General features: G+C 53.6%; 56 protein-coding genes (1 of these 56 only partly in view). 26 read left to right on the forward strand and 30 right to left on the reverse strand.

What is annotated here, in order from left to right:
* The 3 genes from ACFX4U_RS20560 to mobA form a co-directional block, all read right to left on the reverse strand.
* On the reverse strand, positions 1-207 hold a 207-nt coding region (locus ACFX4U_RS20560), incomplete at its 3' end, for a hypothetical protein (protein WP_380221031.1).
* 3 nt (positions 208-210) lie between these two features.
* Complete coding sequence (mobB, locus tag ACFX4U_RS20565) at positions 211-720, reverse strand: molybdopterin-guanine dinucleotide biosynthesis protein MobB (RefSeq protein ID WP_313508280.1); 510 nt, start codon at positions 718-720, stop codon at positions 211-213.
* Positions 717-1,304 (reverse strand): molybdenum cofactor guanylyltransferase MobA, encoded by a 588-nt coding sequence (mobA, locus tag ACFX4U_RS20570; RefSeq protein WP_313508281.1) that lies wholly within the window; start codon positions 1,302-1,304, stop codon positions 717-719. The genes mobB and mobA overlap by 4 nt, the downstream gene beginning before the upstream one ends.
* 69 nt (positions 1,305-1,373) lie before the next feature.
* Here mobA and ACFX4U_RS20575 point away from each other — a divergent pair, with 69 nt between their 5' ends.
* From ACFX4U_RS20575 to dsbA, 3 genes are all read left to right on the forward strand, one after another.
* Positions 1,374-1,643, forward strand: a complete 270-nt coding sequence (locus ACFX4U_RS20575; RefSeq protein ID WP_017460091.1) for a YihD family protein — start codon at positions 1,374-1,376, stop codon at positions 1,641-1,643.
* Positions 1,644-1,718: 75 nt separating this feature from the next.
* A complete protein-coding gene (locus ACFX4U_RS20580) occupies positions 1,719-2,705 on the forward strand; it encodes a serine/threonine protein kinase (protein ID WP_313508282.1) in 987 nt (328 codons plus the stop codon).
* Between the two features lie 16 nt (positions 2,706-2,721).
* The gene (gene dsbA / locus ACFX4U_RS20585) at positions 2,722-3,345 is read left to right on the forward strand and encodes a thiol:disulfide interchange protein DsbA (RefSeq protein WP_017460093.1); all 624 of its coding nucleotides are present in this window, start codon (positions 2,722-2,724) and stop codon (positions 3,343-3,345) included.
* A gap of 12 nt (positions 3,346-3,357) precedes the next feature.
* On the opposite strand, the gene ACFX4U_RS20590 is transcribed toward dsbA, so the two are convergent.
* Complete coding sequence (locus tag ACFX4U_RS20590) at positions 3,358-4,266, reverse strand: acyltransferase (protein ID WP_313508283.1); 909 nt, start codon at positions 4,264-4,266, stop codon at positions 3,358-3,360.
* 422 nt (positions 4,267-4,688) lie between these two features.
* Here ACFX4U_RS20590 and polA point away from each other — a divergent pair, with 422 nt between their 5' ends.
* Positions 4,689-7,475, forward strand: coding sequence for a DNA polymerase I (gene polA, locus ACFX4U_RS20595; protein ID WP_349350729.1), 2,787 nt, complete (start codon positions 4,689-4,691; stop codon positions 7,473-7,475).
* A gap of 306 nt (positions 7,476-7,781) precedes the next feature.
* Here the strand turns inward: polA and yihA are convergent, their stop codons facing one another.
* Positions 7,782-8,411: a ribosome biogenesis GTP-binding protein YihA/YsxC gene (gene yihA / locus ACFX4U_RS20600; protein ID WP_200553221.1), complete on the reverse strand. Its 630-nt coding sequence runs from the start codon at positions 8,409-8,411 to the stop codon at positions 7,782-7,784.
* 575 nt (positions 8,412-8,986) lie between these two features.
* Here yihA and yihI point away from each other — a divergent pair.
* Positions 8,987-9,487, forward strand: coding sequence for a Der GTPase-activating protein YihI (gene yihI, locus ACFX4U_RS20605; protein WP_305737518.1), 501 nt, complete (start codon positions 8,987-8,989; stop codon positions 9,485-9,487).
* Between the two features lie 186 nt (positions 9,488-9,673).
* Positions 9,674-11,047: an oxygen-independent coproporphyrinogen III oxidase gene (gene hemN, locus ACFX4U_RS20610; RefSeq protein WP_313508285.1), complete on the forward strand. Its 1,374-nt coding sequence runs from the start codon at positions 9,674-9,676 to the stop codon at positions 11,045-11,047.
* Positions 11,048-11,113: 66 nt separating this feature from the next.
* Here hemN and ACFX4U_RS20615 read toward each other — a convergent pair whose 3' ends face one another.
* From ACFX4U_RS20615 to glnA, 4 genes are all read right to left on the reverse strand, one after another.
* Positions 11,114-11,236 (reverse strand): YshB family small membrane protein, encoded by a 123-nt coding sequence (locus ACFX4U_RS20615; protein ID WP_141399381.1) that lies wholly within the window; start codon positions 11,234-11,236, stop codon positions 11,114-11,116.
* 110 nt (positions 11,237-11,346) lie between these two features.
* Entirely contained in the window at positions 11,347-12,756 is a 1,410-nt protein-coding gene (gene glnG / locus ACFX4U_RS20620) for a nitrogen regulation protein NR(I) (RefSeq protein ID WP_017460100.1), read from the reverse strand.
* An 8-nt stretch (positions 12,757-12,764) separates the two neighbouring features.
* Entirely contained in the window at positions 12,765-13,814 is a 1,050-nt protein-coding gene (glnL, locus tag ACFX4U_RS20625) for a nitrogen regulation protein NR(II) (protein ID WP_017460101.1), read from the reverse strand.
* 266 nt (positions 13,815-14,080) lie between these two features.
* Entirely contained in the window at positions 14,081-15,490 is a 1,410-nt protein-coding gene (glnA, locus tag ACFX4U_RS20630) for a glutamate--ammonia ligase (RefSeq protein WP_017460102.1), read from the reverse strand.
* Positions 15,491-15,871: 381 nt separating this feature from the next.
* Here glnA and typA point away from each other — a divergent pair, with 381 nt between their 5' ends.
* The 5 genes from typA (at position 15,872) to fabY (ending at position 20,724) form a co-directional block, all read left to right on the forward strand.
* Positions 15,872-17,695 carry a ribosome-dependent GTPase TypA gene (typA, locus tag ACFX4U_RS20635; RefSeq protein ID WP_200553210.1) on the forward strand — a complete coding sequence of 608 codons (1,824 nt, stop codon included), beginning with the start codon at positions 15,872-15,874 and terminating at the stop codon, positions 17,693-17,695.
* 143 nt (positions 17,696-17,838) lie between these two features.
* Entirely contained in the window at positions 17,839-18,438 is a 600-nt protein-coding gene (gene yihX / locus ACFX4U_RS20640) for a glucose-1-phosphatase (RefSeq protein ID WP_305737516.1), read from the forward strand.
* Positions 18,432-19,304, forward strand: a complete 873-nt coding sequence (locus ACFX4U_RS20645; protein WP_200553208.1) for a virulence factor BrkB family protein — start codon at positions 18,432-18,434, stop codon at positions 19,302-19,304. Before yihX ends, ACFX4U_RS20645 begins: the two co-directional genes overlap by 7 nt.
* The gene (gene dtd / locus ACFX4U_RS20650; RefSeq protein WP_097407383.1) at positions 19,301-19,738 is read left to right on the forward strand and encodes a D-aminoacyl-tRNA deacylase; all 438 of its coding nucleotides are present in this window, start codon (positions 19,301-19,303) and stop codon (positions 19,736-19,738) included. The genes ACFX4U_RS20645 and dtd overlap by 4 nt, the downstream gene beginning before the upstream one ends.
* Positions 19,739-19,782: 44 nt before the next feature.
* Positions 19,783-20,724, forward strand: a complete 942-nt coding sequence (gene fabY, locus ACFX4U_RS20655; RefSeq protein ID WP_025263779.1) for a fatty acid biosynthesis protein FabY — start codon at positions 19,783-19,785, stop codon at positions 20,722-20,724.
* A gap of 49 nt (positions 20,725-20,773) precedes the next feature.
* On the opposite strand, the gene ACFX4U_RS20660 is transcribed toward fabY, so the two are convergent.
* The 6 genes from ACFX4U_RS20660 to fdnG all read right to left on the reverse strand — a co-directional run bounded on the left by ACFX4U_RS20660 (position 20,774) and on the right by fdnG (position 27,728).
* Positions 20,774-21,112 (reverse strand): nuclear transport factor 2 family protein, encoded by a 339-nt coding sequence (locus ACFX4U_RS20660; RefSeq protein ID WP_313508287.1) that lies wholly within the window; start codon positions 21,110-21,112, stop codon positions 20,774-20,776.
* A 22-nt stretch (positions 21,113-21,134) separates the two neighbouring features.
* Entirely contained in the window at positions 21,135-22,046 is a 912-nt protein-coding gene (locus ACFX4U_RS20665) for an alpha/beta hydrolase (protein ID WP_313508288.1), read from the reverse strand.
* 158 nt (positions 22,047-22,204) lie between these two features.
* On the reverse strand, positions 22,205-23,134 hold the full coding sequence (gene fdhE, locus ACFX4U_RS20670) for a formate dehydrogenase accessory protein FdhE (RefSeq protein WP_065369748.1): 930 nt from the start codon (positions 23,132-23,134) through the stop codon (positions 22,205-22,207).
* Complete coding sequence (fdoI, locus tag ACFX4U_RS20675; RefSeq protein WP_017459690.1) at positions 23,131-23,766, reverse strand: formate dehydrogenase cytochrome b556 subunit; 636 nt, start codon at positions 23,764-23,766, stop codon at positions 23,131-23,133. Before fdoI ends, fdhE begins: the two co-directional genes overlap by 4 nt.
* Positions 23,763-24,665 (reverse strand): formate dehydrogenase subunit beta, encoded by a 903-nt coding sequence (gene fdxH / locus ACFX4U_RS20680; protein WP_017459689.1) that lies wholly within the window; start codon positions 24,663-24,665, stop codon positions 23,763-23,765. Before fdxH ends, fdoI begins: the two co-directional genes overlap by 4 nt.
* Positions 24,666-24,677: 12 nt before the next feature.
* Positions 24,678-27,728 carry a formate dehydrogenase-N subunit alpha gene (fdnG, locus tag ACFX4U_RS20685; RefSeq protein WP_313508289.1) on the reverse strand — a complete coding sequence of 1,017 codons (3,051 nt, stop codon included), beginning with the start codon at positions 27,726-27,728 and terminating at the stop codon, positions 24,678-24,680.
* Between the two features lie 242 nt (positions 27,729-27,970).
* On the opposite strand from fdnG, the gene fdhD reads away from it, so the two are divergent.
* Both fdhD and ACFX4U_RS20695 read left to right on the forward strand, forming a co-directional pair.
* Positions 27,971-28,807, forward strand: a complete 837-nt coding sequence (gene fdhD / locus ACFX4U_RS20690) for a formate dehydrogenase accessory sulfurtransferase FdhD (RefSeq protein ID WP_313508290.1) — start codon at positions 27,971-27,973, stop codon at positions 28,805-28,807.
* 126 nt (positions 28,808-28,933) lie between these two features.
* A complete protein-coding gene (locus ACFX4U_RS20695) occupies positions 28,934-29,146 on the forward strand; it encodes a YdgH/BhsA/McbA-like domain containing protein (RefSeq protein WP_249880354.1) in 213 nt (70 codons plus the stop codon).
* Between the two features lie 49 nt (positions 29,147-29,195).
* On the opposite strand, the gene ACFX4U_RS20700 is transcribed toward ACFX4U_RS20695, so the two are convergent.
* Together ACFX4U_RS20700 and ACFX4U_RS20705 are read right to left on the reverse strand one after the other, a co-directional pair.
* Positions 29,196-29,690, reverse strand: a complete 495-nt coding sequence (locus ACFX4U_RS20700) for a YgjV family protein (protein WP_313508291.1) — start codon at positions 29,688-29,690, stop codon at positions 29,196-29,198.
* Between the two features lie 58 nt (positions 29,691-29,748).
* A complete protein-coding gene (locus ACFX4U_RS20705; protein WP_313508292.1) occupies positions 29,749-30,270 on the reverse strand; it encodes a Crp/Fnr family transcriptional regulator in 522 nt (173 codons plus the stop codon).
* Positions 30,271-30,406: 136 nt separating this feature from the next.
* Between ACFX4U_RS20705 and ACFX4U_RS20710 the strand changes: the two genes are divergently transcribed.
* A complete protein-coding gene (locus ACFX4U_RS20710; RefSeq protein WP_313508293.1) occupies positions 30,407-30,619 on the forward strand; it encodes a YdgH/BhsA/McbA-like domain containing protein in 213 nt (70 codons plus the stop codon).
* Positions 30,620-30,875: 256 nt separating this feature from the next.
* On the opposite strand, the gene ACFX4U_RS20715 is transcribed toward ACFX4U_RS20710, so the two are convergent.
* Positions 30,876-31,295: a flagellar protein FlhE gene (locus tag ACFX4U_RS20715; RefSeq protein WP_313508294.1), complete on the reverse strand. Its 420-nt coding sequence runs from the start codon at positions 31,293-31,295 to the stop codon at positions 30,876-30,878.
* Between the two features lie 463 nt (positions 31,296-31,758).
* On the opposite strand from ACFX4U_RS20715, the gene ACFX4U_RS20720 reads away from it, so the two are divergent.
* From ACFX4U_RS20720 to ACFX4U_RS20735, 4 genes are read left to right on the forward strand one after another with little or no spacing between them, the layout of a single operon-like run.
* Positions 31,759-32,436 (forward strand): ABC transporter ATP-binding protein, encoded by a 678-nt coding sequence (locus tag ACFX4U_RS20720; protein ID WP_313508295.1) that lies wholly within the window; start codon positions 31,759-31,761, stop codon positions 32,434-32,436.
* Positions 32,429-33,679 (forward strand): ABC transporter permease, encoded by a 1,251-nt coding sequence (locus ACFX4U_RS20725; protein ID WP_313508296.1) that lies wholly within the window; start codon positions 32,429-32,431, stop codon positions 33,677-33,679. The genes ACFX4U_RS20720 and ACFX4U_RS20725 overlap by 8 nt, the downstream gene beginning before the upstream one ends.
* Positions 33,672-35,138, forward strand: a complete 1,467-nt coding sequence (locus tag ACFX4U_RS20730; RefSeq protein ID WP_313508297.1) for a TolC family protein — start codon at positions 33,672-33,674, stop codon at positions 35,136-35,138. The genes ACFX4U_RS20725 and ACFX4U_RS20730 overlap by 8 nt, the downstream gene beginning before the upstream one ends.
* The gene (locus ACFX4U_RS20735; RefSeq protein WP_313508298.1) at positions 35,131-36,432 is read left to right on the forward strand and encodes an HlyD family efflux transporter periplasmic adaptor subunit; all 1,302 of its coding nucleotides are present in this window, start codon (positions 35,131-35,133) and stop codon (positions 36,430-36,432) included. Before ACFX4U_RS20730 ends, ACFX4U_RS20735 begins: the two co-directional genes overlap by 8 nt.
* 12 nt (positions 36,433-36,444) lie before the next feature.
* On the opposite strand, the gene ACFX4U_RS20740 is transcribed toward ACFX4U_RS20735, so the two are convergent.
* Together ACFX4U_RS20740 and ACFX4U_RS20745 are read right to left on the reverse strand one after the other, a co-directional pair.
* Positions 36,445-36,768, reverse strand: coding sequence for an AzlD domain-containing protein (locus tag ACFX4U_RS20740; protein ID WP_313508299.1), 324 nt, complete (start codon positions 36,766-36,768; stop codon positions 36,445-36,447).
* Positions 36,768-37,430 (reverse strand): AzlC family ABC transporter permease, encoded by a 663-nt coding sequence (locus ACFX4U_RS20745; protein WP_017459678.1) that lies wholly within the window; start codon positions 37,428-37,430, stop codon positions 36,768-36,770. Before ACFX4U_RS20745 ends, ACFX4U_RS20740 begins: the two co-directional genes overlap by 1 nt.
* Before the next feature lie 101 nt (positions 37,431-37,531).
* Between ACFX4U_RS20745 and ACFX4U_RS20750 the strand changes: the two genes are divergently transcribed.
* The 6 genes from ACFX4U_RS20750 to ACFX4U_RS20775 all read left to right on the forward strand — a co-directional run bounded on the left by ACFX4U_RS20750 (position 37,532) and on the right by ACFX4U_RS20775 (position 44,447).
* A complete protein-coding gene (locus tag ACFX4U_RS20750; protein ID WP_200553194.1) occupies positions 37,532-38,080 on the forward strand; it encodes a helix-turn-helix domain-containing protein in 549 nt (182 codons plus the stop codon).
* Between the two features lie 415 nt (positions 38,081-38,495).
* Positions 38,496-39,032, forward strand: coding sequence for a fimbrial protein (locus ACFX4U_RS20755; protein WP_305737503.1), 537 nt, complete (start codon positions 38,496-38,498; stop codon positions 39,030-39,032).
* A gap of 51 nt (positions 39,033-39,083) precedes the next feature.
* Positions 39,084-39,788: a molecular chaperone gene (locus tag ACFX4U_RS20760; protein WP_313508300.1), complete on the forward strand. Its 705-nt coding sequence runs from the start codon at positions 39,084-39,086 to the stop codon at positions 39,786-39,788.
* A gap of 47 nt (positions 39,789-39,835) precedes the next feature.
* Positions 39,836-42,373: a fimbria/pilus outer membrane usher protein gene (locus ACFX4U_RS20765; RefSeq protein ID WP_313508301.1), complete on the forward strand. Its 2,538-nt coding sequence runs from the start codon at positions 39,836-39,838 to the stop codon at positions 42,371-42,373.
* 14 nt (positions 42,374-42,387) lie between these two features.
* The gene (locus ACFX4U_RS20770; protein WP_305737500.1) at positions 42,388-43,707 is read left to right on the forward strand and encodes a fimbrial protein; all 1,320 of its coding nucleotides are present in this window, start codon (positions 42,388-42,390) and stop codon (positions 43,705-43,707) included.
* A complete protein-coding gene (locus ACFX4U_RS20775; protein ID WP_313508302.1) occupies positions 43,704-44,447 on the forward strand; it encodes a molecular chaperone in 744 nt (247 codons plus the stop codon). Before ACFX4U_RS20770 ends, ACFX4U_RS20775 begins: the two co-directional genes overlap by 4 nt.
* Positions 44,448-44,477: 30 nt before the next feature.
* On the opposite strand, the gene rhaM is transcribed toward ACFX4U_RS20775, so the two are convergent.
* The 9 genes from rhaM to rhaB all read right to left on the reverse strand — a co-directional run bounded on the left by rhaM (position 44,478) and on the right by rhaB (position 54,256).
* Positions 44,478-44,792, reverse strand: coding sequence for an L-rhamnose mutarotase (rhaM, locus tag ACFX4U_RS20780; RefSeq protein ID WP_313508303.1), 315 nt, complete (start codon positions 44,790-44,792; stop codon positions 44,478-44,480).
* Positions 44,789-45,937: a lactaldehyde reductase gene (gene fucO, locus ACFX4U_RS20785; RefSeq protein WP_313508304.1), complete on the reverse strand. Its 1,149-nt coding sequence runs from the start codon at positions 45,935-45,937 to the stop codon at positions 44,789-44,791. Before fucO ends, rhaM begins: the two co-directional genes overlap by 4 nt.
* Before the next feature lie 62 nt (positions 45,938-45,999).
* The gene (locus tag ACFX4U_RS20790) at positions 46,000-47,004 is read right to left on the reverse strand and encodes an ABC transporter permease (RefSeq protein ID WP_305737496.1); all 1,005 of its coding nucleotides are present in this window, start codon (positions 47,002-47,004) and stop codon (positions 46,000-46,002) included.
* Entirely contained in the window at positions 47,001-48,005 is a 1,005-nt protein-coding gene (locus ACFX4U_RS20795; protein WP_313508305.1) for an ABC transporter permease, read from the reverse strand. Before ACFX4U_RS20795 ends, ACFX4U_RS20790 begins: the two co-directional genes overlap by 4 nt.
* Complete coding sequence (locus ACFX4U_RS20800) at positions 48,005-49,516, reverse strand: sugar ABC transporter ATP-binding protein (protein ID WP_313508306.1); 1,512 nt, start codon at positions 49,514-49,516, stop codon at positions 48,005-48,007. Before ACFX4U_RS20800 ends, ACFX4U_RS20795 begins: the two co-directional genes overlap by 1 nt.
* Positions 49,517-49,565: 49 nt before the next feature.
* Entirely contained in the window at positions 49,566-50,552 is a 987-nt protein-coding gene (rhaS, locus tag ACFX4U_RS20805; RefSeq protein WP_305737493.1) for a rhamnose ABC transporter substrate-binding protein, read from the reverse strand.
* 82 nt (positions 50,553-50,634) lie between these two features.
* Positions 50,635-51,465, reverse strand: coding sequence for a rhamnulose-1-phosphate aldolase (rhaD, locus tag ACFX4U_RS20810; protein WP_249880369.1), 831 nt, complete (start codon positions 51,463-51,465; stop codon positions 50,635-50,637).
* 65 nt (positions 51,466-51,530) lie between these two features.
* Complete coding sequence (gene rhaA / locus ACFX4U_RS20815) at positions 51,531-52,790, reverse strand: L-rhamnose isomerase (RefSeq protein ID WP_313508307.1); 1,260 nt, start codon at positions 52,788-52,790, stop codon at positions 51,531-51,533.
* The gene (rhaB, locus tag ACFX4U_RS20820) at positions 52,787-54,256 is read right to left on the reverse strand and encodes a rhamnulokinase (protein ID WP_313508308.1); all 1,470 of its coding nucleotides are present in this window, start codon (positions 54,254-54,256) and stop codon (positions 52,787-52,789) included. The genes rhaA and rhaB overlap by 4 nt, the downstream gene beginning before the upstream one ends.
* Positions 54,257-54,555: 299 nt before the next feature.
* Between rhaB and rhaS (ACFX4U_RS20825) the strand changes: the two genes are divergently transcribed.
* Positions 54,556-55,392 carry an HTH-type transcriptional activator RhaS gene (rhaS, locus tag ACFX4U_RS20825; protein ID WP_305737490.1) on the forward strand — a complete coding sequence of 279 codons (837 nt, stop codon included), beginning with the start codon at positions 54,556-54,558 and terminating at the stop codon, positions 55,390-55,392.
* A gap of 73 nt (positions 55,393-55,465) precedes the next feature.
* The gene (rhaR, locus tag ACFX4U_RS20830) at positions 55,466-56,314 is read left to right on the forward strand and encodes an HTH-type transcriptional activator RhaR (protein ID WP_065369760.1); all 849 of its coding nucleotides are present in this window, start codon (positions 55,466-55,468) and stop codon (positions 56,312-56,314) included.
* Here rhaR and rhaT read toward each other — a convergent pair whose 3' ends face one another.
* Positions 56,315-56,601, reverse strand: the 3' portion of a protein-coding gene (gene rhaT / locus ACFX4U_RS20835) for an L-rhamnose/proton symporter RhaT (protein ID WP_305737489.1). The gene runs 748 nt beyond the window's last position; the window shows 287 of its 1,035 coding nt (coding positions 749-1,035); the start codon falls outside the window, past its right edge — the gene reads right to left on this strand; its stop codon occupies positions 56,315-56,317. It lies immediately after the preceding gene.

Genomic DNA, 56,601 nt, shown 5'->3' on the forward strand with positions numbered 1-56,601 from the left:
AGAAGTGAAACGCCGTAGCGCCGATGGTAGTGTGGGGTCTCCCCATGCGAGAGTAGGGAACTGCCAGGCATCAAACAAGTGAAGAGGCCATCCTGACGGATGGCCTTTTTGTGTTTTTGCGCAGTTAAACTCCCGCCCAGCGATGCCGGTTTTTTGTTTTAAATTCCGGCCAGAACGCTTCATGTGATACAGGCAGTAAGTACCCATAAATTAATCCACTTGCCTGAGCCAGCGCATAATAAACGTTACTATCTGCTCAATATCATTCAGATTTAGTATCGGCACACCATGCATCAGAGGGATATCACTGGCAATGGCGATAACATGCTCGTCCAGCATCAACTCCGCTAAATCATGACCACAGTCATGCCGCCAGAGCAGAATTTTGGGCACAGCCTCGTGTTTAAAACCCTCGATCAGTACCAGATCCAGCTTTGTTGCATCCATTCTGCTAACCAGATATGCCAAATCCAACTCGGCCTCATCCGGCGTTTCTGTCATTAATGCCCAGCGTTGCGAACTGGCAACCAATGTTTGCGCCGCACCTGCTTTACGTAATTCGTAGCTGTCTTTACCAGGCTTATCAACATCCATATCGTGATGGGTATGTTTGATTAACCCGAGGCGAATACCTTGTTCACAGAGAGCTGGAATCAACTTCTTAAGTAGCGTCGTTTTACCGGTTCCGCTCCAGGCGGCAATGGCGAGTAATGGGATCATGTTCTCTCCTGCCAGTGCGCGAGATCATCAGGGGTGTTCACATTGGCGAAGGCGGATTTCACATCACTAAAATCAACCGCATGCCCTCCTGCTCGTCGCATAAATACCATCACCCGACGTTCGCCGCTGGCGAGATAGTCCCGCAAAAATGGTAAAACGCTGCGATGTACCAGAGCAATTGCCGGGTGATCTCTCTCGCCATCATTAACCCACATTGCTGGCGCATTATGCTGCCGGTTCTTTTGTAACCGCGTCATAAGATCCGTTGGTATACGTGGCGTATCGCACGGGCAAAACAAAAACCACTCCTCGTCGCTTTGCTGCATAACGGAGAGAATTCCCGCTAGAGGGCCGGGAAAATCATCCAGCGTATCTGTAAGGACCGGTAAGCCACTGGTGCGATAAATTTCAAGGTTTCGATTAGCGCTGATAACTAAGCTGGTTACCTGTGGTGCCAGCCGTTCGGCAACATGTTGCCACAGCGGTTTGCCATTTAATTCCTGCAACCCTTTATCTTTTCCACCCATCCGCGAGGCTTTTCCTCCCGCCAGCACCACACCTGTTACTGCACTACTGTCTGTCACCCTTATCGCCTCTTTTATTGTGGGTTTTACCCTGCTAACGTGTCTGTACCCAGAGTAAGGAGCACGATTATGAAATGTAAACGCCTGAATGAAGTTATCGAACTTCTCCAGCCTGCATGGCAAAAAGAACCAGAGCTTAATTTAGTGCAATTTTTGCAGAAACTGGCGCAAGAGTCAGGTTATCAAGGCGACCTTGTGGATTTAAGTGATGACATCCTGATCTATCATTTGAAAATGCGCGACTCCTCGAAAGATGCCGTGATCCCAGGCATTCAGAAAGATTATGAAGAGGATTTTAAAACCGCGCTGTTGCGCGCGCGTGGCGTAATTAAAGAGTAAAAGCTTGTAAGCGGCGCAACCGAATACGCTACGAAATGATATCCTGAATTATTCGTCGTATTTTCGGATCCCAGGATGACCTGCAACGCCTTTACCTTCCAGACATTACACCCGGATACCATTATGGATGCGCTGTTTGAGCAGGGGATCCGGGTGGATTCCGGGCTTACCCCGCTCAACAGCTATGAAAACCGCGTTTATCAATTTCAGGATGAAGATCGCAAACGTTATGTGGTGAAGTTTTACCGCCCGGAGCGTTGGTCTGCAGAACAAATCCGTGAAGAGCATGAATTTGCTTTAGATTTGCAACGTGATGACATGCCGGTCGCGGCGCCGCTCGCTTTCAATAATCAAACCTTACTTACCCATCAGGACTTCTTTTTCGCTGTTTTCCCAAGCGTTGGTGGCCGTCAGTTTGAAGCCGACAACCTGGATCAAATGGAGTGGGTAGGCCGCTACCTGGGTCGTATGCATCAAACCGGCAGTAAGAAGCGTTTTACAAGCCGTCCGGAAATAGGCGTGAAAGAATATTTGATTGAGCCACGCCAACTCTTTGAAACATCAACGCTCATTCCTTCTGGTTTAAAAGATGAATTTTTGCGCGCAGCCGATAAGCTTATCGATGCTGTGATGGCGCAATGGCATAACCGTTTTAATTTTTTGCGTCTGCATGGTGATTGCCATGCAGGGAATATTCTCTGGCGAGACGGGCCAATGTTCGTTGATTTAGACGATGCCCGTAATGGCCCCGCCGTACAGGATCTGTGGATGTTGCTACACGGCGATAAAGCTGAGCAGCGCATGCAGCTGGAGATGATCGTTGAGGCCTACGAAGAATTCAGTGAATTCGACATGACCGAGCTCGGGTTAATCGAGCCGCTACGCGCCATGCGCCTGGTTTATTATCTGGCATGGCTGATTCGTCGCTGGGACGATCCGGCATTTCCCAAAAATTTCCCATGGCTAAGCAGTGAAGATCACTGGCACAGACAAACATTGATTTTTCTTGAACAGGTGAAAGTTCTTCAAGAACCACCTTTAGCATTAACACCAATGTATTAAATGGAGAGAGTTAACCATGAAGAAAATTTGGCTGGCGCTGGCAGGAATGATTCTGGCTTTTAGCGCCTCAGCAGCACAACCGACAGACGGTAAGCAATTTATTACGCTTGATAAGCCAGTGGCGGGCGAGCCGCAGGTGCTTGAGTTCTTCTCGTTTTATTGCCCGCACTGCTATGATTTCGAGCAAGTTTGGCATATTGCTGACGCGGTGAAGAAGAAGCTGCCAGAGGGCACAAAAATGACCAAATACCACGTGGAATTCTTAGGTCCACTGGGTAAAGAGATGACGCAGGCGTGGGCTGTGGCCATGGCGCTTGGTGTGGAGGATAAAATCACCTCTCCGCTGTTTGAAGCGGTGCAGAAAACACAGACCGTACAGTCTGTTGCTGATATTCGCGATGTCTTCATCAGCGCGGGTGTGAAAGGCGAAGAGTATGATGCTGCGTGGAACAGCTTCGTGGTGAAATCGCTGGTTGCTCAGCAAGAAAAAGCGGCTGCGGATTTACAACTTCAGGGCGTTCCGGCCATGTTTGTTAACGGGAAATACCAGGTTAACCAGCAGGGTATGGACGGCAGTAGCCTGGACGCCTTCGTGCAGGACTATGCAAACACCGTGAAATATCTGGTTGAGAAGAAATAAAAATAACGCCGGTCACTGACCGGCGTTTTTGTATTCTGCTTTGATGGTATCAATCAGTTCGTCTTTCCCAAGCCACAGTTTATTCAGCCACTGCTGGAAACTCCGTTTAAAATTCTTATCGTTAACGTAGTCTCCGTGTAACGCTTCATCCACCGACAATAAATTGACTCGCACGACAATACGCGTCAGCTTACCGCTGAGCATATCAAAGAACGGCGTCCGGTCGTTTTCCGGATAACAGAGCGTAATATCAAGCAATTTATCGAACTGTTTACCCAATACATTTAGCGCCATGGCAACACCAGCTGCTTTTGGCGATAGCAGGTTTTTGAAAGAAGAGCGTGTTTGTTGGCGTTTTTCTTCCGTAAAGCGCGAGCCTTCAACAAAGTTCACAATGGTGGTCGGGTGAAAGCGAAATTTCTCGCATGAGCGGCGCGTGGTTTCTACATCTTTACCCCGACGTTCAGGGTGACGAATCAAATAACTTCTGGAGTAACGGCGCATAAAAGGCATATCCAGCGCCCAGCAAGCAAGGCCAATAAAAGGTACCCACGCCAGTTGCTGTTTAAGAAAATATTTGTTCATGGGAATATGTTTACGAAACAACACGCATAACACCACAATATCCGCCCAGCTATGATGATTGCAGATCAGCAAATACCAGTTCTTCTTATCCAGCCCTTCCAGCCCCTCAACATCCCATTTTAAATAAGGGTTGAGGTGCAATAGCAATGAAAGCCCTTCGCACCAGCAATACATCATAAAATTGCAAAACGTTGAGATCGCGCGCCATACCGCAGGAACGGGAATTAACAGCTTGAGCATTCCGGCGATAATTATGGGCACGGAGCAAACAATGGTAACCAATATGGTGAGCAGGACACTCAAAAATAGAGTGGTTACCGCAAGAAATCTCGACATAGTTATATTATTCAGAAAGTTAGCTGCCAAAAAGCACACTAAAAAAGCGCAAGGCGCAGATCTTAACAGAAAATAGTTATCACGAATGCTTAAAGCTTGCTGGTAATACCTGAGCAATTATTGGTAATAAATCAAATCAAAATTACTTATATCCACACAGCGTAAATTGCTGGCAAAAAGCAACAATGATCATCTTTTATAATATAACCTATTGAATATAAATGGTTTGTATAATCCTACGATCGGCGTAATGGCACAAAAGTCCAGCCTGATAAAAACTATTCACAAACTTATCCACAGGATGTTTATGCGAGCGATCCCGACGATCGCGAAATCTTTTCGGCATTTTCCGCGAAAAACTCATGTTTTCTCCCTGTCTGTGGCATCCTTTAACCATAATTTGATAAACAGGCATGGACATCATGGTTCAGATCCCAGAAAACCCACTTATCCTTGTTGACGGCTCGTCTTACCTATATCGCGCGTATCATGCGTTTCCGCCATTGACTAACAGCGCTGGTGAACCTACTGGTGCTATGTATGGCGTGCTCAACATGTTGCGCAGCCTGATTTTGCAATACCAGCCGACACATGCCGCGGTGGTGTTTGATGCGAAAGGCAAAACCTTCCGTGATGAACTGTTTGAGCATTACAAATCTCATCGCCCGCCAATGCCGGACGATTTGCGTGCGCAAATTGAACCGCTGCACACTATGGTAAAAGCGATGGGATTGCCGTTACTGGCGGTCTCTGGCGTTGAAGCGGATGATGTCATCGGCACGCTGGCGCGCGAAGCCGAAAAGGTTGGCCGGCCGGTGTTGATAAGCACCGGTGATAAAGATATGGCGCAGCTGGTGACGCCAAATATTACGCTTATCAATACTATGACCAACACGATCCTCGGCCCGGATGAAGTCGTCACAAAATATGGCGTCCCGCCGGAGTTAATTATCGATTTCCTCGCCCTGATGGGTGACTCCTCAGATAACATTCCAGGTGTGCCAGGCGTTGGCGAGAAAACAGCGCAGGCGCTGCTACAAGGGCTGGGCGGTCTGGATACGCTCTATACCGAATCGGATAAAATCGCCGGGCTCACCTTCCGCGGTGCGAAAACCATGGCGGCGAAACTTGAGCAGAATAAAGAGGTGGCCTACCTCTCTTACCAGCTGGCCACGATTAAAACGGATGTCGAACTCGAGCTGACCTGCGAACAGCTGGAAGTTCAGCAGCCTGCGGCGCAAGCGCTCCTGGAGCTTTTTAAGAAATATGAATTCAAACGCTGGAGCGCAGATGTAGAAGCGGGCAAATGGCTCCAGGCGAAAGGCGATAAACCGGCGGCAAAACCGCAGGAAACCATTGAGATTGAGGCAGAAGCTGATATTCCCGCAGCCGCGCTGTCGGCGGAAAATTACGTCACCATTCTCGATGAAGAGACGTTGCAAACATGGATCGGCAAACTGAAAAGCGCACCGCTCTTTGCGTTCGATACTGAAACCGACAGCCTCGATAATATCAGCGCCAATCTGGTTGGCCTCTCCTTTGCGACCGAACCGGGTATCGCGGCTTATGTGCCGGTTGCGCATGATTATCTTGATGCACCGGATCAAATCCCGCGTGAGCGCGTGCTGGAATTACTGAAACCGCTGCTGGAAGATGAAAATGCCCGTAAAGTGGGGCAGAACCTCAAATATGATCGCGGCGTGCTGGAAAATTACGGCATTGAACTGCGCGGCATTGCCTTCGATACCATGCTGGAATCCTACATACTGGATAGCGTCGCCGGTCGTCATGACATGGACAGCCTCTCCGAGCGCTGGCTGAAGCACAAAACGATCACCTTCGAAGAGATCGCCGGTAAAGGTAAAAACCAATTAACGTTTAATCAGATCGATCTCGAACAGGCCGGGCGTTATGCAGCGGAAGACGCCGATGTCACGCTGCAACTGCATCTAAAGATGTGGCCGGAGCTGCAAAATAATGCCGGGCCGCTGAACGTCTTTCAGAACATTGAAATGCCGCTGGTGCCGGTAATTTCGCGTATTGAGCGTAATGGCGTCAATATTGATCCCGCCGTCTTACACAAGCACTCCGAAGAGTTGACGCTGCGCCTGGCGGAACTGGAGAAAAAGGCGCATGAAATTGCGGGCGAACCGTTTAACCTCTCGTCAACCAAGCAGCTGCAAACCATTCTGTTTGAGAAGCAAGGCATTAAACCGCTGAAGAAAACACCTGGTGGCGCGCCGTCGACTTCAGAAGAGGTGCTCGAAGAGCTCGCGCTGGATTACCCGCTGCCAAAAGTTATTCTCGAACATCGTGGGTTGGCGAAGCTGAAATCGACCTATACCGATAAGCTGCCGCTGATGATTAACCCGAAAACCGGGCGTGTGCATACTTCGTATCATCAGGCTGTGACGGCAACGGGCCGTTTATCTTCGACCGATCCGAACCTGCAAAATATTCCGGTGCGTAATGAGGAAGGCCGCCGTATCCGCCAGGCCTTTATCGCGCCGAAAGATTACGTCATTGTCTCGGCGGACTACTCGCAAATTGAGCTGCGTATTATGGCGCACCTGTCACGCGACAAAGGCCTGCTGTCTGCATTTGCAGAAGGTAAAGACATTCACCGCGCAACGGCGGCAGAAGTGTTTGGTTTGCCACTGGAAAGTGTCAGTAACGAGCAGCGCCGCAGCGCGAAAGCGATCAACTTTGGGCTGATTTACGGCATGAGCGCCTTTGGTTTATCGCGTCAGCTCAATATCCCGCGTAAAGAGTCGCAGAAGTACATGGATCTCTACTTCGAACGTTATCCTGGCGTGCTGGAATATATGGAGCGTACCCGCGCACAGGCGAAAGATCGTGGCTATGTTGAAACTCTGGATGGGCGTCGTCTTTACCTGCCGGATATCAAATCCAGCAATGGAGCCAGACGAGCCGGTGCGGAACGTGCGGCGATCAATGCTCCCATGCAGGGAACGGCAGCGGACATCATTAAACGCGCCATGATCGCTGTAGATAGCTGGCTGCAAAGCGAGAAACCGCGCGTGCGGTTGATCATGCAGGTGCACGATGAACTGGTGTTTGAAGTGCATAAAGATGATGTTGAGGCCGTGTCGAAAAAGATCCATGAATTGATGGAGAGCAGCACCAAACTGGATGTGCCGTTGCTGGTGGAAGTCGGAAGTGGTCAAAACTGGGATCAAGCGCACTAAGTGTTCGGTGGGTAAAGGGCTTTTTCTGTAAGTAAGCAACAAATCACCGTGAGTTTTGTGACAATCATTAGAATTCCCTATGTAAAAATTGAAAAGAAATTACAAAAAGTGCTTTGTCCGGATCTAAAAAGGGAGTAGAGTTATTCGCGTAGGGTACAGAGGTAAGATGTTCTATCTTTCAGACCTTTTACTTCACGTAATCGGATTTGGCTGAATATTTAGCCGCCCCAGTCAGAAATGACTGGGGCGTTTTTTATTGTGCGAAAGAAAGAAAAAGCGCGGCGAATGCCACGCTTGATATGAAGGTTACTCGCCCGTTTCTTCTTCCACTGGCGGCAGGTTATTGAACCAGCCATCCAGCTTCTCACGTAGTTTATCCACGCCTTGTTTTTTCAGCGACGAGAAGGTTTCAACCTGGACTTCGCCGTTAAAGGCAAGCACAGCTTCACGCACCATATTCAGTTGCGCTTTCCGCGCGCCGCTGGCCAGTTTATCCGCCTTGGTCAGCAGTACCAGCACTTGCAGATTGCTCTCGACAGCCCACAGGATCATCTGCTGATCAAGATCTTTCAGCGGATGGCGAATATCCATCAGCACCACTAAACCTTGCAGGCATTGGCGTTTTTCGAGGTATTCACCCAGCGCGCGTTGCCATTTGAGTTTCATCTCTTCCGGCACTTCCGCGTAGCCATAACCCGGCAAGTCGACAAGACGTTTGCCATCAGCGACTTCAAACAAGTTAATCAGCTGCGTACGGCCGGGCGTTTTCGAGGTTCGCGCCAGGTTTTTCTGGTTGGTCAGGGTATTAAGTGCGCTCGATTTACCTGCGTTGGAGCGGCCAGCAAAAGCCACTTCAATGCCGGTATCGGCGGGTAAGTGGCGAATATCAGGCGCACTGGTGACAAAGTGCGTCTGTTGGTAATTCCAGTTAGTCAAAATGGTCGTCTCCATCGTCAAAGCATGCGGCGATTATACCTGAACCCACGCAAAAGGCTGTTTTTCTCGCCAGAAACTCTGCTGTGAGCCATTACCGCGCGATCTGTAAGATATTTGCCCTTTTCGTTATGCGAACTTTCGGAGAAATTGCAGATTAAAAAATGTCTAAAAGTTATCTAATCAAAGGGTTATGTATATAGAATTTTCTTAAACTGCGGGTTCTGGCGCTTTTCCTGCTTGTCAGTTTAGCTCAGAAGGGTAAAGTAACCCACCAAGGCCGGATGCTGCTTGTGGAAGGATAACTCACGGAATGAGGGGTCAGGAGCGCCAGGAGGCGAAGACCGGAGACTAACGTCAGAAGACGTTGAACAAGGAAAAGGAACCGTAACAGGGAACGTTCTACGCTAACGGATAAACAGGGCAAGTTGATAGCGAACACGGAATGTAAAACCCATTACGGGTGAAGGGTCAAGAAAAAAGGCGACAGTTTGCACTGTCGCCTTTTTTCTTTGCTTGCTTTCTGCTAGATTCCGCCGCAATTCTATACTGATGAAAAACGACTTAAGACCACTAATATGAAAAAACCGTCCACCAATCCGCGCGGTAAAGTGCGCCGTAAAACCCGTGAAGAGTTAAATCAGGAAGGCCGCGATCGTAAGCGTGAGAAAAAGCACCGCGGTAATGTTTCAGGCAGCCGTGCGAACGGTGGCGACGGTGCTTCTGGCTCCGGAAGGGGTAAACAGCAAAAAGATCCGCGTATTGGCAGTAAAAAACCGATCCCGCTGGGTGTCACCGACACGCCGGTCAACAAGCAGCACAAACCTAAGAGCGAGAAACCTATGCTTTCACCGCAGGCTGAGCTGGAAATGCTGGAAACGGATGAGCGCCTGGACGCGCTACTGGAACGTCTGGAAGAGGGGGAAACCCTGAGTGCTGACGATCAGGCGTGGGTCGATGCCAAACTGGACCGCATTGATGAGCTGATGCAGAAACTCGGCCTCTCTTACGATGATGACGAAGAAGAGGAAGAAGAAGGCAAAGAAGATATGATGCGTCTGCTGAAGGGCGGCAACTAATCCTTTTCTATGGGGCTTTCTGTCCTGCTTATAACCCTTCCGGTTATATGTTATCTGGTGTGGTTATTCGTTAAACTACAGCGGTTGTCGCGGCGCAAATTGTGGCTGCGCAACCGGCTTATGACCCGAAACGAGGTCAGGCCGGGCCGCCGGAACCGCCAGCGGCGTCATCGGAAGGAGTAAACAATGTCTGAGCAAGTCATCGACTGGGATCTGGCCCTGATCCAGAAATATAACTATTCCGGGCCGCGTTACACCTCATATCCCACCGCGCTGGAGTTTTCCGACGCTTACGGCGAAGACGATTTTCGCCAGGCTGTGGTGCGTTACCCTGAGCGACCGCTGTCGCTGTATGTGCATATCCCGTTCTGTCACAAGCTGTGCTACTTCTGCGGCTGCAATAAGATTGTCACCCGCCAGCAGCATAAAGCCGATCAGTATCTGGACGCGCTTGAGCAGGAAATTATTCACCGCGCGCCGCTATTTTCAGGTCGCCACGTCAGCCAGTTGCACTGGGGCGGCGGTACACCGACCTATCTGAACAAAGCGCAAATCAGCCGTCTGATGAGCCTGCTGCGCGGTCATTTTGCGTTTGATGCTGATGCGGAAATCTCGATCGAAGTTGATCCACGCGAAATCGAACTGGATGTGCTCGATCATCTGCGTAGCGAAGGCTTTAATCGCCTGAGTATGGGCGTGCAGGATTTCAACAAAGAGGTTCAGCGTCTGGTCAATCGCGAGCAGGATGAAGAATTTATCTTCGCGCTGCTCAATCACGCCCGCGATATTGGTTTTACCTCGACCAATATTGACCTGATTTACGGCCTGCCAAAACAGACGCCGGAAAGCTTCGCTTTCACGTTACAGCGCGTGGCGGCGCTTAGCCCGGATCGCCTGAGCGTCTTCAACTACGCGCATTTGCCGACATTGTTCGCCGCGCAGCGCAAAATCAAAGACGCTGATTTGCCTACAGCGCAGCAGAAACTCGATATTTTGCAGCAAACCATCGCTTCGCTGACTGGCTCCGGTTACCAGTTTATTGGCATGGATCACTTTGCCCGCCCGGACGATGAGCTGGCTATTGCTCAGCGTGAAGGTGTACTGCACCGTAATTTCCAGGGGTACACCACGCAGGGCGACAGCGATCTGCTGGGGTTGGGCGTTTCTGCCATTAGCATGATCGGCGACAGCTACGCGCAAAACCAAAAAGAGCTGAAGCACTATTATCAGCAAGTGGACGAGCGCGGAAATGCGCTGTGGCGCGGTATCGCGTTAACCCGTGATGACTGTATTCGCCGCGATGTGATCAAAGGGCTGATTTGCAATTTCCGCCTTGAGTTCGATGCGGTGGAACGCGCCTGGGATCTCAACTTCCGTGATTATTTTGCCGAGGATTTGCGCCTGCTGGCACCGCTGGTGGAGGACGGGCTGGTGGCAATGAACGAGCAGGGATTACAGGTCACAGCGAAAGGGCGTTTGCTAATCCGCAATATCTGCATGTGTTTCGATGCTTATCTGCGGCGCAAGGCACGCTTGCAACAGTTTTCACGCGTGATTTAACGAGATGGCGCATCAAGCCTACAAAAGAAATTTTGTAGGCCTGATAAGCGCAGCATAACGCGAAGATTAGCTAAACAGCCCAACCAGCGCGGCACACAGAACAGCCGCGATGGCCGTTTGCGGTGTGTGGCTTGCCGACGCGCCAGCTTCTACGCCTGCAGTGACCACATTGATTAATGATTCCAGCATGATGACCTCTCCCATGAACGGGCAAGATCATACGTCACTGCCGGTAACAGTAAAGCGCAAAATAGCGGCAATTTGCGATCGCGGTTCATTCTTTACACTTCGCCTGCCTGTTATTCCATTCCCAGTTCTTTCAACTTACGCGTCAGGGTATTACGACCCCATCCGAGCAGCCGCGCCGCTTCCTGTTTGTGGCCCTGCGTGTGGCGCAGCGCCGTGGTCAGTAAGGTGCGCTCCATTTCGGGTTGCGCTTCTGAAAGCAGGTTTTGATGACCGGAACGCAATGCGCGATCCGCCCATTGCGCCAGCAGTGTTGCCCAACTGTCTGGCAGGCTCTGCGAAGGGCTGTCCGGCACGGTGGTTTCGAACAACTCGCCTGGCAAATCCTGAATCAACACTTCCTGGCCTGCGGCCATAACCGTTAACCAGCGGCAGGTGTTTTCCAGTTGGCGGACGTTACCCGGCCATGCCAGACGCGTTAGCGCGGTTTCGGTTTCCGGATGCAGTTGTTTCGTTTCCACACCCAGCTCACGTGCGGCGACTTGCAAAAAGTGGCGTGCTAAACGCGGAATATCTTCCCGGCGTTCGCGCAGCGGCGGCAAATGCACGCGGATCACGTTCAGGCGGTGGAACAGATCCTCACGGAATTTGCCCTCCTGAACGCGCTGTTCCAGGTTCTGGTGCGTGGCTGCGATAATGCGTACATCGACCTTCACCGGCGCATAACCGCCCACGCGATAAAACTGGCCATCGGCCAGTACGCGCAGCAAACGAGTCTGCACATCCAGCGGCATATCGCCTATTTCGTCCAGAAACAGTGTCCCGCCATCGGCTTGCTCAAACCGTCCCTGACGAATCGTATTTGCGCCAGTAAACGCCCCTTTTTCGTGACCAAACAGTTCCGATTCAATCAAATCCTTTGGAATGGCCGCCATATTGAGGGCGATAAACGGCGCTTTCACGCGCGGGCTGTGGCGATGCAGCGCATGAGCCACCAGTTCTTTACCGGTTCCCGATTCACCATTAATCAACACGCTGATCGACGAGCGTGACAGGCGACCGATAATGCGAAACACATCCTGCATCGCCGGTGCTTCGCCGATGATGTCAGTCGTCGGGCCGCTGGCCTGCACATTACGTGGCTGCTGCTGTTCCTGATAATGGCTGATCGCGCGCTCAACCAGCGCAACGGCTTCGTCGATATCAAACGGTTTGGGCAGATAATCGAATGCCCCTTGTTGATACGCGCTTACCGCTGCATCGAGATCGGAATGCGCGGTCATAATGATGACCGGGAGCATCGGATGGCGCTGTTTGATCTGTTTCAGTAACGCAAGACCATCCATCCCTGGCATACGAATATCCGAAAGCAGTACATCCGGGGTTTTGGTGGTGAGTGCATCTAGCACTTCATTGGCACTTTCAAACGTTGTACAACTCAAGCCAGCCCCGGTGAGCGCGCGTTCCAGCACCCAACGGATGGAGCTATCGTCATCAACGATCCAGACTATCCCTCGTTGCATAAACACCTCTACTTCCGAATAGGCAGAAATACCGAGAATTCGGTATGGCCTGGCCAACTGGTAAATTCAATTTTGCCAGAATGTTGATCAATCAAACTGCGTGCGATAGATAACCCAAGCCCGGTGCCGCCTTCACGTCCGCTCACCATCGGGTAGAACAAGGTATCCTGGAGATGCGACGGAATACCCGGGCCGTTATCTTCCACATCTATTCTCGCCGCGAGGCGATAACGCACGCCGTGCAGCGTCAGCTGGAAAGCGGTACGGGTGCGCAGAATAATTTCGCCCCCTTCCGGCCCCAGCGCCTGCAAAGCGTTACGCACAATATTCAGTAAAACCTGCTCGATTTGGTCGGGATCGTGCGCGAGCTCCGGCAAACTTGGATCGTAATCACGGGTTAAGGTGACATTCTCCGGTAGCTCCATCGACACCAGTTTCACCACGCGCTCGGCCACTTTGTGAATACTTTCGGTAACATGCATTCCCGGTTGCTGCGGCCCCAGCAGGCGATCAACCAGGTTACGCAAGCGGTCAGCCTGCTCGATGATCACTTTGGTGTATTCCAGCAGAGCCGGATCGGGCAGGGCTTTGCTCAGCAACTGCGCCGCGCCGCGTAAACCACCAAGCGGGTTTTTAATTTCATGCGCCAGACCGCGTACCAGATCGCGCGCCGCAACTTGTTGGGCGTGCTGGAGCTGCTCCTGGCTAAGACGACGCTGATTATCCATCGGCGCCATTTCCAGCAGAATCAAACCATCCGGCAGACGTTGCGCCGTCAGCGAAAGAATGTGTGAGCGCCCGTCAATGACGAGCGTCACTTCGTTGTCGGTAAAGCCCTGCCCGGCATGTAAACTTTCCCGCATCAAATCGATGTTCAGGGAAAAGTAGCTCAGCAGTTCGGGGAGCGGTGTGCCGAATAGCTTACGAGAGCTTTGCGCCAGCAGTTGCTGTGCCGCAGGATTGGCGTAATGTACCGCCAGATCGTCATCAACCAGCAAGATGCTGTTGATCAAAGAATTGAGGATCTGCCCAGCATCGGGCAGCACGCCGCTTGCCATTTAGCAGTCTCCCGGAGGTGTGCACCAATTTAGTGCAGTATAGCGTTTTATTGGTAAAAAGCGCGTTAGATCAGGTTGTTGGTGGAGAAAAAAGCCCATCCAGGGATGGGCTAAAAGTTCCACGGCAACTAAAAATCCTCTGGCGTCTTTCTCACCGTAGCTGCGTTGGCTGCCCTCATTCGCCCGAATCAGTTAGTGAACTCAGAGATTCGGGACAGATTCGGTTGCCGCCTTGCTGCGACAAGACTTCTGCCGAGTCTTAATTCTTAAACGCTGTAGTACAGTTCGAACTCTACCGGGTGCGGCGTCATGCGAACACGGTCGTTCTCTTCGATACGCAGCGCGATGTAAGCATCGATAGCGTCGTCGGTGAATACGCCACCAGCAGTCAGGAACTCGCGGTCAGCATCCAGCGCGTTGAGCGCTTCTTCCAGAGAGCCTGCAACCTGCGGGATTTCTTTCGCTTCTTCAGCCGGCAGGTCATACAGGTTTTTGTCCATCGCTTCGCCCGGGTGGATTTTGTTTTTAATGCCATCCAGACCAGCCATCAACAGCGCTGCGAAGCACAGATACGGGTTAGCAGCCGGGTCCGGGAAGCGCACTTCGATACGACGCGCTTTCGGAGAAGCCACTACCGGAATACGGATAGATGCAGAACGGTTACGTGCTGAGTAAGCCAGCATTACCGGCGCTTCATAACCCGGGACCAGACGCTTGTAGGAGTTGGTGGTCGGGTTAGACAGGGCGTTGATAGCTTTAGCGTGTTTGATTACGCCGCCAATGTAGTACAGCGCCATTTCAGACAGGCCAGCGTATTTGTCGCCAGAGAACAGGTTGGTACCGTTCTTGGACAGGGACATGTGGCAGTGCATACCGGAACCGTTATCACCGAACATCGGTTTCGGCATAAAGGTCGCGGTTTTACCAAAGCGGTGAGCAACGTTGTGCACCACGTATTTGTAAATCTGAATTTCGTCGGCTTTTTTGGTCATGGTGTTGAAGCGGGTAGCCACTTCGTTCTGACCAGCCGTTGCCACTTCGTGGTGGTGAGCTTCAACAACCAGGCCCATCTCTTCCATCACCAGACACATGGTGGAACGCAGATCCTGTGATGAATCGACCGGCGGAACCGGGAAGTAACCGCCTTTCACAGCCGGACGGTGACCTTTGTTACCACCTTCGTATTTGGTGGAGGTGTTCCATGCGCCTTCGATATCGTCGATAGCGACGCTGGAACCGGAAATGGAGCTGCCGAAGCGCACGTCGTCGAACAGGAAGAATTCCGGCTCTGGCCCAAACAGAACGGTGTCTGCCAGACCGGTAGAGCGCAGGTATTCTTCAGCGCGTTTAGCGATGGAGCGCGGGTCACGATCGTAGCCCTGCATGGTGCCTGGTTCGAGGATATCGCAACGAATGATCAGCGTAGACTCTTCGTAGAACGGGTCAATGACAGCGGTAGTCGCGTCCGGCATCAGCACCATGTCTGATTCGTTGATGCCTTTCCAGCCACCAATCGAAGAACCATCAAACATTTTACCTTCTTCAAAGAAGTCAGCGTTTACCTGATGGGCTGGGATAGTGACGTGCTGTTCTTTACCTTTGGTATCGGTGAAGCGCAGATCGACAAACTTCACTTCGTGCTCATTCAGCATCGTCAAAACGTGTTCAGCGGACATACTTAAACTCTCCCGGATTTGTCATTGTCGTCGTGGTAACGAGGTCTTCTAATTACTACGTTAGCTGGCGTAGTTATCGTACAATCGTTAAAGCGAAATCTATGCCAACTTTTAAATGCCCCTAAAAAGGCGTTATCATGCACGGTATAGTGCAAAAGGGCTGCACCATGATGGTTATGTTGCACCAATATAGTGCCTTTATGTGAACATAGGGCACTATATTGGTGCAATTTTCGTTAATTGCCCCTTTTAACGCTCCGTGAAAGCGATCACAAAGCATCTCTGCAATACTTGTTTGCGGGGGATGTTTGTGATCCTGTTTTGTAGTGCGATTAATCCGTGTACAATAACGCGCTATTTCTAAATGCCTGAGGCAAAGTTGTGATCGAAAATTTGCGTAACATCGCCATCATCGCGCACGTTGACCATGGTAAAACTACCCTGGTTGATAAGCTGCTGCAGCAATCCGGTACGTTTGATGCTCGTGCCGAAACCCAAGAACGCGTGATGGACTCCAACGATTTGGAGAAAGAGCGTGGGATTACCATCCTCGCGAAAAACACCGCGATTAAATGGAATGACTACCGTATCAACATCGTGGATACCCCGGGGCACGCCGACTTCGGTGGTGAAGTTGAACGTGTAATGTCCATGGTAGACTCCGTTCTGCTGGTCGTTGACGCAATGGATGGCCCAATGCCGCAGACGCGCTTCGTGACCAAAAAAGCATTTGCCCATGGTCTGAAGCCCATCGTCGTTATCAACAAAGTTGACCGCCCTGGCGCGCGTCCTGACTGGGTTGTTGACCAGGTATTCGATCTGTTCGTAAACCTTGATGCGACTGACGAGCAGCTGGATTTCCCGATCGTTTACGCTTCCGCGCTGAACGGTATCGCAGGTCTGGATCACGAGAACATGGCTGAAGACATGACTCCGCTGTACCAGGCGATTGTTGACCGTGTTCCTGCGCCAAACGTTGACCTCGATGGCACTCTGCAGATGCAGATCTCTCAGCTCGACTACAACAACTATGTTGGTGTTATCGGCATTGGTCGTATCAAACGCGGTAAAGTGAAGCCGAACCAGCAGGTCACTATCATTGATAGCGAAGGCAAAACCCGTAACGGTAAAGTCGGTAAGGTGCTGACCCACCTGGGGCTGGAGCGTATCGATAGCGAAATCGCAGAAGCAGGCGATATCATTGCGATCACCGGTCTGGGCGAGCTGAACATCTCCGACACCATCTGCGATCCGCAGAATGTGGAAGCGCTGCCGGCACTGTCTGTTGACGAGCCGACCGTATCCATGTTCTTCAACGTCAATACCTCTCCGTTCTGTGGTAAAGAAGGTAAGTACGTGACTTCACGTCAGATCCTCGACCGCCTGAACAAAGAGCTGGTGCACAACGTTGCGCTGCGTGTTGAAGAAACTCCGGATGCTGACGCATTCCGCGTTTCCGGTCGTGGTGAACTGCACCTGTCTGTTCTTATTGAGAACATGCGTCGCGAAGGTTTCGAAATGGCGGTTTCCCGTCCGAAAGTTATCTTCCGCGAAATCGACGGCCGTAAACAAGAGCCGTTCGAAAACGTCACATTGGACGTTGAAGAGCAGCACCAGGGTTCTGTAATGCAGGCGCTGGGCGAGCGTAAAGGCGATCTGAAAAACATGAATCCGGACGGCAAAGGCCGCGTACGTCTCGACTACGTGATCCCAAGCCGTGGCCTGATTGGCTTCCGTTCAGAGTTCATGACCATGACTTCCGGTACCGGTCTGCTGTACTCCACCTTCAGCCACTACGACGACGTTCGTCCGGGCGAAGTGGGTCAGCGTAACAACGGCGTGCTGATCTCCAACGGTCAGGGTAAAGCGGTTGCGTTTGCGCTGTTCAGCCTGCAGGACCGCGGTAAGCTGTTCCTCGGTCACGGTGCGGAAGTGTATGAAGGCCAGATCATCGGTATTCACAGCCGTTCTAACGACCTGACGGTAAACTGCCTGACCGGTAAGAAACTGACCAACATGCGTGCGTCTGGTACAGACGAAGCCACGGTTCTGGTTCCGCCGATCAAGATGACCCTGGAGCAAGCTCTGGAGTTCATTGATGACGACGAACTGGTAGAAGTGACTCCGCTCTCTATTCGTATTCGTAAACGTCACCTGACGGAAAACGACCGTAAACGCGCAATGCGCGGAGCGAAAGAAGAGTAATCGCTCTTTATTTGCTTGTGAAAAAGCCGCTGATTTTCAGCGGCTTTTTTTATGTCTGTATCTTCTTCGCGTGAAGTCGCGAACTATTCAAGTCAGAACTTTCCCGCTACAGTTAACTCTCCACGGCTGGCAAGGAGAGAGAAATGCTCTATATCTTTGATTTAGGTAACGTGATTGTCGACATCGACTTCAATCGGGTGCTGGGTGTCTGGAGCGATTTTAGCCGTGTGCCGCTGGCGACCTTAAAGCAGAGTTTCACCATGGGCGAGCCGTTTCATCAGCATGAGCGAGGTGAGATCAGCGACGAAGATTTCGCCAAAGCGCTGTGTCATGAAATGGAACTCCCGCTCAGCTACGAGCAGTTTTCCACCGGCTGGCAGGCGGTGTTTGTCGCGCTGCGCAAAGAGGTTGTCGACATCATGCACAAACTGCGTGAGCAGGGGCATCGGGTCGTCGTGCTGTCGAATACTAACCGTCTGCACACCACGTACTGGCCAGAGCAATATCCGGAAATTCAGGCGGCGGCTGACCATATTTATCTTTCCCAGGAGATGGGAATGCGCAAGCCCGAAGCGCGAATTTATCAGCAGGTGCTGGCGCTTGAAGGTTTTTCTGCCGAAGATAGCGTCTTTTTCGACGATAATGCGGACAATATCGCCGGTGCGGAACAACTTGGCATTACCAGTATCCTGGTGACGGATAAAACGACCATCCCGGATTATTTCGCGAAACAGCTATGCTAAAAAATCTGCGGCATCATGCAAAACATCGCACGCGCCCGCTTGTTGCCTGGTTACGGTTGCTTTGGCGGCGTATTGATGAAGACCATATGACGACGCTGGCGGGGAATCTCGCCTACGTCTCTTTGCTTTCGATTGTGCCGCTGATCGCCGTGGTCTTTGCTTTATTCGCTGTTTTTCCTATGTTTTCTGAAATTAGCATCCAGTTGCGCCACTTCGTGTTTGCCAATTTCATTCCCACCACTGGCGATGTGATCCAGAACTATATTGAGCAGTTTGTGGCGAACTCCACCAAAATGACGGCGGTCGGCGCATGCGGGCTGGTGGTGACATCGCTGCTGCTGATGTACTCCATCGACTCGGCGTTAAACACCATCTGGCGTAGTACGCGTGTACGCCCGCATGTTTATTCATTTGCCGTCTATTGGATGATCCTCACACTCGGTCCGCTGCTGGCGGGTGCCAGTCTGGCGATAAGCTCCTACTTGCTGTCGCTGCGTTGGGCCAGTGAGCTGGATAGCGTGATTGATGATGTGCTGCGCATATTTCCGCTGATCCTGTCGTGGCTCTCTTTTTGGTTGCTGTACAGCATTGTGCCGACAACGCGTGTGCCGAACCGCGATGCTATCGTCGGCGCGTTTGTCGCGGCACTGTTATTTGAGTTAGGTAAAAAGATTTTTGGTCTCTACATCACCATGTTTCCGTCTTACCAGCTGATTTATGGCGTGCTGGCTGTCATCCCCATTTTGTTCCTCTGGGTCTACTGGACCTGGTGTATCGTCTTGCTTGGCGCTGAAATAACTGTCACTCTCGGTGAATACCGAAAACTCAAAATAGCCGCACAGCAAGAAGAAGCAGACCAACCATGATTGCATTAATTCAACGTGTTTCCCACGCGAGCGTTAGCGTGGCGGGTGAGGTTACGGGCGAAATCGGCCCTGGACTTTTGGTGTTGTTGGGCGTCGAAAGGGAAGACGATGAACAAAAAGCGAACCGCCTGTGCGAGCGTGTGCTGGGGTATCGTATTTTTGGCGACGCGGAAGGGAAGATGAATCTTAACGTCCAGCAGGCTGGTGGGAGTGTGCTGGTGGTGTCGCAATTTACGCTGGCGGCGGATACAGAACGTGGAATGCGTCCGGGATTTTCCCGGGGCGCTGCGCCGGAAAAAGCCGAGGCGCTGTATCACTATTTTGTTGAACGTTGCCGCAGCCAGCAAATGGAAACGCAAACCGGGCGATTCGCTGCCGATATGCAGGTTTCGCTGGTCAACGACGGCCCCGTCACGTTCTGGTTGCAAGTATGAGCCAGCTTGCGGCGTGGCCCCTGGTTACAAGAGAGAGTGCTGCTATGTACCACCTTCGCGTACCGCAAACGGAAGAAGAGTTAGAACTCTATTACCAGTTCCGCTGGGAAATGCTGCGTAAACCGCTGCATCAACCGAAAGGGTCCGAGCGTGATGGCTGGGATGCGATGGCACATCACCAGATGGTTGTCGACGAAGAGGGCAACATTGTCGCTATCGGTCGGTTGTATATCAACGCGGATAACGAAGGGTCGATTCGCTTTATGGCGGTCCACCCGGATGTGCAGGACAAAGGCCTCGGCACGCTGATGGCGATGACGCTGGAGTCCGTGGCTCGCCAGGAAGGGGTAAAACGCGTGACCTGTAGCGCCCGCGAAGATGCTGTGGCGTTCTTCGCGAAACTCGGGTTCGTCAACGAAGGGGAAATCACCGCGCCGCAAACTACGCCGGTACGTCACTTTTTGATGATCAAACCGATCGCCACGCTCGATGATATTCTGCATCGCGGCGACTGGTGCGGGCAGTTGCAGCAGGCCTGGTATCAGCATATCCCGCTGAGTGAAAAGATGGGTGTGCGCATCCAGCAGTATACCGGGCAGAAATTTATCACCACTATGCCGGAAACCGGCAACCAGAATCCGCATCACACGCTGTTTGCCGGTAGCCTGTTTTCCCTGGCGACACTCACCGGTTGGGGGCTGATCTGGCTGATGCTGCGTGAGCGTCATCTCGGCGGCACCATCATCCTTGCTGATGCGCATATCCGCTATAGCACGCCGATCACCGGTAAACCGAGCGCGATTGCCGATCTTGGCTCGCTAAGCGGTGATTTGGACCGTCTGGCGCGCGGGCGCAAAGCGCGCGTTCAGCTACAAGTCGAGCTGTTTGGTGAAGATAAGCAGGGCGCGATTTTCGAAGGCATTTATATCGTGTTGCCCGCTAAACCCTTCGGCTCGTTCGAAGAGGGCGGTAACGAGGAAGAGTAATCGTTCGCGCGCCTGACGATACAGGCGCGCAACGTCCTGCGATCAACCCCTACTGCGCGAAGAAAAACCACGCGGTTTTGATCAACCCATCCTGCATTTCATAAACCGCCATATTTTCAATCACCGACTCGCCGATGCCGTAGATTTTTTCGTGATCGAACACCTTATTGCCCATCACCGTGCGCGAGAGCAACTCGGCGCGTAATGCCGGGTTGTTAAAGCGATGCGCAGCATAAAAGGCACGTAATGCTTCACGCCCTTGCAGCGACGGCTCAGTGGATGGCAAGCGATATGCGATAAAATCGTCGCTAAAACAGGCGGTAAACGCCTCAATATTATGGGCATTGTAAGCAGCGAACTGCTTTTCCACAGGACTTACGACAGACATCGGCTCTCCTTTTTTCACGCGGTTATATCCTGGCGACTCGTGCGGCTACGTCTCTTATCGCGTCTTTTGCGCTTTGGCTGATCCCGGCAAGCTGGAAGAAGCCATGGATCACGCCCTGATATTGTGAACAAGTACAGGTTACGCCCTGCTCGGTCATGTGCTGAAACAGCGCCTCGCCCTCATCACATAATGGGTCGAACTCTGCGGTAATAATATGTACCGGCGGCAGACCGGAAAAATCATCGCGCCACAGCGGGCTGACATCCGGCAACAGGCGGTCGGTATCGCCAAGATACATTTCATAGCCCGACAACAGCGCCTCGCGGGTAATTACATAATCGGAACCGTTAAAGGTATAGCTGTCGAAATAGGCCGTGGCGTCGAGCATCGGGTAAAGCAACACCAGCTGCGCCGGTTGCCATGTCGCCGCGGCTTTCAGCCGTAGCGCCGTCACCAGCGCCAGGTGACCGCCTGCGCTATCACCTGCAAGCGTGATGCGTTTTTTGTCGATACCGAGTATTTCGGCGTTTTTCCATATAATATCGGCACCAGATTGCGCATCATCATGCGCGGCAGGCCAGCGATGTTCCGGCGCTAACCGATATTGCACAGCAACAACACGGCAGCCACTATAAAAGGCCAGCTGACGCAGTTGCTTATCGTGCGTGTCGAAGCCGCCGCTAATAAAGCAGCCGCCGTGGTAGTAAATCAACGCGGGAAGATGATCGCTGGCGTCCTGCGGCGAAAACAGACGAAATGTCATACCTTCAAGCGTTATATCTTCAACCTGAACGCGCGTTTCCGTTTCCCCTGCCAGTACGGTGCTGGCGACATATCCACTGCGCCGGTCATCAATACTCTTCGCTCGCGCTGATGGGCGTCCAGCGGCAATAAAGTCGCTTACCAGCCCGGCAATACCTTTTTCCAGTGCCATTCCGCTAACCTTTATCTGTATAAATATCCAGTCTTTATAGCCTGGTTTAGCGTAAATGGGAACGGCTGATTTTTAATAACAGACGGCGAAATGACAGTGCCAGGGGAAGTAAAAGAGAGGCTGACAACCCTTGCCAGAAAGGCAAGGGCTGGAGGAGATTATTCCCCTTCGCCGGGGAATAAGAACGGGTTGATGGAGCTGCGGGCGAAACCTTCCTGCTCCATGCGGGCATCTAACACCAGCGAGGCCAAATCGTCCGCGACCGGCTCGACGTTCGGGTCTTTTTCCTGATACAGGATCTTCAGGTAAGTGCCGCAGTCACCACAGCTTTCTGCTTTGATTGCCGCCTGCTCGTTATCCAGCGACCAGTAGTGCAAATCGCGGGTCTGCTCGCAGTTGCTGCATTTGACGCGCACTACATGCCACTCGGTTTCACATAGGTTGCAGTGCAGATAGCGCAACCCTTGCGTCGTGCCAATATGCACCATGCTGGAAACCGGCATTGCGCCGCAAACCGGACAGAACTGGCGCTGTTCACCATATTCCGCGCGCGCTTTGCCGGGAATAAGGCTGGCCATTTGCGCCCAGTAGAGCGACAGCGCAGCCCAGATAAAAGGCGCTTTATCACTGCTTACGGAGGCGAAATCAGCGGCAAACAGCGCGCTGGCCATCGCTTCCAGTTCCTGCGCAGAAGCTTTTTCCAGGTTCTCAATGACCGCCAGCGCCGGGCCGCTCATCTCCGGCTTCAGCTCGGCTATAAGCGAATGCAGCAGCTTGTGCCAGTGCGCATCGCGCGGCAGCACATGAATGTCCAGCGGCGGTTTGCCCTGTTCGGCGGCTTCTTTAATGCGCGCAGTCAGGTCAATGTGCAGGGGGTGGTCGTAAAGCACCACTTCCTGGGCATGGGCGATAAGCGCAGCAAAGCGCAGATAATCACCCAGCGGGTTACTCTCTGCCAGCTCACGCAAACGCTCTGCGCGGCGGTTATAGAGATTTTTCAGTCTGGGGAATAATAACGGCGGAATAACTTCCGCCGTGCGTTTATCGCTCTTCTCCAGCTCATCTTGCGGGATTATGCGAATACTCATTCAGTCGATTTTTCCGTTGTCTTGCGAACTTCCCGGTACCAGCGCGGGTGATGTTTCTTCGCCCACGAACTGGTAACCCAGCCTTCCACCATTGCGGTTATCGTGCCTTTCACCCACAGGGCGGCGTAAATGTGCACCATAATAACCACAATTAACGCGACTGCGGCAAATGAATGCACCATCAACGCTAATCGGATCACCGGAATGGGAAACGCTGGCGCGAAGTAAGGGCGCCAGATAACCACGCCGCTTACCAGTAGCAACACCAGGAAAATAATCGCCGCCCAGAAAACACATTTCTGACCGAAATTATAGCGCCCGGTGTCACCCACTTCCTCATTGACGACGATCTTACGAATATTCTTCGCCCAAAAGATATCATCCCTATTGATGAGGTTATGGTGCCAGTAGCGGAAAAACATGATTATAAACGACGCGAACATCACCACGCCGACAAACGGATGGAGAATGCGCGCCAGCTGCGGCGTACCCAGAATCCCCATCAACCAGTTGAAGGAGGGGAAGAAAAACCCCAGCCCGCTCACCGCCGCCAGCACGAAGCAGAAGGCGGTGACCCAGTGGTTGATGCGCTCTGGCGCCGTGTAGCGCACGATGGTGTCACGTTTTTTCATTTGCGCACCTCGTCTTTCTCTTCATGCAGGTTATCGTCTTCCTCTTCTGCGCGGTTCGGACCGACACCGACATAGTGGAAGATGCTGGCAGCGAAGGTCGCGGCAAAGCCGACCGCCGCAAGTGGTTTCCAGATACCTTTCCAGAACTTCACGGTAGAGCTGATTTCCGGGTTCTCCGGCAGGCCGTGATACAGATTCGGCTTGTCGGCGTGGTGCAGCACATACATCACGTGCGTACCGCCAACGCCCGCCGGATCGTACAGACCCGCGTTGTCGTAACCACGGGTTTTCAGTTCCGCTACGCGCTCGCCGGCCAGCGTTTTCATATCCTCTTTAGAGCCAAAGTGGATAGCGCCGGTCGGGCAGGTTTTCACACACGCCGGTTCCTGACCCACGGTCACGCGGTCAACACACAGCGTACATTTGTAGACGCGGTTGTCTTCCGGGTTCATGCGTGGTACGTCGAACGGACAGCCGGCGATGCAGTAACCGCAGCCGATGCACTGCTCAGACTGGAAGTCGACAATGCCGTTAGCGTACTGAATGATAGCCCCTTCTGACGGGCATGCTTTCAGACAGCCAGGATCGGCGCAGTGCATGCAGCCATCTTTACGGATCAGCCACTCCAGTTTGTCGTTCTGTTCCACTTCCGAGAAGCGCATGACCGTCCACGATTTGGCGGTCAAATCCGCCGGGTTGTCATACACCCCGACGTTATGTCCCACCTCATCACGAATGTCATTCCACTCGGAACAGGCCACCTGACAGGCTTTACAGCCAATACAGGTGGTGACGTCGATAAGCTTCGCCACTTCCTGCTGATGATCCCGCGCCTGCGGCGCGGGAGTGAAACCGTTAGTCGCGGAACGACGGATGATGTCTTGCGATTGATAAGCCATAAGTCGTCTCCGTTACACCTTTTCCACATTCACCAGGAACGCCTTAAACTCCGGCGTTTGGGTGTTCGCATCGCCGACAAACGGCGTTAACGTATTGGCGATAAAGCCTTTCTTCGCCACACCTTCATAACCCCAGTGGATAGGAATACCGATGGTATCGACTTCCTTACCGTGCACGTTAAGCGTGCGAATACGTTTGGTCACCACCGCCTTGGCTTTGATATAGCCACGGTTGGAGGAGACGCGCACCGTATCGCCCTGCGTGATGCCCAGCTTGTTCGCCAGTTTTTCGCCAATTTCCACAAACTGCTCCGGCTGCGCGATTGCGTTAAGCAGCGCGTGCTTGGTCCAGTAGTGGAAGTGCTCGGTTAAACGGTAAGTGGTACCGACATACGGGAACTTATCCGCTTTACCCATCGCTTCCAGATCGCCTTTAAACACGCGGGCGGCCGGGTTGGAAACCACTTTCGGGTGCAGCGGGTTGGTGCCCAGCGGCGTTTCAAACGGCTCATAATGTTCCGGGAATGGACCTTCCGCCATTTTATCGAGTGCGAACAGGCGGCCCATGCCTTCCTGCTGCATGATAAACGGCCCGACATTGCTACCAGGTGCGGCAGCGCTGTAGTCCGGAATATCCACGCCGCCCCACTTCGCGCCGTCCCATTTCAGCAACTGACGCTTCGGATCCCACGGGTTGCCCTGCGGGTCGGCTGAGGCGCGGTTGTAGAGAATGCGGCGGTTAAGCGGCCATGCCCATGCCCAGCCCAGCGTATTACCGAGGCCCGATGGGTCAGCGTTATCGCGGTTAGCCATCTGGTTGCCTTTCGGCGTCCAGCTCCCGGCGAAAATCCAGCAACCGCTTGAGGTGGTGCCGTCATCGCGCAGGTGAGCGAAGGTGCTCAGTTGCTCGCCTTTCTTCGCCAGCACGGTGCCGGTTGCCGGATCGATAATATCCGCCAGCGCTTTACCGTTGCTTTCCATGGCCACTTCTTCCGGCGACGGATTTTCCGGCGTCGAGTAGTTCCAGGTCATGTTCAGCACCTGTTCCGGGTTGGCTCCGCCTTCTGCCGCGTACATTTTACGCATGCGCAGGAAGATGCCCGCCAGGATCTCGCCATCGTTCAGCGCATCGCCCGGGGCGTCCGCGCCTTTCCAGTGCCACTGCAACCAGCGACCTGAGTTAACGATAGAACCGTTCTCTTCCGCGAAGCAGGTCGACGGCAGACGGAACACCTCGGTCTGAATTTTCGACGGATCGACGTCGTTAAATTCGCCGTGGTTCTGCCAGAAGTTAGCCGTTTCGGTATTGAGCGGGTCAATCGTCACCAGGAACTTCAGTTTCGACAGTGAGGCGACAACTTTATTTTTGTTCGGGAACGACGCTACCGGGTTAAAGCCCTGGCAGAGATAGCCGTTGACCTTGCCCTGGTTCATCATCTCGAAGTACTGCAGGACGTCGTAACCCTTGTCCCACTTCGGCAGCCAGTCAAAGCCCCAGCTATTTTCCGCTGTCGCTTTGTCGCCAAAGAAGGATTTCATCATCGAAACGAAGAATTTCGGGTAGTTGCCCCAGTAGTTCACCTGGCCTTCCAGCAGCGGTTTTGGCGTGTTGGCGGTCAGGTAAGTCTGCAGGTCAGTCTGTTTTTCATTTGGCAGCGTCATATAGCCCGGCAGGCTTTGTGACAGCAGGCCAAGATCCGTCAGCCCCTGAATGTTGGAGTGACCGCGCAGGGCGTTCACGCCGCCGCCTGCCATCCCCATGTTGCCGAGCAGCAGCTGAATCATCGCCATGGTGCGGATGTTCTGCGCGCCAACGGAGTGCTGCGTCCAGCCAAGTGCATACAGGAACGACGCGGTTTTATCACGGGCGCTGGTTTCGGCGATGTATTCGCACACCTTCAGGAAATCCGCTTTTGGCGTCCCGCAGATGTCTTCAACCACGTCCGGCGTATAGCGGGAGACGTGCATTTTCAGCAGGTTCCACACGCAACGCGGATGCGTGAGCGTGGTATCGCGTTTGGCAAACCCTTTCTCATCCAGCTCGTAGTTCCAACTGGTTTTGTCGTATTTGCGTTTTTCCGCGTCATAGCCGGTGAACAGGCCATCTTCGAAGCCAAAATCTTCACGCACGATAAGGGTGGCGTTGGTATAGGCCTCGGTGTATTCGCGCTGATATTTTTCGTTGGTCATCAGGTACAGCAACACGCCTGACAGGAAGGCAATGTCAGTACCGGAACGAATAGGCGCATAGAAATCCGCAACAGAGGCGGTACGCGTAAAGCGCGGGTCTATAACAATCAGCTTCGCGCCATTGTGGATCTTGGCTTCCATCGCCCAGCGGAATCCCACCGGATGCGCTTCTGCCGCGTTCCCCCCCATCACAACGATAAGGTTGGCGTTTTTCATGTCGACCCAGTGGTTGGTCATCGCACCGCGACCAAAAGATGGAGCAAGACTTGCTACCGTTGGTCCGTGTCAGACACGCGCCTGGTTGTCGACGGCTAACATGCCGAGTGCGCGGGTGAATTTTTGCGTTAAATAGCCGGTTTCATTACTGGATGCGGATGCGCACAGCATCCCGGTGCTCAGCCAGCGGTTGACGGTCGTCCCTTCTGCGTTTTGCGCAATATAGTTGGCGTCACGGTCCGCTTTCATTAATTTGGCGATGCGGGTAAAGGCTTCATCCCACGAAATTTGTTGCCACTTATCCGAGCCTGGCGCGCGGTATTCCGGGTATTTCAGACGGCTTTCAGAGTGGATGAAATCCACCAGACCTGCGCCTTTCGGGCACAGCGCCCCACGGTTTACCGGATGATCGGGGTCACCCTCGATATGGAAGATTGACGCTTTGGCGTTTTTTGCTCCATCGCCGAGGCTGTACATCAACAGCCCACAGCCGACGGAACAATATGTGCAGGTATTCCGGGTTTCGCGGGTGCGCAGCAGCTTATACTGCCGTGTTTCCGCGAGCGCAACACTTGGGGCAAAGCCCAGCGCCGCTGCCGTGGTTCCTGCCATACCGCCAGCGCAGATCTTAAAGAACTGCCTTCTGCTGACCTGCATGGTTTGCTCCTGGTTCGACATTACTCTTATCGTTTTTTTCTTTGCGGTGCTTTTCGCAAAGGTTCAGAATTGCTGCTAATCCCTCATCTCCAGGGGGATTAGCAACAGAGAATACCACAATGTGGGTAAGCTCATTCTGACGTGAAGGATTCAGAACTGCTGCTATTCCCTCTTTTCCCCAAGGGATATGCGCGGAGAATACCATAATGTCGATACGCTTGTTCGATAACGGTTAAGACAAAGTGAACGATTTGCAGACTAAAAAGCACAAAAATGCAACATCAGTCACAGGAGCCCGCGAGGTTAGCCTGTGGAAACGCGCTGATTTGCAGCACGCTGTGCCGGATATGCTGGCGGAGGAAGTGCCTGTCGCGCTGGTGTACAACGGCATTTCGCACGTGGTGATGATGGCGTCACCAAAGGATCTCGAGCTCTTCGCAATCGGCTTCTCTTTATCCGAAGGGATTATCGAAAACACATCAGACATTTACGGAATGGATGTGGTGTCCTCCTGCAACGGCCTCGAGGTGCAAATTGAGCTCTCCAGCCGCCGTTTTATGGGATTAAAAGAGCGGCGACGCGCGTTGGCCGGGCGCACCGGTTGCGGCGTGTGCGGTGTCGAACAACTCAATGATATTGGCAAGCCCATCGCGCCGCTGCCTTTTACCCAGACCTTTGATTTACAAGCGCTGGATACCGGGCTGGCGCATTTAACCGATTTCCAGCCTGTTGGTCAGCTCACCGGCTGCACGCACGCCGCCGCCTGGATGCTGCCATCCGGTGAGTTAGCGGGGGGACATGAAGATGTCGGGCGTCATGTGGCGCTGGATAAGCTGCTTGGTCATCGCGCCCGTGAAGCGCAAGCCTGGGCAAGCGGTGCGGTGCTGGTTTCCAGTCGCGCCAGCTATGAGATGGTGCAAAAGTCGGCCATGTGCGGCGTTGAGATCCTGTTTGCCGTCTCCGCCGCCACAACGCTGGCGGTAGAAGTGGCGCAGCGTTGTAACCTGACGCTAGTGGGTTTTTGCAAGCCGGGCAGGGCGACAATCTATACCCATCCGCAGCGATTAATCGGTGTGTAAATTAGTCAAAAAACTTGAACCTTGAGAACAAATCCTTCCGCTTTTTGTTGCGAGTAAACAGGTCTACTATTTATTTCATCGAGGCACGGCGCCTCACTCCAACAAATTAACGTAAGGATTTATATCATGAAAAGCATCAAAACTTTTGTCGCAGTTATCGCACTGGCTACTTCTTTCGGTTCTTTCGCTGCACAGTCTGTTACCGCAACGGATACCACTCTGAGCGGTGCAGAAGCGAAAATCGCAGCGCAGGCGCAACAGGCTGGTGCATCTTCTTATCAGATTACTGAAGCGTATACCGGCAACCAGGTTCACATGACCGCCGAACTGAACAAATAAGTCACGTTGTACTGTTGAAAGAGCGCCTGCGGGCGCTTTTTTTTGCTTGTTATTCAGCCTGCCGGGTGAGCCGCCAGTACGACACCAGCGTACTGAGAATGAAGGCACTCTCCATGGCAACCGCCACGGGCGTTCCGATCACCATATTGTTCACCAGCCAGCAGCCGCTACCGCAGAGGGTGAGCCGCCGCATACTCTTTGCCGCCGGGTGAAAAGCGGCGCTGGTCATCAGCAGACTACCGAGTAGCGGTAAGACATCGGTGGAGTGCTGCCAGCTTAGCGCGCTGCATAAGCAGGTTGCGACAATAAACCCATTCTTCATTTTCCGCGCGGTTGTCATGATTGCGGTGAGATAACGGCATGCGGCCAACGCCATCAAACTTGCGGCTACGGGCGCGTTCAGCAAGCAGAAATGTATCGCCAGCAGGCTGGTGGAGGCGGCAAGTATCGCCAGGGTAATCTGCCGGCGGGCAAACTGAAACGCCAACAAATCAAAAATGAAAGAAAAGCCAGCCAGCATTTGCGACAGCCAAAAAGCGCTCATCATCGTTTCCTCTACTGCATGATGGCGGCGATGGTAGCGGCCCGGTGGCAGGCTTTCGTTAACCTTTGTTAAGACGCGCGCGGATGCGCGACAAGCTCACCGGCGAGATGCCGATATAACTGGCGAGATCTTTTTGCGTTAATTGTGCTTCCCATGCCGGAAAATGGGTCTGCACATAGCGATAGCGTTGCTCCGGGTTATTGAGCAAAAACATCTGCTCCTTCTTCTCTTTAAAGATCAGTTGCTGGCGCAGGAGCGCTATTTTTGCCGCCTGATGTTCTTCTTTTTCCAGTAAACGCAGCGGTACTTCGCTGAGCACGCCTGGTGTCAGCATTTGCAGGCTGTAATCCGCCACGCTACCGGTTAGCCAACTGAGATAGAGAAAACAGCACTCACCGGGAAAGTAAAACTCCTTTACGCGCTCGCTCCCTTCCGGCGAATGCCAGACAGCACGCGCGATACCTTCATGCAGCACAAACATTTTTTGCTGGACATCACCCTGTCTGAGCAGGGTTGTTGTCGGGCGGATTTGCGCTGTTTTCTGACCGATAAGGAGAGGAGCTAACCAATCAGCAATCATGTAGATCTCTTTTATTCATAAATTTTGAAAAAGAATAACAAATACTTCCGCTTTTTGTTGTGATTAAACAGGGCTATCATTTATTTCATCGAGGCAGAACGCCTATCTTAAACAAATTAACGTAAGGATTTATATCATGAAAAGCATCAAAACTTTTGTCGCAGTTATCGCTCTGGCCACTTCTTTTGGTTCTTTCGCTGCACAGTCTGTGACCGCAACGGATACCACACTTGCTGGCGCGGAAGCGAAAATTGCTGCGCAGGCGCAACAGGCTGGCGCATCTTCTTACCAGATTACTGAAGCCTATACCGGCAACCAGGTTCACATGACCGCTGCACTGAACAAATAAGCAAAGTTCTCATGTCGAAAGAGCGCCTGCGGGCGCTTTTTTTATTTCTGCGATGGGATAATAGCGTATTACCGGGGACGTAGGTGTGTTCAGTAATTGCCTAAAGTGTTTTTAAAAGATCCATATATGACAGAAATGCCCGATGGCATATAAAAATGTCGTCGGGCATTATTATTACGGGCGAATTAAATTCACATTCTTATTATTACAGTGCGTTATCAGTAATAATAAAATTACGCGCTAAGCGAATTATTTATTAGAATGTGTAGTTAACAATGACCTGGCTTGACTGGCCATTGACTGTCACCATTTTACCGGTGCCGTTTACGCGAGCCCAAAGACTAATTGGCTGGTTCGGTGCAATATTATCTTTGGTGAAGTCAACGCTACCTGAACGTGCGCTGGATACGTCATAGCAGGTATTACCGTTGTTATAGCATAAGTAAACCTGCATTCCAGCCGGGTAGGAGCTGTAAGTCCAGGTGTAATAAACTTGGCCGACTTTACCGGTTGACGGTGTACCCGCAGGCACCGAGAATGCTTTGTTATACCATTGGTTTTTAACACTAATTGATGGCGGTACCATCGAGGAAGTGGCCGTGCCGCCCGTTGCAAATGCGCTTGAAGAGATAAACATTAAACCTGATAAAGCCAGCAGGATCGATTTCCGTTTCATTTAAAGCCTCATTAAAGAGTAAGCTAACTAATATCCATGATATTTAACTTAAATCATGGGAATTATTGAGTTGCCCTGCGTGAATACAAGGGAACTCAATAATTCTTATTTGCTAGCTATATTTTCCGTTTGCCCGTGGAAAACTAGATAATATAGTTATTTTTGTCAATGCTTATTATTTTGATTAAGCATGGCTTAATTGCTATTTAATATTTATATGTCCAGGGTAAAGCATGCCAAATGCCTATCGGCGATTGAAGTTAATTCTTTAGGTATCAATTTTGGTAGGTTTTATTGAAATGAATACATGGCAAAAAAGCTAAAGTTTTCGTTTTTCTGGCCGTTAGTATTGATATGTAGTTCACACCATATCCGTGTTCTTCAGGATGAATTATTAGCTAACATGGAACGGTTGCACGACTCAGGGATAAGCACAACTCACCACACGACATCTGGCGCTGATTTGATACGCCTGGATTCGGTGACCTATTCCTGCGCCGCCGGTGCCGCGCGACAGACCATCCTGCACAACATTTCGTTATCTATCCCCGCCGGGCAAAGTTGCGCCATTGTTGGCGCGTCTGGCTCGGGGAAAAGCACGCTGCTTAATCTGCTGGGATTGCTTGATACGCCTACCTCCGGGCGTGTGATGTTTCATGGCGAAGATATGTCCCGCTGTGGCGCAGACGCCCGTGCGACGGCGCGTAATCACATCATTGGTTTTGTCTTTCAGAGCTTCAATTTACTGCCCCGGCTTACCGCGCTGGACAATGTTGCTTTGCCGCTACTCTACCGAGGCGTACTGCGTCATGAAGCACAGGACGCTGCCCGCAAACAGCTTCAGCGTGTGGGTTTAAGTGAACGCGCGCATCACCGCCCTGCGGATTTGTCCGGCGGGCAGCGCCAGCGTGTGGCCATTGCCCGCGCGCTGGTTGGCGAACCGGCGTTGCTGCTCGCCGACGAACCCACCGGCAACCTTGATAGCCAAAACGCTTGTGACATCATCGACTTACTGCTGACATTGAATCGCGACAGCGGCACCACGCTGGTGCTGGTAACGCATGACAATTCCATTGCCCGCCGCATGTCGCGCTGCATTCAGGTGGCTGACGGGCGGATCAGCGAGGCAACACATGTCTGATCTTCGTCTGCCCGCCGCAATGTGTGTTTCTAAGCCTTCACGCTACGGAATGCCGTGGCTGCAACTTTTACTGGAGTCGCTGGATAACCTGCGGCTGTTAGGGCGTCGCGCGGTGCTGGCACTATTGGGTATCGCGGTGGGCTGCGCCGCGGTGGTGGCGTTGCTCAACATTGGCTACAACGCCGAACGTGAGGCGATGAGCATCTTTCGTGGGATGGGCAGTGAGCTACTGGTTGCCAATATTCAGCAGCCTGTCGGTTCCGGCAGAAAATCGCTGGTTGCGCCGGCCGATCTCGATATCGAAGCTTTGCATCAGCACATCCCGGAAATTGACGCGGCCTCTGCGCTCGTTCCCAGTAACACACAAGCACGTTTTAATGGCCGAACGGCGGCGGCAACGCTGGTCGGAAGCGGCGCTGAACTGCCTTCTGTTCTGCGGCTGCAACTGGAACAGGGCCGCTTTTTGAGCCGCTTTGATGCGCAGAGCACCTACGCCGTTCTCGGGGCCAATGTCGCCGCACAATGGGCCCAGCCCGACCGCCCCGTTCTGCTGGGCGACCGCATTCAGATTGGCGGTTATCTCTTCGAGATTGTCGGTATTCTGCGCCCGCAAGGGCCAAACCCGATCATTCCAGTCTCCGTGGATGATGCCATTTTGCTGCCGATTACTGGTATGCGCCGGGTGATCGGTTTTCCGCAAATAACGGGTGTGGCGGCGCGCAGCCGCAGCGGTGAAGAACTGGAGCGCATCGCGCCCAGGCTACAGGCGTGGCTCAGCGAAAAGATGCCCGGCTTTGAGGTCAATGTGCAGGTTCCTCAGCAGTTGCTGGAAGGCATTGAGCAGCAGTCGCGCCTGTTTTCCTGGTTGCTCGCCGGGCTTGGCGGCATTTCGCTGTTGGTCGGCGGGGTGGGCGTGATGAATGTGATGGTGATGAATGTGTCGGAGCGCCGCCGGGAAATTGGTGTGCGCATGGCGCTGGGCGCGCGTCCGCGCGATATCGCGATGCTCTTTTTGCTGGAAGCGATTGTCTTAGCGACCGTTGGCGCGTTGCTTGGCGCGGCGGCGGGGTTGGCGGCGGCGTGGTTGTTTGTCTGGTTTTCCGGCTGGTCAGATTTTGCCTTATCCGCCGCTGCGTTGCCGCTGGGCATTGGCAGCGCCATTGTTATCGGGCTGTTTTTTGGCTTATCTCCGGCGCTGGCGGCGTCCCGGCTGGAGCCGGTGGAGGCGCTGCGCGATGCGTAGACATGGCTGGCTGTGGTTACTGGCAAGTCTGATGGTTTGCCCGGCGCGTGCTGACATGCCGGTGAACCCTTCCCATGCCACGCGAGACGGCGAGACGGCGCGTATTGCGCTGAAAGGCGACAGTATCGATCTCACCCTGAGCGATGCCATCTATCTCGGGCTGCGTGATAACCGCGCCATTCGTAGCGCGTATCTCGACAGGGTGGCGCAGAAATTTGACCTGCGCGTGGCCGAAGATCGCTTCACGCCAAAACTGGTGCTCTCCGGCAATTATCTCTCCACGCGCAACCAGGACGACCGCTACCGGCAGGGAAACATGACGCCGACCTCCACGCTGCTCACCCCGTACGGCACGCGCGTTAGCCTCGGCTGGACATATCAGCACACCGACGCCAACGTGGCGGGGTTATCCCACAACGACGGGGCGAACTTTTCTGTTATTCAGCCGTTGCTGCGCGGCGCGGGTAAAGATATTGCCACCGCGCCGGTTCGCCTTGCGCAGATGACTGAGCAAATCAACCGCCTGAATTTGAAGTCCACCGTTTCGCAGACGATCACCCAAATTATCACCGCTTATCGCGATCTGTTGCTGGCGCAGGAGCAGTTAAAGATTGCTCAGGATTCGCTGGCGCGGGCGCGCCAGTTGGTGGACGTGAACCAGGCGATGATCAGTGCCGGGCGCATGGCGGAGTTTGAAATTGTGCAAACCGAAGCCGAAGTGGCTTCACAAGAGCTGGCGCATGAAGAGGCGCGAAACCGGGTGGATATGGCGCGACTGGCGCTGTTGCAATTGCTGGCGTTGGATCTGCATGCGCCAATTGTCGCGACCGAAGCGCTACAGGCAAAGCCAGTCGAGGTGCAGGCCGATCGTGCGTTGAAACAGGCGGAGGCGTCGCAGCCCGCGTACCTGGCGCAGCTGCTTGTTGGCGAACAGGCTGCGATTAACCTCGCCGTCGCCCGTAATGACCGGTTGTGGGATGTTTCGCTGGTCGGCGGTGCAACGCAGCAGCGTAACCGTGCAGCGCGAGGCGATGGCTCGCGCAACTGGGATAACTATGTTGGGGTTCAGGTGGCGATCCCCATCGGCGACATGACCGCCCGGCAGGCGGAAGTGCAAGCGCAGGTCAATGTGAAAAACCAGCAAATCCAGCTGGCGGAAGCGCACCAGCAGCTTGACCGTGACGTGACCAACGCCGTGCGCGATATGGGCACCCGCTGGCGGCAGTTTGAGATAGCCCAACGCGCGCGGGATTTGTCACGCCGCAAAGTAGAAATTGAACGGGAAAAACTCACCGCTGGCCGCTCCAGCAACTTCCAGGTGCTGAGCTTTGAAAACGATCTTCGCAACGCGGAAAACGCCAGGCTAAATGCGCTTATCAGCTATTTGAATGCACAGGCCGGGCTCGATCAAACGCTGGGAACCACGCTGCAAAGTTGGGATATTTCGCTCAATGATTAAGTTTTTTACGCAAAAGCAGCGCCTGCTTTTACTGCTGATACTTGCGGTAGTGGCTGGCGGCTCGCTCTTATGGTGGGCGGTCGCACGCGAACCGGAAAGTGGCGCTGCGCAGGAGGTCTGGCTACCGGTTCAGCCGCAGCGGCTTGAAAACCAGCTGGGGCTGGTGGGGCGTATTCAGGCGGCACGCCAGCAAACTCTTGCCGCGCCATTTGACGGGGTGATCCGTGAAATCGCGGTTCACGAAGGGCAGCGCGTTGAAAAGGGGGAAGTGCTGATAGTGCTTGATCCCGGACAGATTGAAATCCAGCTTCGGCAGGCGCAGGCGGATCTTTTGAAAGCGCAAAAAGAGGTAGCGCTGTTTCGCAACTGGAGCAGCAGCCCGGATGTTTCGCGCGCCAGACGCGTGGTGCAGACCGCACGCGCGACGCTTTCTAATACGCAAGCCAATCTTCGTGATACCACTGCGCTTTTTAAGCGCGGGATTGTCGCCCGTATGGAAGTCGATGCGCTGGCGCAGCAGGCACAAGCGCAGCAGCAGGATCTGGCTGCCGCGCAGGAAGAGTTACACACGATGGAAGTGCGGGGTAAAGGCGAGGACAGCAAAATTGCCGATATGGAACTGGCAAATGCGCAGGCTCGCTACGCAACACTGAAAGCGCAGGTGGAGCGGCAAACGCTACATGCGCCGTTTTCCGGTTTCGTTGTGCGTCCGGTCGCGCCAGAGAGCGGTAAACCGATCACCCTCCAGCCGGGTTTGTCGGTGAGCCAGGGCGCGGCGTTGTTGACGGTGACGGGGCTGGACACGATACAGGTAGTGACTCGCGTCGAGGAAGCGGATCTCCATCAGTTAAAAGAGGGGATGCCGGTTAACATCACCGGTGAAGGGTTTGCTGGCAAAACGCTCAGCGGGCAGATCCGCGAGATTGGCGTTCAGAGCAGCGCGGCAGAGACGCAGGGCGCTTATTACGATGTCACTGTGTCGGTAAATACACCGCTGGCGGATTTACAGCAAGATATTCGGCTGGGGATGAGCGCCCGGCTGGCGGTGATCACCTGGCAGAACGAACACGGATTCGCGGTGCCCGCCCAGGCGTTACATGTCGATCCGCAGTCAGGTTCGCGCTGGGTGCTCTGGCGAGCTTCGTCCAGTGAGATACCGCGCAAAGTGGTGGTTACCACCGGGCAGACGGTGGCGCAGGGGGTGGAAATCCACGGGATTGACGCGGGAGAAGTGCGCGTTGAAATGGGCGCGCAGGGCGGTTCGGCTAACCCGGTTTCCGTAAGTATCCATTAACGCGCCCGTTCCTTAAGCTATTCCGGCAAGGCGCAGCAGCGCGGTGACGACCGCTGCAGAGAGGATCACCACAATCAGCGGCAATTTGCGCCAGGCGAGAAACAGTGCGAAAAGCACACCCAGTACGCGCGCCATTCCAGCGAAATGCCCACCTTCATAGAGCATCGATGCCAGCGCGACCGCGAAAAGCAGGGTGGTTGCCGCATCCGACAGCAGCGCCTGCGAGTGCTCGGAAAGCGCCAGCCGGTTGCCGAGTTTTGCGCCGCCAAGGCGCATCAAATAGGTGCCGATAGAAAGGATGGCGATACCGCCGATAATGAGCGCAACGCTGGCCATTATTTCTTCCTCGTCAGTAAGCCCAGTAAAGAGAGCAACACCGGTAATCCCACCGGCGCAAAGGGAACGGCGGCGAGCGACAATACCGCGCCGCTTGAGGCGCGGATCAGCGTGGTGCGCTTTTTCAGCGCCGGCAACACCAGCGCCAGCAAAATTGCCGGGAAAACCGCATCCAGACCGATGGTTTCCGGCGCGGGCAATAATTTACCCACCGCCGCACCCACCAGTACGCCAGCGGGCCACAATAGCGCGACACCTAAACCACACAGCCAGTAAGCGGCTTTACGTTGCTCGGCGGTGGGCTGTGATAAGCCGAACACGACGCTTTCATCATTCATGATGTGGCAGCCGAGAAAACTGGCCGCACGTTGACCCACCAGTTCACGCACCGTGACTCCAAATGGGATATGGCGGGCGTTAACGAGTAGACCCGCCAGAGCCGCAGCCAACGGATTGCCGCCGCTGGCAACAATGCCGATAAACATAAACTCGGATGCGCCAGCCAGCACCAGAGTGGAGAGCGCCAGAGGCACCCATAAAGGAAAGCCGTAAGCCATGGCCAGCGATCCATAAGAGACGCCGACAACGCCCACGGCCAGGCAGACCAGGAAGATAGCTTTTACGGTGTCGCCCTTCAGCGAGGCGAAGTGTCTGGTGAACATCTCTCTTTACCCATATCGAACGTTTATCCATTATAATGAACACACCAGAATCGTTTTTCAACAAGAACGATTCGTTCGATTAAATGAACAATGGGGTGTTTATGACACAGCCAATTAGCATCATTGCCAAAAGTCTGGTGCGTGAGCGACTGCGAACCGGGCTTTCGCTGGCGGAAATTGCCCGCCGGGCGGGTATCGCTAAATCCACGCTTTCACAACTGGAAGCGGGTAACGGTAATCCTAGTCTGGAAACGCTTTGGGCGCTCTGCGTCGCGCTGGACATTCCCTTTGCTCGCCTACTGGAACCGCAAAAACCTACCACGCAGGTTATTCGCCGTGGCGAAGGCACAAAAGTGACCGCCGAAGAGGCAAATTACCAGGCAATATTACTCGCAGCCTGCCCGCCCGGCTCGCGACGCGATATCTATTTATTGCTCACTCAGCCCGGCGCCGATCGGATCTCGCATCCTCACCCGACAGGTTCAGTGGAGCACATTATTGTGACACAGGGGCGCGCGCTGGTCGGGCTGACGGAAGCGCCGGAAGAGTTAGGTGAAGGGGATTACATTTGTTATCCGGCTGACAGGGAACATATCTTTAAAGCGCTGGAAGCGGATACGCAGGCCATTCTGGTGGCTGAACAAAATTAATCCGCTTTAATTCCACCTGGCAATAATAAAAACGGATAAAGATAACAGAGAGTGGAACAATTTAATTGTTCCCTTTACATGTTTTAATATTTTTAAGATTCTTCATTCAGTTTTCCTTTGTGAATATTCTGATTAAATGTCATTTTTAATGAATTAAATCATCGATTTACATAAGTCACTATTATTGTATTTTGCTGTTTTTATTGAGTTTTTTAGTGGTTGCTTATAGTTTTTGCGAATATTTATTTGGGTGTTATTTATTATTTGTATGTTATATATTAGTTCCATTAAACGCTCTCCTTTAATATCTTTACATCAATATTAACCCAGGGTAATTTACTCGCGATATTAAATTGATTGAATATATTTCAATCAATTGTTTTGGGGTTGTTAATATTAATAGTGAGGCGAGTTTATGCATAAGTTGATAAATGTTTTTGCAGCGACGGCAATTTTATCGTTAAGTGGTTCTGCTTTTGCAGCGACATCAAGTAATACCGTGCGTTTTATGGGTGAAGTTAGCGAGCAGACTTGTGACATTAATTTCAATGGCAGTTCTTCTTCCCCTGTCATTCTTTTGCCAACCGTAAGTAGCAGTCAATTAGATGCGTCGGGTACAACAACAGGTGATACACCGTTCACTGTGACGCTTTCTGGCTGTGGCGGTGCGCAAACAGCCAATGCGGCGATTGTTTTTGTCGCCAATGATGTCGACGGGACGAATTTGAAAAATACCGCCACAACATCTCCGGCAACGAATGTCGCAATTCAGTTGATGGAAGGTTCGAACGCGCTGGATTTTGTTGGTAATAAAGCACAGACGGGTACGAAAGCTGTAGATAGTACCAATCCAACAGCGACTTATGATCTGGCTGCTCGTTATTATGCAACAGGGCAGGCAACATCAGGTGCGGTGGAAGCGCAGGCGCAATTCGCTGTGACTTATCAATAAATTTTCTTAAAGCGCTGCCGTGTGCAGCGCTTCTATGCGGCTTAAATCAGTATGTCGAAATATAAGAAACTGACTGCACTTTTTTTATTTTTTATGTTCGGCGATGCCTGCGCCAGTGTAATGATGGTGGGGACGCGCGTTATTTATCCTGCTGACATAAAAGAAAAGGCATTAGCATTTACTAATACAGGTAATGAGCCTGTTCTGGTACAGGTTTGGGCAGATAAAGATAACCCCCAGTCGACACCAGAAACGGCTGATGCGCCGTTTCTTTTGATGCCTTCTATTTTTCGCATTAACCCTGCTTCAGAACATACGCTGCGGCTGAAGTTTACAGGTGCAGGGCTACCCGAGGATAGGGAATCTCTTTTTTGGCTCAATTTTTTACAATATCCGGCCAGGAAGACGTCCGATCACGGGCAGAATAGTTTAACGGTGCTGGTAAAAAGCCGGTTAAAGCTTTTTTATCGTCCCGCCAGTCTGACGGGAGATGCTAACCATTCTCTCGATGATGTGAAGGTAAGCTTAAAGGGTAAAACGCTTGAAATTAATAATACCGGTGCTTATCACATTTCTGTCATTAGCGCATTTACGCAAGAACGGGCAAGAAAATACCCGATAAAATACAAAGGAATTATCGTGCCGCATTCCGTCACTAAATGGACCCTTCCTTCCGGCGGTGGAGATAACTTAACCATTAATGCAATAAATGATTATGGCGGAGTATTTAGCAAATCGTATTCTTTAGTTAAATAAATCTTCCGCTCGGAAATATAAAACATTATTCAACTCGGATGGTACTGATGCATCTGCGCTCCTCATGCTTTCGTATTCTCATAGGGTTTATTTCTGTTGTATCGTTGACGGTATCGGCGAAAGATAATGAATTTTATTTTGACTCATCCTTGCTAAGAAATAGTGGATTATCTAATGAAGATCTCCAGCGCTTAAATAAGGATGAATTAATTACGCCCGGCCGACACTCTCTTGATATTTATCTCAATGGGAAATTTACTACCCACCGCGAGATTGAGTTTTCCCGCCGGGGTAAAAAAATCGAGCCTTGTCTACCCCATGACTTATTAACAACGTTAGGTTTTAACGCATTGTCTGACGACGCTGCGCCATCATGTTATTGGCCAGAGGATAAGGCGTTGAACGGTATCACCCGTAAAGATGACATGGCGCAATTGCGTATGGATTTCACCGCGCCGCAGGCGTTATTGAAATCTGTTCCCCGTGGCAGCGTAAGCGAAGCAAGTCTCAGCGCCGGGGAAAGCATGCTATTTCTCAATTATATGGCTAACCAGTACCATGTTGAATCGCGGCAGGGTAGCGCTGGCGGCATGGATTCCACCTGGCTGAGTTTCAATGGTGGTATTAATTTGGGGCTATGGCGTTATCGCCAGCAATCCAACTTCAGTTACAGCAAATATAACGGCAGCCGCTGGAGCACCAGTCGCCGTTATATCCAGCGTGCGATTTATCCTTTACGCAGTGAAGTCTTGATCGGCGAAGGCTATACCAACGGGCAATTCTTCTCCGGCATGAGTTTTCGCGGCTTCCAGATCTCATCGGATACGCGAATGCTGCCTAATTCCCAGCGAGGCTATGCGCCGGTCGTGCGTGGGATTGCCAAAACCAACGCCAAAGTGACCATCCTGCAGGGCAAAACCACGCTATACGAAACAACCGTTGCCCCCGGCCCGTTCACCATAAATGATCTCTATCCCACTAATTTTGCCGGGGATTTAACCGTTGTTGTCAGCGAGGCTGACGGCAGTGAAAACACGTTTAGCGTGCCTTTCTCCGCGCTGGCTGAATCCATGCGTCCAGGCGCTTCCGACTATGTTTTCACCGTCGGGCGAGCGCGCGACGTTGGCGATAACAATGTCTTCAGCGAAGCGGTCTGGCGTCAGGGGCTGACGAACTCCCTCACCCTCAACCTCGGTAATCAGCTCGCTGCGGGTTACATGAGCTATTCATTGGGGGCGGTTTATAGCAGCGTGGCCGGAGCGTTTGGCCTGAACAGTATGTTTTCACGCGCAAACATGGGCAGCGAAGGTAACAAGAGCGGTTGGACGCTGCGCGCGAACTACAGCAAATTCATTCCGCGCACCGGCACCTCATTCACGCTGGCGGGTTATCGGTATTCAACGGAAGGTTATTCTGAACTTTACGACGCCCTGGGTTCACGTGAAGCGCGCAATCATGGGCAAAAATGGCAGTCATTAAGCTGGAAACAACGCAGCCGCATTGAGATCTCCGCGGGTCAACATATTGGCGCGCTGGGTGATATCACTCTTTCTGCATCATCTCAGGATTACCGTGACGGTAAAAAGCGCGATAAACAACTGCAGTTCAACTGGAGTAAAACCTTCAACCATGGCATCTCGCTGAATCTGGGGGTGGCGAGGACGTATAACGTCGTGCCTGGCATGAACAGCACGCCATGGCAAAACAATGGTAACGAACATACGATTTTCCTGCGTGACCGTATACAAACCATGTGGTCGCTCTCTGTTTCCGTGCCGCTTGGCAGTACGCGTTATGCTCCGATTTTGTCGGCCAGTGCGAACCGCTCAAACAATAGCAATAGCCGCGACGGTGGCTATCAGTCGACGCTGAGCGGCGTGTATGGCGAGCAGAACCCGCTGAACTACAACCTGAATTACTCAACCGATAACAAAGGTGAACAATCCGTTTGGGGCGGCGGGCTCCAGCGCAGTTTCCCGTATGCCAATGCGGGTCTCTCATGGTCCTCTTCGAAAAATTACTGGCAGGCTTCAGGCTCGCTTCAGGGCGCACTGGTGGCGCATAAAGGCGGCGTGACGCTCGGTCACTGGGTGGGCGACAGCTTTGTACTGGTTGATGCACCCGGCGCCAAAGGTGCGGAAGTGATTGGCGGGCAGGGGGCGCGCATTGATGCCTTTGGTTATGCGATTGCGCCGTCTATGGGTGCTTATCAGTTCAACAACATCGGTCTGGATCCCCGCAATATGAGCGAAGATGTTGAACTGCAAACGTCACTGCAACGTGTCGCACCTTATGCGGGCGCGACGGTGCGGGTTCGTTTTAACACGCTCAGCGGCCAGGCCATGCTTATCACCGCGCAGCCGCAGAACAACACGCCGATCCCCATGGGTTCCGCCGTCTATGACAGCTACGGCAATTACGTTGGCATGGTCGGTCAGGCCAATCAAATTTACCTGCGCTCCAGTGACGACAACGGAACGTTGCGCGTTCAGTGGGGAAATAACGCCCAGGAAATCTGCCATATCTCGTGGCGTATTACGCCACCACGCAAACCTCTGCTTCTGATGAGCTTGCCATGTCGTTAAGCAACGGAGTTTTTATGCCATTTATACGCATCATTTTGCTGAATATTGTTTTATTAACCAGCCTGTCCGCGAACGCGCTGTGTAAAAAAGGGCCGGATTTCCAGCGCTCAGAGGAGGATTCGTATGGCCTTAGCCTGGCCATGGGAACCATCAACGTCTCCAGCCTTGAGATACAGCCGGTCGGTTCCCCGCTGGGATCCAATATTGTGAATTTCTCACAGAACCCGCGTTACACCAGCCCGGACAATGTGCTGTGGGTCTGCGATATTGCCGATAAAGATAATATCTTCGAAATCATCGCCACTAACGGCGACGATCGTAACGGTGGTTTTTTTGATTTAGGCAGCATCGATGGTTACCCCAACTACTACGGCACGCTGTTTGAGCATGTCGCGCTGCGTTTGACGCATCTGAATTCGGGTACGGTGTTTACGCGGCAATATCAGCGTATCCCGATGAAGAACTACCAGGTTTCACCGGATGGCACCCAAATCTACATTCGGGTTAAAGACTTTAGCCCTATTCGCGCGGATCTGATTCGGGTGAGTTCGACCTCACCTCGTGGGCAGTCGCCAGATGACTGGTGTGGCCGACCGACCCAGCTTACATCGGGCAGTTATAGCTGCAATCAGCCCAACGGCTATGTCTCTTTCTGCTCGCCCGGCAGCCCGGACGCGTATTGTGATTCCGGCGATTCGGCGTTTATCTACACCGGCTGGTATTACGATAACTGGATGGCCATCAATATGGGGATCTCTACTGGCTATCCCGCCAATCTCGTGTCCATTCCCACCTGTGTCGCGAAAAGCGTCACACCGATGGTGTTTTTCCCCACGATTTCCGTGAGCGATCTGAACAATGGCCAAACCGCGCAGAGCAACTTTAACGTGCATATCCTCTGTGAAGGGCAATCGACAAGCGGTGAGACGCAGGGGATGACGGCAATGGGACTGCAAGTGCCCTATGAAAGTTATCTGACTGCGCAGCAGCTTAATCTGGTGAATGCGTCTGGCGGGGTGAGCCATCTGCTTTCCGAAAAATATGGTCAACCGGGTTACGCCAGCGGAGTGGGAATTCAGATAGCCAATAGCAATGACGGTGTGCTGCGTAATTTTATTGGGTGGTCTCGCTGCCTGGCCGCAACCTGCCAACCTGGCGGTAACGGTGGCTGGTACGCGGTGCGTGATGGCGCGACGCAAGTGACAAATAACGGTTCAACCGCGATCAACGAATATGTGGTGAACTTCAATGCTTATCTGACACGTATCGCGGGCGAAACGGTCACAGCGGGCAAAGTTGATGCCAGTGCTGAAGTGCTGGTGAAAGTTCAATGAGATCCCGCCTTGCCATCGCGCTGCTCACCGCTTTGTTGATGACCGCCTTTTCCATCCGCGCCGGGCTTATCGCCGCCTCGACGCGGGTGATTTTTAACGAAGGACAGACCCAGCAAAGCCTGATGCTGGTCAACACCAACAGCTGGCCGGTGATGGTGCAAACCTGGGTCGATAACGGCGAAGCGGATGTCGATGCGCCCGCCCGTTTTAAAGCGCCGTTTGTGGCGGTTCCGACGCTGTTTTCACTCGAACCCAAAGGGATGCAGGGGTTGCGGCTGCTGTATAACCAGCAAACGCTGCCGAAAGATCGGGAGTCGGTCTTTTGGCTCAATCTCTACGAGATGCCGCCAAAATCAACCGCCTCAGCGCCAGACGCGCGCAGCGTGATCCTGACGATGAATACGCAAATGAAAATCTTCTGGCGGCCAAAAGGGCTTGGCGCGCCGGTGGATATTGAGAAAAAAATCCGTTTCAGTGTGGTGAACAGCGGCAAAAACATGGCGATCGTCTGTCATAACGCCTCGCCGTGGCATGTCTCATTTGGCGGGTTATCGTTACGCTACGGCGAAAAAACCTATGCCGTGGAGCAGCAGCCGGACATGATGGTGGCGCCCTACGGCGAGAAGCGATACACCGTAGTTGCAAAAGATCTGCAGCCCACGGTTTTACCGCTGCGTATCCATGCCAAACTGATTGATGATAGCGGCCTGGTTGCCGAACAGACATTTCCCGTTCGTTAAACCCCCTCCTTTGCGAAGGGGGCTAACCGCTTAATCCAGATAGAACACTTCTTTTAATTCCGCGCTGACCGGGCTGTTGTCCGGATTAGCGGGCATTACATCACGCATATGTTTCCACCAGCGCTGACACACGTCGGTGTTAGCGACGGCGTTCCAGCGCGATTCCGATTCAATCTCAACGGTAGCGAACAGCAGGTTGCGCTGTTTATCGAGAAAAATGGCGTAATGGTGCGCGCCGCCTGCTTTCAGCGCCGCTTCCAGTTCCGGCCAGATCGGGTTATGGCGGCGTTCATACTCTTCGTGCGCATCGGGATTTACCTGCATCACAAAGGCTTTGCGGATCATAATGCCTCCAGATAAAGCTCGCGGACTTCGTCCCGGCTGGCGGTTCGCGGGTTGCACGGTGCGCACGGATCGGCGAGCGCTTTATCCAGCCAGCCTTCGATATCCGCTTTGGTGACGCCGAGTTTGCTGAAACCAGAAGGAATACCGACGCGTGCGCTCAGGGCGCGGATCGCATTGATGGCTTCCATGCTGGCGGCTTCATCGCTCATCCCTTTGGTGTCGACACCCATCGCCTGCGCCACGCGGGCAAAGCGGGCAACGGCGTTCGGGCGGTTAAAGTTTTCGATGACCGGCAACAAGATGGCATTGCACACGCCATGCGGCAAATTGTGCGTAGCGCCAGGCTGGTGCGCTAACGCGTGAACCAGACCAAGCCCGGCGCTGTTAAAAGCCATGCCGGCAAGATACTGGCCGTACGCCATTTGCTCACGCGCTTCAAGGTTGTGACCGTCATCAACCGCTTTTGGCAGCCACAGGTTAATTAAGCGAATGGCTTCCAGCGCGTTAGCGTCGGTCAACGGGTGCGCACCCACCGAGACATACGCTTCAACAGCGTGGGTGAGTGCGTCCATACCGGTAGCGGCGGTCACCGAGGCGGGGATTTCCAGCATCACGCTGGCGTCATCGACGGCAATGTCGGGGATAATATTGGGGTCGATAATGACTTCTTTTACCTGACGCGCGGAATCAATGATCACTGCGTTACTGGTCATCTCCGCCGCCGTGCCGGCGGTGGTATTGATTGCGACCAGCGGTACACCGGGGTTTTTCACTTTGCCGACGCCGGAATAGGCGGTTGACGGGCCCGGATTGGCGGTGAGGATTTTCACCCCTTTGGCGGTATCGATCGGGCTCCCACCGCCGAAGGCGATAATGTAATCGCAGGCAGCGTTTTGATACGCCGCATAGCCTTGTTGTACCAGCGCTTCCGTTGGGTTCGGGAACACGTCATCAAACAGGTGATACGCCATGTTATGCGCTTTCAGCGCGGCAAACAGGCTGTCCAGCAGACCCAGTTTGACTAGTTGTCCGTCGGTAACAATCAGCGCTTTTCCCCACTGTTTGTTCGCCACCATATTGACCATATCGCCGATAGCGCCCGCGCCGTGCAGGCTGATTTTGGGTAGTGCTAACATAAAACTCATACATAACTCCTTTATTTTCTTTGATTTTTACCGGCGACGAAACGCCCTGTCGCCGGAGGGATTCATAAACGCCTGCGCTGCATCATGCGGCGGGTGATGATCGGCAGCGAAATCACCACAATCAGCATCGCACCGACGATAATCGACATCACAATGCCCGGCACATTGAGCAGGCTCAGGCCAAAGGTCACCAGCCCCATCAGGAAGGCGGCGATAATCACGCCCACCATGCTGCCGGAACCGCCGAGAATATTGACGCCGCCGAGCACCGCCATCGTCACCACTGAAAGCTCCCAACCGAGTGCAATCGTCGGGCGGGTGCTGCCCAAACGTGAGGTCAGCAGCACCGACGCCAGTCCCGCCATCAGCCCTACCAGCGCGAAGAGGATCAGGTTATGGCGTTTCACATTGATGCCGGAATACCACGCGCCGGTCGGGTTATTGCCGATGGCGTACGTGCGGCGGCCAAAGTTGGTTTTGTGCAGCAGGAAAGCAAACAGCAGCGCCAGCACGATGAACAAGGCAAACTCAAACGACAGCGCGCCCCACACGTAACCCTGACCAAACCACGCAAAGCTTTCAGGCCAGGTGTTAAGCGCCTGATCGCCCAGTAGAATGTAGGTAATGCCGCGATACAGGCTCATGGTGCCGATGGTGATGACAATCGAAGAGAGGTTGAAGCGAGTGACCAGAATGCCGTTGAACAATCCGCACAGCAGCCCAACACCCAAACCGACGCACACCAGCAGCGGCGTATCCATACCCGCCTGGGCGCAAAAGCCCATCGCCGTTGAGCTGAGCGCGATGGTGGCGGCGACAGAAAGGTCAATTTCACGGGCAATGATCAGCATCGCCATCGGCAACACGATGATCGCTTTTTCGGTGAAGTTGAAAGTCGCGTCGGAAAGATTCCAGATGTTGAGGAAATAGGGCGATGCGAGGGCGTTTACCACAAACACCGCCAGCGTTACCGCCAGTAAAAAACCTTCCCAGCACAGCAAGCGCTTAAAGAACGGTGTCGCGGCAGGGGTATTTTTCACGGGCTCAGAAGTCAGTATCTTGCTCATGGTTTCACCGCCTGTTTTTGTCGCGCCAGCTCTGCGTCGCGCAGGATCAAGCGGCCTTTGCGTTTGTTACCGCGCTCGTTGAGCAACACCGCAATCACGATCACCGTGCCGGAAATCGCCATCTGCCAGAACGGCGAAACGCCAATCACCGGCAACGCGTTATTGATAACGCCGAGGAACAGCGCGCCGAACAAACAGCCGAGTACGCGCCCGGTGCCGCCCATGGTGCTGATGCCGCCAATCACACAGGCGGCAACCACTTGCAGTTCGAAACCGTTAGCCACGTCGACATAGGCCACGGCAAAACGCGAGATCCACAAATAGCCGCAAAAGCCCGCCAGGGCGCCAGAAAGGCAGAAGCTGACAAACTGCATTTTCCCGGCGTTGATACCGGTGTAATACGCCGCCGTGGCGTTGCCGCCCGCGGTATAGAGCGCTCGCCCGGTGCGGCTGTAACGCAGGAAGTAACCCACCAGCAGCAACACGGCGATAGCGCACCAGCTCAGTACCGGCAAACCCAACACCGAGGCTCGCGGCAGGCCGAGAAAATCTGCGCCCATCTGGTTAGAGTTCACCCAGCCGCCGCCGGAGAGCAAAAAGATAATCCCGCGATAAATGCTCATGGTGCCAAGCGTGACGACAATTGCCGGGATACCCAGTTTCCACACCAGCAGACCATTGATGATACCCATCACCAGCCCGAGCACCGTTGCCAGCAGCAGTAACGACCAGACCGGCACATCCGGGTGATGGAAGTTGATCAACGCGACAATCATGCCGGTCAACGCCAGGTTAGCCGCCATCGACAGGTCGATACCTTTGGTCAGCAGCACCATCATTTGCCCGAGAGCGAGAATGATCAGAATGGCGGTATCGTTGAACATCTCCACCAGGTTGCCGGGACTGATAAACGAAGGGACACGGCTGCCGATAGCCAGCACCAGCAGCACAATCACGCCGCCGAGCAGCGCTTCGCGATGTTTAAGCAGTTGTTGCCACATTATGCTGCCTCCTTCCCGGCACCGCTGGCGGCGCTGACGATGATTTCCGCCGTCGCTTCACCGGCCTGGTACTCGGCGACCATCAGCCCTTCGTGCATGACGATCACCCTATCGGCCATGCCCATCACTTCCGGCAGTTCAGAAGAGACCATAATCACCGCCAGACCGTGCGCCACCAGTTCCGACATAAACTGGTGTACGGCGGCTTTCGAACCGATATCGATACCTTTCGTTGGCTCATCGAGAATGATCACGTCCGGATGGGTGGCGAGCCATTTGCCGATCACCACTTTTTGCTGATTGCCGCCGGAAAGGGTTTCCACAGCCTGTTTCCAGCTAAAGGCTTTCACCTGCAAACGCCGGGCGTACTCATCCGCCAGCACCCACTCTTTGGCCTCGTTGAGTACGCCGTTGCTATTGAGTTTGCTGAGCTGCGGCAGGCTGATGTTCTGGGCAATCGACAGTTCAATAATCGCGCCCTGCTTTTGCCGCTCTTCCGGCACGCAAACAATCCCGGCGTTGATCGCATCCGCAGGCTGGCGGAAATGCACCGTTCGGCCATTAAGGATGATCTCGCCAGAAGAGGGGCGCGACACGCCGGAAAGCGCCTGCATCAGTTCCGTGCGCCCGGCACCCACCAGGCCGTAAAAGCCGAGGATCTCGCCTTTGCGCAGTGAAAAGTTGATATGGGCAAATTCGGTGGGATGGCATAAATCGCGCACTTCCAGCACGGTTTCCCCGAGCGCGCAGGCCACTTTCGGCCAGCTCTGGTTAATGGCGCGCCCGACCATCATCGCCACCATTCGCTCTTCGGTGATGTCATTGATGGCGCCGGAATCGACATACACCCCGTCGCGCAAAATGGTGTAGTGATCCGCCAGCTCAAAAATTTCATCAAACTTGTGCGAGATAAACAGGATCGCTTTGCCTTCCTGCTTCAGGCGTTCAACGATTTGGTAGAACTCCAGGATCTCATGCTGCGAGAGCGCGGCGGTCGGCTCGTCCAGAATCACCACCTGCGCGTCAAACGACAGCGCTCGGGCAATCGCCACCATGTGGCGCTGGGCGATACTCAATGTTTTCAGCGTGGCGCGTGGATCAATTTGCACTTCCAGCCGGGTGAGAATCGCCTGCGCTTGTTGGTGCATGGCGGGCCAGTCGAGTTTTTTCAGTAGCCCTTTATACAAATACTGCCCAACGAAGATGTTCTCGGTGACCGAGAGCTCGTCGAACAGCACCGTTTCCTGGTGAATAGCGGTGATCCCCACTTTATGCGCCGACTCGGGCGTAGGCAGCGAAATCGGGATCGCTTTGTAGAGTATTTCGCCCTCTTCAGGCTGGTAAATACCGGTCATCACTTTGACCAGTGTGGATTTCCCCGCGCCGTTTTCACCGATCAACGCGGTGACTTTGCCGGGCCAGAGATCGAGCTGTACGTTCTCAAGGGCGCGCACACCGGGAAACACTTTGGTGATGCCCTTAAGCGACAGCAGAGGGGTGTATGCCGTCATGATAGTTCTCCAGTTTTTGCCCTCTCCCGTAAAAGAGGGCAGGAAGGGATCAGAAAATCTTCGAGAACTTATCAATGTTGCTGGCATCGTAGACAAACGGCTCAGCCATCGCGCCACTGCCGTCAGCGTCCAGTTTCACTTTGCCGAGTTTGCCCATGCTGGCTTCGTCTTTGGTCGCCGTGCCTTTCACCAGGTCATCCGCTAAATAGGTGGCGGCATAACCAAGGTCGATCGGGTTCCAGATGGCGAAACTTTTGCTCGCGCCGGATTTAATGGCGCCCGCCATTTCAGACGGCAGCCCTAAACCGGTGACATACACTTTGCCAATCTTGCCCTGGTCTTTTACCGCTTGCGCCGCCGCGACAATGCCGACCGACGACGGCGAGACGATCACTTTCAGGTCCGGGTACGATTTCAGCAGGCCGACCGCTTCGCGGTAGCTCTTATCGGAGAGATCGTCGCCGTAAGCGACGGTCACCAGGTTAACCGACGGGTACTTCGGCAGCACCTTTTTCATCTCCGCAATCCAGATGTTCTGGTTGGTGGAGGTGGGCGTGGCGCTAAGGATCGCCACATCGCCTTTTTCAACATTCAGCGCTTTTAGCGCATCGGCGGCCAGTTTGACGTTGGTTTCGCCAATCAGCGCGTTATTGGAAGGGTTGAGGTGGATCTGGCGTCCGGCTTTCGCCACGCCGGAATCCCACGACACCACTTTGATGCCGCGCTGCATCGCTTTTTTCAGCACCGGCACCACGGCATCGGGATCGTTGGCGGAGATGGCGATCGCATCCACCCCCTGGGCGATCAACCCGTTAAGCACTTCGATCTGCGCTTCGGCTGTGGTAGTGGTCGGGCCGGTGTAGATCACTTTGACATCGCCTAGCTCTTTGGCTGCCTCCTGTGCGCCGGTGTTTGCTGCTTCAAAAAAGCCATTACCTAAAGATTTCGCCACGAGGGCGATTTTTACTTCAGCTACAGCGGAACCGGACAACGCCAGAATGGCAACGGTGAGGATTAAGCTTGCTTTTGTTTTCATTGCTTTTACTCCACGAGAGTTAGTGTTTGTAGGGCTTGCAGGTGAGGATTCGCCCCGTCTCAATGAGCGGGGCGCGATGTTGTTATTGGTACAGATCTAATGCGGATTGCAGCGGCGTCACGCCAAAGCGTTTACCCAGCGCAATCAACTCTTGCTGCGTGATGGTCTGTTTCATACCGCCCATCGAATAGATTTTTACCAGCACCTCGGCGGATTTCTCGGCGGTGTCGATCAGGCCAAAGGCTTCGTCGAGCGTCGGCCCGCTGCCGAACACGCCGTGGAAAGGCCACAGCACCAGCGAATGTTTTTGCATGTCTTTGGCGGTTGCCTGGCCGATTTCATCGGTGCCTGGCACCATCCACGGCAGAATGCCAACGCCATCCGGGAACACCACCAGACATTCGGTGCTGCCTTCCCACAGCTTGCGGGTAATCAAATCAGAGGTGTTTTCCAGCACGTAGGTCAGCGCAATCAGGTTGGTGGCGTGGCAGTGCATAATCACGCGGTCTTTCCCGCCGGTGGCCTTGATGCGCTCGCAATGAGACAAGAAGTGCGCCGGGAGCTCTGATGTCGGAACCGCTTCATGCTCCAGCCCCCACAGAATGTGGTAGCCCGCGCCGTCGCTGTCGACTTTCACAACGCCTAAATTTGCAGCCGGATCGAGCTGCACGTTACGGAAAAATTTGCCGGAGCCGGTGACGATAAACGGCGTGTTAGCCAGCAGCGGCATCGGCTGGCTCAGGGCGATATAGCGCGGTTTCTGGTGAAAATCAGCGGCGAACGATGTGATATCGGCCTCATCCAGGCGCAGCGTCAGGTTGCCGCCGTTGCGTTCATCCCAGCCTTTCAGCCAGGCGTCCGAGGTGGCTTTGATCATCCCCTGGACGAACCAGGAATCGGTAATGGTCTGCATAGTCTTTTGTTTCCCGTTTATTGCCCGGTAGCGCTGCGCTTACCGGGCTGATGAATGCGCAGCGATTAGCCACGTTTGCTTAATACGTCTTTCTCATAGGCCCGCACGCTTTCCAGCCACTGGCTACCGGCTGGCGTGTCGTGGCGCTGGCAGTACATTTCCCACACCGCCTGCCACGGCAGGGATTTCTGCTCTTCGAGCAGCGCCAGGCGCGCGGTGTAATCGCCGTCCGCTTCCAGTTTGCGCAGTTGCTCAACCGGTTCGAGCAGCGCGCGCAGCAGCGCTTTTTTCATGTTGCGCGTACCAATCACCCACGCGGCGATGCGGTTGATGGAGGCATCGAAAAAGTCGAGCCCGATGTGGACGCGGTCGAACAGTTTGTGGCGGATGATTTCGCTGGCGATGGCCTGGGTTTCGTCATCCAGCAGCACAACGTGGTCGCTGTCCCAGCGTACCGGGCGGCTGACATGCAGCAGCAGACGTGGCACATAGAGCATGGCGGCAGAGATTTTGTCGGAGATAACCTCCGTTGGATGGAAGTGACCGGCATCGAGACACAGCGCGGTCTGGCGGCTGGTGGCGTAACCCATATAAAACTCGTTGGAGCCGACGGTGTAGCTCTCTGCGCCGATGCCGAATAACTTACTTTCCACGGCGTCGATATGGTGTGCCGGGTTAAGTTTTTCGCTGATCACCTCATCCAACGCAGCCAGCAGACGCTGGCGCGGCGCGAGACGATCAACGGTGACATCTTTCATGCCATCCGGGATCCAGATATTCATCACCGACGGCGTACCCAGTTGTTCGCCAAAGTAAGCGGAAACGCGGCGGCTGGCTTTTACATGGTCAATCCAGAACTGGCGGATTTCGTCATTGGCGTGGGAAAGCGTGAAGCCATCGGCGCTCAGCGGGTGCGAGAAGCAGGACGGGTTGAAGTCCAGCCCCAGATTGTTGACTTTTGCCCACTGCACCCAGTTTTTGAAGTGCTCGGGTTTGATTTCATTCCGCGCGACCGGCGTTTCGGCTTCGTGATAAATCGCATGCAGGTTCAGGCGTTTCGGGCCTGGGATCAGGCTCAGCGCTTGTTCCAGATCGGCGCGCAGTTCCGTGGCGTTGCGCGCTTTGCCCGGATAATTACCGGTAGCCTGAATGCCGCCGGTCAGGCTGCCTTCCGGGTTTTCGAAACCGGCGACATCATCGCCCTGCCAGCAGTGCATGGAAACCGGCAGCCTGTCGAGCTGGCGCAGCGCCTCCTCGACATCAATCCCCACAGCGGCGAAACGCTGTTTAGCAATGTCCCAGGCTTGTTCAAGTTGAGTGGTCATGCGCAAAGCTCCTTTGTCTGTCGTTTTTGTTGAAAGCGCGCGACGTAGCGGGCGATTTCATTATCAGGATTAGGGGTAAACGTAATCAGTGAATGGTTAGCCGTGACCAGCTGGCGAAAATCATCGACGTTGCTTAGCTCATCCAGCGTCATCAGTTGCACGCCAATATTGCCCAGCGTCGAGGCTTCCACCGGCCCGGCGACCACTGGCAGCCCGCAGGCATCGGCGCAGAGCTGGTTCAGTAACTGGTTCTGGCAGCCGCCGCCGACGATATGCAGGCGGGTAAACGGCTTGCCACGCAGGAAAGCCAGTTCGCTCAGCACATCGGCATACAGCAGCGCGAGGCTATCGAAGATGCAGCGCGCCAGTTCGGCGGCATTTTGCGGTACGGGTTGACCCGCTTCGCGGCAGGCGGCCTGGATTTCGGTGCTCATGTTGTCCGGGTTGATAAAGCGATCCGCGTTCGGGTTAATCACGCAGCGGCAGATTGGGCGCTGCTCGGTAAGCGCGATCAATGCCGGCAAATCGGTGATGTTTTGCTCTTTCAGCACGCGTTGCAGCAGCCACAACCCCATGATGTTTTTCAGCACCCGGTAACGGCCTTCGGCACCGCCTTCGTTGGTGATATTGGCGGCGAGCGCCTCATCGCTGGTGTGGGGGGTTTTGCTCTCAAAGCCCATCAGTGACCAGGTGCCGGAAGAGAGATACGCCGCGTCGGGATTTTCCAGCGGTGCGGCGATAACTGCGCTGGCAGTATCGTGGCTGGCGACGGCGACGACCGGAATGGCATTACCCTGCGGGCAGATCCAGTGGCCGATCACGTTGCCAGGATGGGTTGGCGTGCCAAACCAGCGAGCCGGAACGCCTGCCCAGTTCAGCAGTGATTCATCCCAGTTATCGGTGTTGATATTCACCAGTTGGGTGGTGGTGGCGTTGGTATATTCCCAGTTGAGATTGCCGGTCAGGCGGTAGCTGAAGTAATCCGGGATCAGCAGCGCGTGATCGGCCTGTTCCAGCAGGTGCGGTTGCTGTTCTGCCAGCGCGCGTAGCTGGTACAGGGTGTTGAAGGGTAAAAACTGAATACCGCTGCGGCGATAGATATCGGCTTTACCGGGGTTTTGCATCGCGCGGAGCATCACGCCATCGGTGCGATTATCGCGGTAGGCAATCGGCAGCCCGACGCGCTGGCCTTCGCGATTGATCAGGATGTAATCGACGCCCCAGGTATCAATGCCGATGCTGTCTGGCTGTATACCTTCGGCGCAAACCTTGTTCAGGCCGAGGCGGATTTCGGTTTCCAGGCCGTCGATATCCCAGCAATCAAAGCCGTCCACTTTTTGCAGACAGTTTATAAAACGGTGGATTTCGCGAAGCGAAAGCGTGCGGTTCTGGCGGTCATAGCGCGCCAGCATGACGCGTCCGCTGGAGGCGCCTAAATCAACCGCAACACAATGGCGAAAAGTCATGATCGGGTCCTTCTTAGAGTCATTGTGGACAGTCTAAAAAGGGTGGGACAGTCGTACCTTCTTGCTACTGACAGTGGCGATTTCGCGCTGGCAAGAAAGCAAAGGTGAACGTGAGAGAGTTCACAGTTTCCAGTAATCGCGAGGTTTTCGGCCATTGTGACCCTCACCACATTTCCCGATCTTTCCGACCGTTTCTTGAAAAAACGGCAGGCTATGCGCAAATCGGTGTCGAAAATTTAAGGTGAGGTCGAAAACCCTTAATTACTATTTTGAGAACATTTCTCAAGACCGGGGCCATCATGACCGTATTGCATAGCGTGGATTTTTTTCCGTCAGGTAAATCACCCGTTGCCATTGAACCGCGATTGCCCCAGGCCGCGTTTCCGGAACATCATCATGATTTTCATGAAATTGTGATTGTTGAGCATGGAACGGGGATTCATGTGTTTAATGGTCAGCCTTATACCATCAGCGGCGGCACGGTCTGTTTTGTGCGCGATCATGATCGCCATTTGTATGAACATACCGATAATCTCTGTTTGACCAATGTGCTGTACCGCTCGCCGGATGCGTTCCAGTTCCTTGCCGGGCTGAACCAGTTGCTGCCGCAGGAGCAGGACGGACATTACCCGTCGCACTGGCGGGTAAGCCAGCACACGCTCGGGCAGGTGCGCGGCATCATTAGCCAGATGGAAGAGATGGGCAGTGAAGCGGCAACGCACGACATTGCCAACCGCGAGATACTGTTTATGCAGTTGCTGGTGTTATTGCGTAAAAGCAGCCAGCAGGAAGATGCGGGCAACAGCGATGCGCGGCTAAACCAACTGATGCTGTGGCTGGAAGATCACTTCGCGGAAGATATTTGCTGGGAGTCGCTGGCGGAACAGTTCAGCTTGTCGTTGCGCACGCTGCATCGCCAGCTTAAACAGTCCACCGGCATGACGCCGCAGCGCTATTTAAACCGCCTGCGGTTGATTAAAGCGCGTCATATGCTGCGCCACAGCGACGAGAGCGTTACCGATATCGCCTTTCGCTGCGGTTTCGGCGACAGTAACCACTTTTCGACGCTATTTCGCCGCGAGTTTGACTGGTCGCCGCGCGATATCCGCCAGGGGCGCGACACGCTGCTTCAGTAACGAGAAGGCTATCACCGATTTTTTGCCGGGCTTCCGTTAATAATGTCAGGTTGTTCACGGCAGAGGTGGCGTTGTGGCTGGTCAGTTAATTCTTCGTAAAGCAGACTTTTTCCCGCGCGCCGGACAGGCGGTCGCGGTGGCCGATCGCTACCCGCAAAATGTCTTTGCCGAACATACCCATGAGTTTTGCGAACTGGTAATGGTGTGGCGCGGCAATGGCTTGCACGTGCTCAATGACCGTCCTTACCGCATTACGCGCGGCGATCTGTTTTATATCCGCGCCGAAGATTGCCACTCTTACGCCTCGGTTAATGACCTGGTGTTGCAGAACATTATCTATTGTCCGGACCGGCTGACGCTGAATCTCGACTGGGCCGCGCATATTCCGGGGCTTAACGGCGCACCGTCCAACCCGCACTGGCGCATTGGCAGCAGCGGAATGGCGCAGGCGCGGCAGGTGATTACGCAACTGGAACATGAGAGCGCGAAGGACGATCCGCTGGCCAATTTGATGGCGGAAACCCTGTTTGCCCAACTGGTGATGACCCTAAAACGCCACCGTTTTGCCACCGATAACCTTGCCGCGACCCACAGCGAAACGCTGCTGGATAAGCTAATCACCGCGCTTTCCGGCAGCCTGAATCGTAGCTTTGTGCTGGAGCGTTTTTGTGAACAGGAACAGTGCAGCGAGCGGGCGCTGCGCCAGCAGTTTCGTACTCAAACCGGGATGACCATCAACCACTATTTGCGCCAGTTGCGCATTTGCCACGCACAATTTTTGTTGCAGCATTCCGAGCAGATGATCAGCGAAATCGCCATGCAGTGCGGGTTTGAGGACAGTAACTACTTTTCGGTGGTATTTAGCCGCGAGGTAGGGATGACGCCAGGTCAGTGGCGTCATCGTAGCCGGGTTGCTGCCTGATTAGCTCGCCATGCCGAGGCCGACGATATTGGCCGCGACAATGATTACCACACAACCGAGACTCAGCACACTTACCGGTTGGCGTCCGGCATTCTTCCACTCTTTGAGCACCAGCCCAACCAGCCCGCCGCACAGCACATAGAAGCTCATATGCAGCATCCAGCTGATGTAGTCATATTGCCCCGGAATACGCGCATGGCCCCAGGCGTAGAAGAAGAATTGCAGATACCACATTAGTCCACCCAGCGCAGAAAGCAGGATATTGCTGATGATCAGCCCTTTTGCCA

The organism is Kosakonia sp. YIM B13588, assembly GCF_042788165.1.
Taxonomy (GTDB): Bacteria; Pseudomonadota; Gammaproteobacteria; order Enterobacterales; family Enterobacteriaceae; genus Kosakonia; species Kosakonia sacchari.

Excerpts from the sequence above, each read along its gene's own strand:
- mobB (WP_313508280.1), bottom strand. The coding sequence starts at position 720 with ATGATCCCATTACTCGCCATTGCCGCCTGGAGCGGAACCGGTAAAACG.
- ACFX4U_RS20575 (WP_017460091.1), top strand. The coding sequence starts at position 1,374 with ATGAAATGTAAACGCCTGAATGAAGTTATCGAACTTCTCCAGCCTGCA.
- ACFX4U_RS20580 (WP_313508282.1), top strand. The coding sequence starts at position 1,719 with ATGACCTGCAACGCCTTTACCTTCCAGACATTACACCCGGATACCATT.
- dsbA (WP_017460093.1), top strand. The coding sequence starts at position 2,722 with ATGAAGAAAATTTGGCTGGCGCTGGCAGGAATGATTCTGGCTTTTAGC.
- ACFX4U_RS20590 (WP_313508283.1), bottom strand. The coding sequence starts at position 4,266 with ATGTCGAGATTTCTTGCGGTAACCACTCTATTTTTGAGTGTCCTGCTC.
- polA (WP_349350729.1), top strand. The coding sequence starts at position 4,689 with ATGGTTCAGATCCCAGAAAACCCACTTATCCTTGTTGACGGCTCGTCT.
- yihI (WP_305737518.1), top strand. The coding sequence starts at position 8,987 with ATGAAAAAACCGTCCACCAATCCGCGCGGTAAAGTGCGCCGTAAAACC.
- hemN (WP_313508285.1), top strand. The coding sequence starts at position 9,674 with ATGTCTGAGCAAGTCATCGACTGGGATCTGGCCCTGATCCAGAAATAT.
- ACFX4U_RS20615 (WP_141399381.1), bottom strand. The coding sequence starts at position 11,236 with ATGCTGGAATCATTAATCAATGTGGTCACTGCAGGCGTAGAAGCTGGC.
- glnG (WP_017460100.1), bottom strand. The coding sequence starts at position 12,756 with ATGCAACGAGGGATAGTCTGGATCGTTGATGACGATAGCTCCATCCGT.
- glnL (WP_017460101.1), bottom strand. The coding sequence starts at position 13,814 with ATGGCAAGCGGCGTGCTGCCCGATGCTGGGCAGATCCTCAATTCTTTG.
- glnA (WP_017460102.1), bottom strand. The coding sequence starts at position 15,490 with ATGTCCGCTGAACACGTTTTGACGATGCTGAATGAGCACGAAGTGAAG.
- yihX (WP_305737516.1), top strand. The coding sequence starts at position 17,839 with ATGCTCTATATCTTTGATTTAGGTAACGTGATTGTCGACATCGACTTC.
- ACFX4U_RS20645 (WP_200553208.1), top strand. The coding sequence starts at position 18,432 with ATGCTAAAAAATCTGCGGCATCATGCAAAACATCGCACGCGCCCGCTT.
- dtd (WP_097407383.1), top strand. The coding sequence starts at position 19,301 with ATGATTGCATTAATTCAACGTGTTTCCCACGCGAGCGTTAGCGTGGCG.
- fabY (WP_025263779.1), top strand. The coding sequence starts at position 19,783 with ATGTACCACCTTCGCGTACCGCAAACGGAAGAAGAGTTAGAACTCTAT.
- ACFX4U_RS20660 (WP_313508287.1), bottom strand. The coding sequence starts at position 21,112 with ATGTCTGTCGTAAGTCCTGTGGAAAAGCAGTTCGCTGCTTACAATGCC.
- ACFX4U_RS20665 (WP_313508288.1), bottom strand. The coding sequence starts at position 22,046 with ATGGCACTGGAAAAAGGTATTGCCGGGCTGGTAAGCGACTTTATTGCC.
- fdhE (WP_065369748.1), bottom strand. The coding sequence starts at position 23,134 with ATGAGTATTCGCATAATCCCGCAAGATGAGCTGGAGAAGAGCGATAAA.
- fdoI (WP_017459690.1), bottom strand. The coding sequence starts at position 23,766 with ATGAAAAAACGTGACACCATCGTGCGCTACACGGCGCCAGAGCGCATC.
- fdxH (WP_017459689.1), bottom strand. The coding sequence starts at position 24,665 with ATGGCTTATCAATCGCAAGACATCATCCGTCGTTCCGCGACTAACGGT.
- ACFX4U_RS20695 (WP_249880354.1), top strand. The coding sequence starts at position 28,934 with ATGAAAAGCATCAAAACTTTTGTCGCAGTTATCGCACTGGCTACTTCT.
- ACFX4U_RS20700 (WP_313508291.1), bottom strand. The coding sequence starts at position 29,690 with ATGAGCGCTTTTTGGCTGTCGCAAATGCTGGCTGGCTTTTCTTTCATT.
- ACFX4U_RS20705 (WP_313508292.1), bottom strand. The coding sequence starts at position 30,270 with ATGATTGCTGATTGGTTAGCTCCTCTCCTTATCGGTCAGAAAACAGCG.
- ACFX4U_RS20710 (WP_313508293.1), top strand. The coding sequence starts at position 30,407 with ATGAAAAGCATCAAAACTTTTGTCGCAGTTATCGCTCTGGCCACTTCT.
- ACFX4U_RS20715 (WP_313508294.1), bottom strand. The coding sequence starts at position 31,295 with ATGAAACGGAAATCGATCCTGCTGGCTTTATCAGGTTTAATGTTTATC.
- ACFX4U_RS20725 (WP_313508296.1), top strand. The coding sequence starts at position 32,429 with ATGTCTGATCTTCGTCTGCCCGCCGCAATGTGTGTTTCTAAGCCTTCA.
- ACFX4U_RS20730 (WP_313508297.1), top strand. The coding sequence starts at position 33,672 with ATGCGTAGACATGGCTGGCTGTGGTTACTGGCAAGTCTGATGGTTTGC.
- ACFX4U_RS20735 (WP_313508298.1), top strand. The coding sequence starts at position 35,131 with ATGATTAAGTTTTTTACGCAAAAGCAGCGCCTGCTTTTACTGCTGATA.
- ACFX4U_RS20740 (WP_313508299.1), bottom strand. The coding sequence starts at position 36,768 with ATGGCCAGCGTTGCGCTCATTATCGGCGGTATCGCCATCCTTTCTATC.
- ACFX4U_RS20745 (WP_017459678.1), bottom strand. The coding sequence starts at position 37,430 with ATGTTCACCAGACACTTCGCCTCGCTGAAGGGCGACACCGTAAAAGCT.
- ACFX4U_RS20750 (WP_200553194.1), top strand. The coding sequence starts at position 37,532 with ATGACACAGCCAATTAGCATCATTGCCAAAAGTCTGGTGCGTGAGCGA.
- ACFX4U_RS20755 (WP_305737503.1), top strand. The coding sequence starts at position 38,496 with ATGCATAAGTTGATAAATGTTTTTGCAGCGACGGCAATTTTATCGTTA.
- ACFX4U_RS20760 (WP_313508300.1), top strand. The coding sequence starts at position 39,084 with ATGTCGAAATATAAGAAACTGACTGCACTTTTTTTATTTTTTATGTTC.
- ACFX4U_RS20765 (WP_313508301.1), top strand. The coding sequence starts at position 39,836 with ATGCATCTGCGCTCCTCATGCTTTCGTATTCTCATAGGGTTTATTTCT.
- ACFX4U_RS20770 (WP_305737500.1), top strand. The coding sequence starts at position 42,388 with ATGCCATTTATACGCATCATTTTGCTGAATATTGTTTTATTAACCAGC.
- ACFX4U_RS20775 (WP_313508302.1), top strand. The coding sequence starts at position 43,704 with ATGAGATCCCGCCTTGCCATCGCGCTGCTCACCGCTTTGTTGATGACC.
- rhaM (WP_313508303.1), bottom strand. The coding sequence starts at position 44,792 with ATGATCCGCAAAGCCTTTGTGATGCAGGTAAATCCCGATGCGCACGAA.
- fucO (WP_313508304.1), bottom strand. The coding sequence starts at position 45,937 with ATGAGTTTTATGTTAGCACTACCCAAAATCAGCCTGCACGGCGCGGGC.
- ACFX4U_RS20790 (WP_305737496.1), bottom strand. The coding sequence starts at position 47,004 with ATGAGCAAGATACTGACTTCTGAGCCCGTGAAAAATACCCCTGCCGCG.
- ACFX4U_RS20795 (WP_313508305.1), bottom strand. The coding sequence starts at position 48,005 with ATGTGGCAACAACTGCTTAAACATCGCGAAGCGCTGCTCGGCGGCGTG.
- ACFX4U_RS20800 (WP_313508306.1), bottom strand. The coding sequence starts at position 49,516 with ATGACGGCATACACCCCTCTGCTGTCGCTTAAGGGCATCACCAAAGTG.
- rhaS (WP_305737493.1), bottom strand. The coding sequence starts at position 50,552 with ATGAAAACAAAAGCAAGCTTAATCCTCACCGTTGCCATTCTGGCGTTG.
- rhaD (WP_249880369.1), bottom strand. The coding sequence starts at position 51,465 with ATGCAGACCATTACCGATTCCTGGTTCGTCCAGGGGATGATCAAAGCC.
- rhaA (WP_313508307.1), bottom strand. The coding sequence starts at position 52,790 with ATGACCACTCAACTTGAACAAGCCTGGGACATTGCTAAACAGCGTTTC.
- rhaB (WP_313508308.1), bottom strand. The coding sequence starts at position 54,256 with ATGACTTTTCGCCATTGTGTTGCGGTTGATTTAGGCGCCTCCAGCGGA.
- rhaS (WP_305737490.1), top strand. The coding sequence starts at position 54,556 with ATGACCGTATTGCATAGCGTGGATTTTTTTCCGTCAGGTAAATCACCC.